We start from the raw sequence: 57,671 nt of genomic DNA, 5'->3' as shown, positions 1-57,671 counted from the left end.
GCCGTTGTCATTGGTGGAGGCCAGACCCTGGGGGCATTCCTTTGCCGTGGGCTTGCGACAGAAGGATACCGCGTCGCGGTGGTGGATATTCAAAGCGATAAAGCTGCCAACGTCGCGCAAGAAATTAACGCCGAGTTTGGCGAAGGTACCGCGTACGGTTTTGGCGCAGATGCCACCAGCGAACAGAGCGTGCTGGCTCTGTCGCGCGGAGTGGATGAAATATTCGGTCGTGTCGATCTGCTGGTTTACAGCGCGGGTATCGCTAAAGCCGCGTTTATCAGCGACTTTCAGCTTGGGGATTTCGACCGCTCGCTGCAGGTCAATCTGGTCGGCTACTTCCTCTGTGCTCGTGAATTTTCACGCCTGATGATCCGCGATGGCGTGCAGGGACGCATTATCCAGATCAACTCAAAATCAGGGAAAGTGGGCAGCAAACACAATTCAGGCTACAGCGCGGCAAAATTTGGCGGCGTGGGCTTAACCCAGTCGCTGGCGCTGGATCTGGCGGAGTATGGGATCACCGTACATTCGCTGATGCTCGGCAACCTGCTGAAATCACCAATGTTTCAGTCGTTATTACCGCAATATGCGACCAAGCTGGGCCTTAAGCCAGATGAGGTGGAGCAGTACTACATTGATAAGGTTCCGCTTAAACGCGGCTGCGATTATCAGGACGTACTGAACATGCTGCTGTTTTACGCCAGTCCAAAAGCCTCTTACTGCACCGGACAGTCCATCAACGTGACCGGCGGTCAGGTGATGTTTTAATGTTGAATTGCCGGATGGCGGCTGCGCTTATCCGGCAAAATCAAAGGAGTACATAATGGTTTCCGCACTGATTACCGTCGCCGCTATCGCCTGGTGCCTGCAACTGGCGCTTGGTGGCTGGCAAATATCCCGCTTTAACCGGGCGTTTGATCAACTCTGCCAGCAAGGTCGGGTTGGTGTTGGTCGCTCCGGTGGGCGTTTTAAACCGCGCGTGGTGGTAGCCATTGCGCTGGATGAGCAGCAACGGGTGACCGACACGTTATTTATGAAAGGTCTTACGGTATTCGCCCGACCAGGCAAAATTGCCACGATAATGGGCAAACATCTTGATGATTTACAGCCTGATGTGATCTTTCCCCATGATCCGTTATCACAGAATGCACTATCATTGGCGCTTAAACTGAAACATGGGTAATTTCGTTGTGAATGCTAATAGCTTGCGAAATTATCATTTTGCAACTTATTAAGTCAGGGTAATCACGCCTATGAAACCTCGTCAGCGTCAGGCTGCCATACTGGAGCATCTGCAAAAGCAGGGCAAATGCTCGGTTGAAGAACTGGCCCACTACTTTGACACGACCGGCACGACCATTCGCAAAGACCTGGTCATTCTGGAAAATGCCGGAACCGTCATTCGTACCTATGGCGGTGTGGTATTAAATAAAGACGAATCCGACCCGCCAATCGATCACAAAACGCTAATCAATACGCATAAAAAAGAGCAGATTGCCGAAGCCGCCGTCCGTTTTATACACGATGGCGACTCTATTATTCTGGATGCGGGTAGCACCGTACTGCAGATGGTGCCGATGCTCACGCGCTTTAGCAACATCACCGTCATGACCAACAGTCTGCACATTGTTAACGCCCTTTCGGAGCTGGACAACGAGCAAACTATCCTGATGCCCGGCGGGACCTTTCGCAAAAAATCTGCGTCATTTCACGGTCAGCTGGCAGAAAACGCCTTTGAGCAGTTCAGCTTTGATAAACTCTTCATGGGCACCGACGGCATTGACCTCAATGCCGGCGTGACCACCTTTAATGAGGTGTTTAGCGTCAGTAAAGCGATGTGCAATGCCGCTCGCGAAGTGATTCTGATGGCTGACTCGTCAAAATTTGGGCGCAAAAGCCCTAATGTTGTATGCAGTCTGGAAAGCGTCGACAAGCTGATTACCGATGCGGGCATCGACCCTGCGTTTCGTCAGGCGCTGGAAGCAAAAGGGATTGAAGTGATCATAACCGGAGAAACCAATGAGTGATGCACTACTGAACGCGGGCCGTCAGACGTTAATGCTGGAACTACAGGAAGCCAGCCGACTGCCAGAACGCCTGGGCGATGATTTTGTCCGCGCCGCTAATACGATTATCCACTGTGAAGGCAAAGTCATTGTCTCCGGTATTGGTAAATCAGGTCATATTGGCAAAAAAATTGCGGCGACCCTCGCCAGTACCGGCACGCCCGCCTTTTTTGTGCATCCGGCGGAAGCGCTGCACGGCGACTTAGGGATGATCGAAAGCCGTGATGTCATGCTGTTTATCTCCTACTCCGGCGGTGCGAAAGAGCTGGATCTCATCATCCCACGCCTGGAAGACAAATCCGTCGCACTGCTGGCAATGACCGGAAAACCGACCTCACCGTTGGGTCTGGCAGCCAAAGCCGTGCTGGATATTTCCGTTGAGCGCGAAGCCTGTCCGATGCGCCTGGCACCGACGTCCAGCACCGTAAATACGCTGATGATGGGTGACGCGCTGGCGATCGCTGTAATGCAGGCGCGCGGCTTTAACGAAGAAGATTTTGCCCGCTCACATCCGGCAGGTGCGCTGGGCGCTCGTCTGTTAAATAAAGTGCATCATCTGATGCGCCGTGACGATGCCATACCTCAGGTGAAGCTCACCACCAGCGTTATGGACGCGATGCTGGAACTCAGCCGCACGGGTCTTGGCCTGGTCGCGGTCTGCGACGACCAGTCACTGGTGAAAGGGGTCTTTACCGACGGTGACCTGCGCCGCTGGCTGGTTGGCGGCGGAGCGCTCACCACCCAGGTTAGCGAAGCTATGACTCAGAATGGCATTACGCTACAGGCGCAGAGCCGCGCGATTGACGCCAAAGAGATCCTGATGAAGCGTAAAATCACTGCCGCACCGGTGGTCGATGAAAACGGTAAACTCACCGGTGCTATCAACCTGCAGGATTTCTATCAGGCCGGTATTATCTAATCCTTCAGACCCAGACGTTTCGCCAGCCGGTGCAGGTTGGCGACGTCTGTTTCCAGCGCCCGCGCGCTTGCCGCCCAACTGTGATTATTTTGCGCCAGTGCCCGGCGGATCATCTCCCGCTGGAACGACTCTGTTGCTTCACGCAGATTGTGATGTTGTGGGATCTCCGCAACAACTTCCGCCACCTGCGGAGCCGGACCTTCATCCTGCAAGGCAAAATGCTGCGCCTCCAGCACCACTTCATCCCCTGCCCTGGTAGCCCTGGCCAGAACAACCGCCCGGTGAATGGCATGTTCCAGCTCGCGCACGTTTCCGGGCCAGCCGTAATTCAGCAGATGACTACGCGCTCCGGGGCTTAGCACCACGCGGGAAAGACCCAGCCGTAGTCGGCATTGCTCGCAAAAATAGCCGGCCAGCAGCACCACATCTTCGCCGCGCTCACGAAGAGGCGGTACAGAAAGGGGGAAAACGCTCAGACGGTGGAACAAATCCGCGCGGAAATTCCCGGCCAGCACCTCTTCGCGTAAATCACGGTTCGTCGCCGCCAGCACCCGCACATCCACGCGCAGGCTGCGATCGTCACCCACGCGCTGAATATCGCCGTACTGCAATACGCGCAGCAGCTTAGCCTGTAGCGCCAACGAGAGTTCGCCTATCTCGTCGAGAAACAGCGTCCCATTGTCGGCCATTTCAAACTTACCGCTACGATTGCTGATAGCCCCGGTAAATGCACCTTTTACGTGACCAAACAGCTCACTTTCGGCTACGGTTTCCGGCAACGCCGCGCAGTTCAGATACACCAGTGGATTCACCGCGCGCGGCGAACCTTCATGGATAGCTTTAGCCACCAGCTCCTTCCCGGTCCCTGTTTCGCCGCTAATCAGCACGTTGAGATCGGACCCCGCCACAATCTCAATTTCTTTTTTCAACTGCATCATATTGGGCGACAGGCCAATCATCTGGGTTTCCGTCACCTGCTCAAAGTTGGTTGACGAACCTGGCAGCATATTCTGGCTTTCCAGTTGTTCAATCAGCAGCGCATTGCTCAGCGCACCCGCCGCCAGCGCGGCAATCAGCCTAAGCTCCTCATCGCTGAAAACATCGAACTGATCGGGCTCCATGCCATCCAGGGTTAACGCACCAATCAAATTTTGACCGGCGAACAACGGCAGCCCAATACAGGCATGCACCTTCAGACTCTCCTGCCCCGGAATCAGACCATCATATGGGTCTGGCAAATCGCTGTCGGCAGGGAAACGAACCACGTCTCCGGCGCGGGCAATCGCCTCCAGACGCGGATGCCCTTCCAGAGTAAAGCGTCTGCCGAGAACATCCTGCGCCAGCCCATCGATCGCCAGCGGAATAAACTGTCGCGACTCATAGCGCAGCAGTGCCGACGCGTCGCACTCCAGCACCTGACGCAAAGTGGTTATCAGACGTTGAAAACGGTCCTGATGTCCAATACCGCTTTGTAATTCAATGGCGATGCCCGCCAGCACGTCTACGGAAAAGCTCATGACTACCTCATTGTCATTTTGACAATTCATATTGTCATATTGACAATAAAATGAATAGTCATTTTGACTACCACTTAATAAGCAGGAAACAATAAAACCATTAAAATCAAAAAGATAAAAAGTTGGCACGCAACCTGCAATAAGCAAAACATCTTTTTTAGAAAAACGCTGAATTAATTACTGAGGTTGCTATGTCTATTCTGGTTAAAAATAACATTCATTGGGTTGGCCAACGTGACTGGGAAGTTCGTGATTTCCACGGGACTGAATACAAAACGCTGCGCGGCAGCAGCTACAACAGCTATCTCATCCGTGAAGAAAAAAATGTCCTGATCGATACAGTAGACCACAAGTTTAGCCGTGAATTCGTGCAGAACCTGCGCAGTGAAATTGACCTCGCGGATATCGACTACATCATCATTAACCACGCGGAAGAAGACCATGCAGGGGCGCTGACTGAACTGATGTCCTGCATCCCGGACACGCCGATTTACTGCACAGCCAACGCCATTGACTCCATCAACGGGCATCACCATCACCCGGAGTGGAACTTTAACGTGGTGAAAACCGGTGATTCACTGGACATTGGTAACGGCAAACAGCTGATCTTCGTTGAAACGCCAATGCTGCACTGGCCTGACAGCATGATGACCTACATGACCGGCGACGCGGTGCTGTTCAGTAACGACGCCTTCGGTCAGCACTACTGCGACGAACGTCTGTTTAACGACGAAGTTGACCAGACCGAACTGTTCGAACAGTGCCAGCGTTACTACGCCAACATTCTGACGCCGTTCAGCCGTCTGGTTACACCGAAAATTACTGAGATCCTCGGCTTCAACCTGCCTGTCGATATGATTGCTACTTCCCATGGCGTGGTATGGCGCGACAACCCGACGCAAATCGTGGAAATGTACCTGAAATGGGCGGCGGATTATCAGGAAGACCGCATCACCATTTTCTACGACACCATGTCCAACAACACCCGCATGATGGCGGACGCCATAGCCCAGGGCATCAACGAAGTTGACCCGAACGTGGCGGTGAAAATCTTTAACGTCGCCCGTAGCGATAAGAACGAAGTTCTGACTAACGTCTTCCGCTCTAAAGGCGTGCTGGTCGGTACTTCGACGATGAACAACGTAATGATGCCAAAAATCGCCGGTTTGGTGGAAGAGATGACCGGCCTGCGTTTTCGTAACAAACGCGCCAGCGCCTTTGGCTCACACGGCTGGAGCGGCGGCGCAGTAGACCGTTTGTCTACGCGTTTGCAGGATGCTGGTTTCGAAATGTCGCTGAGCCTGAAGGCGAAATGGCGTCCGGACCTGGATGCGCTGGAACTATGCCGCCAGCACGGCCGTGAAATCGCGCGTCAGTGGGCGCTTGCTCCACTGCCGGAAACAACCGTGAAACCCGCATCCAAAGAAGAAGAATGCGCTTGCGCCGCTGCGGCTGCCGCCGATCTTGGCCCTAGCATGCAGTGCAGCGTGTGCCAGTGGATTTACGACCCGGCAAAAGGTGAACCGCTGCAGGATGTCGCGCCGGGAACACCGTGGAGCGACGTGCCGGATAACTTCCTGTGCCCGGAATGTTCATTAGGTAAAGACGTCTTCGACGTCCTGGCAACGGAGGCAAAATGAGCCGCGGAATTGTCATTATTGGTTCGGGCTTCGCCGCCCGCCAGTTAGTCAAAAATATCCGTAAGCAGGATGCAAATGTCCCGCTGACCCTGATTGCTGCGGACAGCATGGATGAGTACAACAAGCCCGACCTCAGCCATGTTATCAGTCAGTCACAGCGTGCAGACGACCTCACCCGCCAGTCGGCGGGGGAGTTTGCCGAACAGTTTAATTTGCGCCTGTTCCCGCACACCTGGGTAACCGACATCGATGCTGATGCCCACGTAGTGAAAAGCCAGGATCAGCAGTGGCAGTACGACAAACTGGTGCTGGCGACGGGCGCTTCAGCCTTTGTACCGCCGGTTACCGGACGTGAGTTAATGCTCACGTTGAACAGCCAACAAGAGTATCGCGCTTGTGAAACGCAGCTGCGTGACGCCCAGCGGGTACTGATAGTCGGCGGCGGCTTGATTGGCAGTGAACTGGCGATGGATTTTTGTCGTGCCGGTAAAGCGGTAACGCTTATCGACAACGCCGCCAGCATTCTGGCTTCGCTGATGCCGCCGGAAGTCAGCAGTCGCTTACAGCATCGTCTGACCGATATGGGCGTACACCTGCTGCTGAAATCACAGCTTCAGGGGCTGGAGAAAACGGCGTCAGGTATTCGTGCCACGCTCGATCGTAGCCGCAGCGTAGAAGTCGATGCGGTGATCGCCGCCACCGGCTTACGCCCGGAGACCGCACTGGCGCGTCGTGCCGGATTGAACATCAATCGTGGCGTCTGCGTCGATAGCTACCTGCAAACCAGCCACCCGGACATTTATGCTCTCGGCGACTGTGCGGAGATTAACGGTCAGGTGCTCCCGTTCCTGCAGCCGATTCAGCTGAGCGCCATGTATCTGGCGAAAAACCTGCTCGGCGGCAATGCGCCATTGAAACTGCCAGCCATGCTGGTAAAAGTCAAAACGCCAGAACTGCCTCTGCATTTGGCCGGGGAAACCCAGCGCCGCGATCTGAACTGGCACATCGCCGCCGAAGCGCAGGGAATGGTTGCCAGAGGGATGAACGACGAAGGCCAGCTGTGTGCGTTTGTCGTCAGTGAAGACCGCATGAAAGAGGCCTTTGCGCTGCTGAAAACGTTGCCTGTGTAAGTCTGGGATACCGGATGGCGCCGCTTCGCGTCTTATCCGGCCTACGACTTTGCCCGGCAATGCTGCTACTGATTTATTAACCTCACGCACATGGATGTGCGTTGCCACTTGTCGGTATGCCCCGACATGTTTTTCTTGCCCCGCCAGTCCCGGGGCTTTTTTTTATTTTTGCGCCAACGCTCGCGCCGCGGCAATCACGCCCTGCCCCAATGACAACCCGCCGTCGCCCGCCGGTAAACGCTGCGGGAACAGTAAGGTAAAATCACGCAGATAAAACGCCAGACGGGCCGACAATAAGCGGTTATGCATCACGCCACCGCTAAATACTAACGTCTTAATCCCGCGCGCTTCGGCCTGCATTCGCATCAGAGTGGCAAACCCACGCGCCAGCGCGTCGTGAAACGCCCACGCCCTTTCTGCTGGTTTGGCCTGCCAGTTCAGCCATTGCTGCCAAAAAACCGCTAAGTCCAGCTGATTGTCATCAAGCGGCACCGTGACTGGGTGATCAACGCCATCACATTGCGATGCCATCGCCTCAAGCGCACAGGCCGCTTCACCTTCATAACTCAATGATTCCGGTGCACATTGCAACGCGGCGGCAACGGCATCAAACAGTCGTCCGCACGATGACGCCAGCGGAGCGTTAATTCCCCGTTCAATAGCGCGCGCCAGCACGTTCCAGTTTTGATGTTGCAGCACCGATGTTTCCGGATAACGCTGCCAGTCAGGAACAAAACGCAGGCACTGCGCGAGCAGATTACGCCACGGCTGTTTTGCCGCCAGATCGCCGCCCGCCAGCGCTACCGCCGGTAAGCCGCCAAGGTGTTCGCATTCACGATAGTTAACTCGCAAACACTCCCCACCCCACAGCGCGCCGTTTTCCCCCATACCGATACCGTCTAGCGTCAGAGCAATCACATCACCGCCATTGAGCGGCCATCTGTGTTCCGCAAGACACGCAGCGGCATGCGCATGGTGATGTAGCACCGTTTCAGTTGGCAGCTCCATTTCACTGGCCCACTGGCTGGAAACATAGCCAGGGTGTGCATCATGCACGATACGCTGCGGCGTAAAGTCATAAATGTTCTGGATCAGGCGTAGCGCATCACGCCACTGTTGCTGAATGCCGTCATCGCTAAGATCGCCCAAATGCTGGCTGATAACCGCCTGCTCGCCGCGCACCAGACAGAAAGTATTTTTCAGATCCGCCCCTAAGCACAGCATCGGCGGCACGTCGAGAAATCCTGGTGGTAGTGCGACCGCATCCGGCACATAACCCCGGGAACGACGCAGCATTTCCCCACTGTCACGCACCACGGAGTCATCCATCCGCTGCACAATTTCGCGATTATGCAGCAGGAAACCGTCGGCAATGTCGTGTAAATCTTCCAGCGCCTGGGCGTTGGTAATGGCCGGAGGCCTGCCGCTGAGGTTGCCAGAAGTCATCACCAGCGGACAATTCATCTCTTGTAAGAGCAAATGCTGTAACGGATTCGCTGGCAGCATGACGCCAACCTCCGTTAACCCCGGCGCAATGCCCTCGCTCAATGCAGCGACATAGCGTTTCTGCACCAGCACGATCGGCGCAGCAGGGGTAGTCAGCAAACGACGAGCGGGTTCAGACAATCCTTCATCAGAGGGCAGCATCACTGCCAGAGGTTTCGCCGGACGGTGTTTGCGCAGCCTGAGTAGCGCTACGGCGTTATCATTTCGCGCATCGCACACCAGATGAAACCCACCAATGCCTTTAACCGCCACAATACCGCCTGCTTTCAGCCGCGTTACCGCCGCCTGCAGCGCCTCTTCTTTCTCCGCTCGCTCACCTGCACAGAACCACTCCAGATGAGGGCCGCATGCCGGACAAGCCACTGGCTGGGCGTGGAAGCGACGGTCGTACGGATCGCGATACTCTTTGTCACATTGCGCGCAGAGTGGGAATGACGCCATTACGGTAAACGGACGATCGTAGGGCATCGCGCGGATAATCGTAAAACGCGGACCACAGTGGGTGCAGTTGATAAAGGGGTAGCGGTAACGACGTTCGCCGGGGGTGTTCATTTCTACAAGGCATTCGGGACAGGTCGCGGCGTCCGGAACGATTTGCGTATTCATCGTACCGCCAGCACTTTGACGAATCGAGAAATCGGCAGGCTGCTGCGTCCAGGCGAATGGTTCACTCTCAACGCTGTCAATGCGCGCCAGCGGTGGGCAGTGTTGATGCAACTGCGCAATAAACACCGCCGGATCTTCCTGTAAGCGCACAACCACACCGTCACCGTCGTTACACACATCGCCATGCAGTTGTAAGCGCTGCGCCAGTTGCCAGACGTAGGGGCGAAATCCGACGCCCTGTACTTTGCCGCGAATACGCAGCTGTACGCCGGAGTGGTTGTTTATTGTCATTAAGTCGTTCCCGCAGTCATCTATCCCGGTTTGCCTGATGGCGCTACGCTTATCAGGCCTACGTGGATGCGAACAGTAGGCCGGATAAGGCAAAGCCGCCATCCGGCATAAGTACTACCGTATTTTACGCGGATTTTCAGATATCAGAACAGCAAAGATGCGGTGGAATCCAGCGCGGCGCGACGACGTTTTTCCGCGCTCAGTTGCTCAAGCTTATTGCGATCCACATATATCAGTGCGTGAGTCGGGCACACTTCCATACAGGCAGGACCAGTCTCACGATGGTGGCACAGGTCGCACTTATTGGCTTCAGCTTTTTCTGCACGGACGTTCAGACCTGCGCCGCTGTTACGCACGACCGGACGCACGACCACTTCCATTGCGCCGTAAGGACAAGCCACAACGCAGGTTTTACAGCCAATGCAGCGTTCCTGCATTACGTGGACAAAACCTTTATCACGGCTGATCGCACCGTTCGGACAGACGTTAGCGCACGGCGCGTCTTCGCACTGGCGGCACAGCGTCGCCGTGGAGACATTAACGCCTTTGATGACGTGAATGCGGGGTAAAAAGGTTTCAGGGGTCAGCGATGCGCAGTCCTGGTTATCCTGATGGGATACCACGCAGGCCACTTCACAGGTACGGCAACCAATGCATTTATTGGCGTCTGCAATGATGAAACGGTTCATCAATTTCTCCAGCAATGACAGAATATCTGCCGAAGCATACACAAATCGTGCCAGAATTTAATTTGCTGTTTTTAAAGGAGTTTTATTCTGAAGAACGCAAGAAGAGCGTGTCATCGTCACTAGTGACGATGACAAATGACAGCTGTCAGCGCGAAACGGGCGGCGCAACTGAGTCGCGCGCAATGAGTTCACCGGTGAAGGTCTTTGACGGCGTAAACGCCCCGTCACCTAACATAAAGATCAGGCGCCCAATCGTTTCCTGAATCATTTCTGTTACCGGAATTTTAACGCTGGAAAGCGCCGGAATAGTGTATGGCGCGAGGGCGATATCATCAAAGCCAATCACCGACACCTGTGCGGGAACGCTCACACCATGCTCGTGTAACTGCTTCATAGCGCCGATCGCCATATCGTCATTGCTGGCCACCAATGCGGTAAAATTGACCTTGCGCGAAAGCAAAGTATCCACACCCGCTGCGCCGCAGGCTGGCGTCCATTTCCCTTTAACAATCAGATCATTATTTAGCGCGATCCCATGATGTGCCAGCGCGTCTTTATAGCCTGAAAGTCGCTCCACGCCGGTTGGCGAATCCATCGAGCCGGTAATAAAACCAATCTCTTTATGCCCGGTGGCAATGAGCTGAGTAACGGCGTTAAAGCTGGTCTGCTTTTGATCGCACCATACGCTGTGGCTACTGTTTTTCCGCAGGCGTCGATTAAGCACCATAATCGGCTGGCTGTGGGCATCGATGATGTCATCTATCTCATCCACGCTGAGAAAACGCGGATAAATCATAATCGCGTCACAGCGCAGGTCGAGCAGGTACTGGATCGCCTGGCGCTCTTCCTCAGCGCTATGCTTACCGTCAGCCAGTAACAGCTGGCGCCCTTTATCTTCCGCCATCCGCGCGGTATGAAACAGCAGTTCGCTGAAATAGACGCCGTGATAAAGGGTGTTTGTTACCACCAGACCCAGTGTCTGCGTGGTTTTCGCCGCGAGACTGCGCGCCAGCAAATTTGGGCGGTAACCACTCTCTTCAATGGCCTGAAACACGCGGTCTTTGGTTTCCTGGCTGACATAGCCGTTTCCGGAAAGCACCCGGGAAACCGTCGCTTTCGACACTCCGGCACGCTTCGCCACCTCCAGCATCGTGGTCATATTACTCATCCCTTTTATCTCGATGTGACGCAGTGTACTGCACCGTTTTGCCGCTGTCCTTGCTGCTAAATCGCAGACGCTGACATCTGGTGATCGGGGTCACAATTACAAAAACTGATCAAAATTAAATCTTGATCAGTTAATGCAATTTAAACATGATTTTGTGGAACCGGTTTCCTATCTGCGTTTCATCAACCCAGAAAAGCGACCCACGTAAACGGATAAAAAATAACGTACTCTACTGATAAAACAGGATTAAATCCGATGTCCAAGAATTATGCAGCGCTGGCGCGCTCCGTTGTGACGGCTCTGGGAGGCGTCGACAACATCACAGCAGTGACCCACTGTATGACCCGTTTGCGTTTCGTTATCAAAGATGACTCGCAGGTCGACAGCGCGACGCTGAAAACCCTCACTGGCGTGCTGGGCGTGGTGCGCAACGAGAACCAGTGTCAGGTGATTATCGGCAACACCGTTTCGCAGGCATATCGTGAAGTGGTCAGCCTGTTGCCTGCCAACATGCAGCCTGCTGAGCCGCAAATCAAACCCCGACTGACGCTGAAGCGAATTGGCGCGGGGATCCTTGATGCGCTGATCGGCACAATGTCGCCGTTGATCCCGGCGATAATCGGCGGATCAATGCTCAAGCTGCTGGCGATGGTTCTGGAAATGACCGGCGTGCTGGTGAAAGGATCGTCCACGCTCACCATTCTGACCGTCATTGGCGACGGTGCATTCTTCTTCCTGCCGCTGATGGTCGCCGCGTCGGCCGCTATCAAATTCAAAACCAACATGTCGCTGGCTATCGCCATCGCGGGCGTACTGGTGCATCCCAGCTTTATCGACCTGATGGCGAAGGCCGCGCAGGGTGAGCACGTTGAGTTTGCCCTGATCCCAGTGACGGCAGTGAAATACACCTACACGGTGATCCCGGCGCTGGTCATGACCTGGTGTTTGTCATACATCGAACGCTGGGTCGATCGTATAACTCCGGCGGTGACCAAAAACTTCCTCAAACCGATGCTGATCGTGCTGATCGCCGCCCCACTCGCCATCGTCATCATTGGCCCGATCGGTATCTGGATCGGTAGCGCGATTTCAGCGCTGGTTTATACCATCCACGGCTATCTCGGCTGGCTGTCAGTGGCCATTATGGGCGCGCTGTGGCCGCTGCTGGTAATGACCGGTATGCACCGTGTCTTTACGCCAACCATTATTCAGACCATTGCCGAAACCGGAAAAGAAGGCATGGTAATGCCATCGGAAATTGGCGCCAACTTGTCGTTAGGTGGTTCATCGCTGGCAGTGGCATGGAAAACCAAAAACCCGGAGCTGCGCCAGACTGCATTAGCAGCTGCCGCCTCAGCCATCATGGCGGGCATTTCCGAACCCGCGCTATATGGCGTGGCAATCCGCTTGAAACGTCCGCTGATTGCGAGCCTTATCAGCGGTTTTATCTGCGGTGCTGTTGCTGGAATGGCCGGGCTTGCAAGCCACTCCATGGCGGCTCCAGGTCTGTTCACCAGCGTCCAGTTTTTCGATCCGGCCAATCCGATGACCATCGTTTGGGTATTTGGCGTGATGGCACTGGCGGTAGTGCTTTCTTTTGTACTAACGCTGATTCTCGGCTTTGAAGATATTCCTGTCGAAGATGCAGCCGCGCAGGCCAGAAAAAACCAGGCCGCACAACCGGGCAATATCAATGGAGCCAGCATTTGACTGGTATGAACTGAGGTTAATTATGTCTGTTTTTCCGCAAGGATTTTTATGGGGCGGCGCACTGGCCGCCAACCAGTCTGAAGGGGCATACCGGGAAGGCGGCAAAGGGCTGACTACCGTCGATATGATCCCCCACGGCACACACCGCATGCCCGTCAAACTGGGTCAGGAAAAGCGTTTTACGCTGCGGGATGACGAATTTTATCCCAGCCATCAGGCGATCGACTTTTATCATCGCTATAAAGAAGATATCGCGCTGATGGCGGAAATGGGGTTTACGGTTTTTCGTACTTCCATTGCCTGGAGCCGCCTCTACCCTAACGGCGACGAGCTGACGCCGAATGAAGACGGAATCGCGTTTTATCGGGCCGTGTTTGCCGAGTGTAAAAAATACGGTATTGAGCCATTAGTCACGCTGTGTCACTTCGATGTGCCTATGCATCTGGTCACCGAGTACGGCTCCTGGCGTAACCGCAAAATGGTGGAGTTCTTTACCCGCTACGCCCGTACCTGCTTCGAGGCCTTTGACGGTCTGGTGAAGTACTGGCTGACGTTCAACGAAATCAACATTATGCTGCACAGCCCCTTTTCAGGCGCCGGGCTGGTATTTGAAGAAGGTGAAAATCAGGATCAGGTGAAATATCAGTCCGCTCACCACGAACTGATAGCCAGCGCCCTGGCGACTAAAATAGCCCATGAAATTAATCCGCAAAACCAGGTCGGTTGTATGCTGGCTGGCGGTAATTTTTATCCTTACTCGTGTAAGCCGGAAGATGTGTGGACCGCACTGGAAAAAGACCGTGAAAACCTGTTCTTTATTGATGTGCAGGCGCGCGGGGCCTACCCGGCTTACTCTGCCCGCGTGTTTCGCGAAAAAGGCGTGGTAATCAAAAAAGCCCTGGAAGATGACGACATCCTGAAAAACACCGTCGATTTCGTCTCGTTTAGCTATTACGCATCGCGTTGCGCCTCCGCTGAAATGAACACGGGCAATACCAGCGCCGCCAACGTGGTGAAGTCGCTGCGTAATCCGTATATTGCCGCCAGCGAATGGGGTTGGGGCATCGATCCGCTCGGCCTGCGCATCACCATGAATATGATGTATGACCGCTATCAGAAGCCGCTGTTTCTGGTGGAAAACGGGCTGGGAGCGAAAGATGAAATTGATGCTAACGGTGAGATCAATGACGACTATCGCATCAGCTATTTACGCGAACATATTCGCGCCATGGCAGACGCGATTGAAGATGGCGTGCCGCTGATGGGTTACACCACCTGGGGCTGTATCGATCTGGTTTCTGCCTCAACCGGTGAGATGAGCAAACGCTACGGTTTTGTGTACGTGGACCGCGATGACGCGGGCAACGGCACGCTGGCGCGCACCCGTAAGAAATCATTCTGGTGGTACAAAAAAGTCATCGCCAGTAACGGTGCCGATCTGGCATGACGGATCTGCCGGAGGGGGTTACAGCCTTCCGGCAGAAGTACATATTTTCATTTCATTTATTACATTCCAGATTTGGAATCGTCCTTCCAGTTTCAGGTTTGCCCTCCCCCTTTTTTACTGGCATTTTATTCAGTAGTTTTTAATCCTGGCCGTTCACCACAAGGAAGCGTGCATGTTTGATAAAAAGGGCAAAACAGCAGTGGCAATCACCAAACCGGTACGTCGCCTGAAAGTCAGCTATGTCAGAAAACGCCATGAAGATCCAAAAACGGGTTACACGCGACGAATCAGTCGTCACGCCTCACTCACGCTGAACGGCGACTGGCTGGAACAAGCGGGATTCCCTACCGGGACGGCAGTGAATGTATCAGTGATGCAGGGGAAATTAATTATTGAGCAGGCAATTGAATGACGAGGATACACTGGGAAAACAGGCCGGATGTCGTTCACATCCGGCACTGATACGGTTTACTCTTCTGGTGCTTCCAGCTCGGAGAATCCACCGTGTCCTTCCCAACCGGCTAATCGCTGATAGACGGTATCAACCGCATCTTTGATCGGCTGTGTCATCGGGTAGTAAAAACCGACGATGTCCGGTTGAATGCCGAGGAAAATTACCTCACCAACATCGTCTTTCAGCTGATCTACCAGATAGTTCAGCGGCATGTTGTGGGTGGTCATCATGAACATTTCGGCAATATCATCCGGGTCGATAATGCGGATTTCACCAGGGTTTAACCCCATGTCGGTGGCATCCACAATCAACAGACGCTGCGGGCGCAATTCACGGATCGCGACAATATCGTTCTCCGGCGCGCTACCGCCGTCGATGACAACCCAGTTGCCTTGAGGATTTGCAGCACACATTTCCGCCAGCAGCGGGCCCGCGCCGTCATCGCCCATCATGCTGTTACCCACACATAATAAAACGTCAGTCACGGTGTCTCCTCACCATCAGATAGATGGCGCTTTCCTGGTGTATGTCGTGCAGCATGCTAAGCATCAGCTTGCTCCACTCCTGCTGCTGCGGGGTCTGCACGGCACGCGCATCATCGAACGCGCGCGCCAGCATTTGTACATGGTTGAAATCGATAACGATCTCGCCGTATTTCGGCACGCCTTCCATTTTCCGGCGGGCTTCGCTTCCCTCAGCAAGGGTAGCAATCCATGCCAGATATTCGTCCCATGGACAAGTTAACGCCGCTTCCAGGCAATCGATGATCCCAAGGTGGTGACCAATCGCCAGGCTGTAATAGACAACCTGCTGCGCCTCAGCGGGCGTCGCATCGTTCTCATCAATAAACTTACGGCTCAGTTGACTGAACACCACCGTTTCACTCATCGGATACGCGCCTCTTCGACAACATGATTAAGATGCGTGACGATCTCGGTCAGACGCGGATCATTTTCCGCTTCCAACCAGCGCGCCACTTGATGCTCGCCCTGCCCTAACTGCGTCATATAGTCATCAGCAATCTGGCGACCATAGCGGTATCCCGCCAGACGGCGAGCCTCGCGATCCACCTTCACGCGCAGCGGCTGAACCATATCCGGATGCAGAATTTCAGCGGGCTGTTCGTCCAGTTCACCCGGCGCACGCGCGTGAATTTTTTGCTCCAGCAGACCCAACGCCATGGCAAAACCGTACAGCGTTGCCGCAGGCGTCGGCGGACAACCTGGAATATACACGTCCACCGGTACGATTTTGTCCGTGCCGCCCCATACGCAGTATAAATCGTGGAAGATACCGCCGCTGTTCCCACAAGCACCGTAAGAGATACAAATTTTCGGATCTGGCGCAGACTGCCAGGCACGCAGCGCCGGAGAGCGCATGGCACGGGTTACCGCGCCGGTAAACAGCAGAATATCCGCATGGCGCGGTGACGGGACGACTTTGATGCCAAAACGTTCGGCATCAAACAGCGGAGAAAGCGTAGCAAAGATTTCGATTTCGCAACCGTTGCAGCCGCCGCAGTCCACGCGGTAAACATACGCTGAACGCTTGATGCTTTTCAGCAGCGATGCTTTCATGCTGGCAATGGATTCATCCACCGTCATCGGTACCGGAATACCGTTGGCGTCACGTGGGCCTAATAAATTGCTCATCAGCTGGCCTCTTTCATATGGCGAGTCAGTTCAATACGGTCAGACGGCACCAGGCATTTCTGGCGCTTACAGTCCGGGCAGGTCTCAAAGCTTTCACGGTGGTTTTCCGCGCGGGTATCACCGTTGTGCTTAAGCAGCGCAATGGCGTAATCAATCTCTTTTTGCACCGCAAACGGACGGTTACATACGCGGCAATTACACAGCGCAAAACGAGACTGCTGCAGGAAATCATCTTTCTTCCACACCGCCAGCTCATACTCCTGCGACAGCTTGATCGCCGCCGTCGGGCAAACTTCTTCGCAGCGGGCGCAGAAGATGCAGCGACCGAGGTTGAACTGCCACGCCAGCTCATTGGTAACCAGATCGGTTTCTACCGTCAGAGCGTTCGACGGGCACGCGTTCACACAGGCCGCACAGCCGATGCACTGCTGCGGATTATGTTCCGGTTTGCCACGGAAGTTTTTATCGACCGCAATCGGCTCGAGCGGATACGACGACGTCGGTGCCCCGGTTTTGATGACTTTTTTGATAAAGGTAAACATGGCGATTCCTTATTTCAGCGGCGAGTTTTTACGCTCGATGCTGTAGCGCTCAAGTTCTTTGTACGGCACGACTTTGCTCTTCTTCTTACGCACATCGACCACAGTCATACGGTCAGTACAGGAGTAGCAAGGATCGAGGCTACCGATAATCAGCGGGGCATCGGAAACGGTATTGCCACGCAGCATGTAGCGCAGCGTCGGCCAGTTGGCGTAAGTCGCCGCACGGCAGCGCCAGCGATACAGTTTTTGGTTGTCGCCGGTCATGCTCCAGTGGATGTCATCTCCACGCGGCGCTTCAGCAAAGCCCAGTGCGAAACGGTGAGGAATATAGGTAAAGCCTTCCACCGCCAGCGGTCCGCCCGGCAGGTTGTCCAGACCAAAGTCGATCATGTTCAGTGCGGTATAGACTTCATTGATACGGACTTTCAGGCGAGAAATAACGTCGCAGCCCTGCTCGCTGTGAACTTCCATCGGCAGCAGGCCATAGCCTACAAACGGGTGATCGGCGCGGGTGTCACGCGCGTGACCGCTGGCGCGAACCATCGGACCGACGTTACTAAAGTCGCGAGCGATTTCTGGATCCAAACGACCAATACCCACGGTACGCTGTTCCATGTTCGGCGTACTGAGCAGCATATCGACCAGTTCCTGCACCTCACGACGCATCTGCTGCGCCAGTTGACGGGTCTGGATCATATCGTCTTTCAGCAGGTCACGACGGATACCGCCGATCAGGTTCATACCGTAAGTTTTACGCGCCCCGGTGAGGATCTCCGCCATCTTCATCGACGTTTCACGCACGCGGAAGAACTGCATAAAGCCGGAGTCAAAACCGGTGAAGTGACAGGCCAGGCCGAGGTTCAGCAGATGCGAGTGCAGACGCTCCACTTCCAGCAGAATGGCGCGGATCATCTGCGCGCGTTCCGGCACCACGATACCCATCGCATTCTCTACGGAGGTGGTATAGGCGGTGCTGTGGGCAAAACCGCAGATGCCGCACACGCGGTCCGACAGGAACGTCACTTCGTTGTAACCCATACGGGTTTCCGCCAGTTTCTCCATGCCGCGGTGGACATAGAACAGACGATAGTCGGCGTCGATGATGTTCTCGCCGTCAACAAACAGACGGAAGTGACCGGGTTCATCGGAGGTCACGTGCAGCGGGCCAATCGGCACCACGTTATTTTTCTTGTCACCCAGTTCGTTGATGAACTCGTAGGTTTCAGCATCGGTAGTCGGCGCCGGACGCTGACGATAATCCATGCTGTCTTTACGCAGCGGATACAGCTCGTCCGGCCAATCATCCGGCAGCACCAGACGACGTTCATCCGGCAAACCGACCGGGATCAAACCGTACATGTCGCGCACTTCACGCTCGCCCCAGACGGCAGCCGGAACGCGTGGCGTCACGGACGGGAACTCCAGTTTATTGGCATCGACTTCAACGCGGACGGTGATCCAGCACTTGGTGCCCTGCTCCATCGACATCACGTAATAAACGGCGTAATGGCCGCACAGCTGACGTTCGTCGTTACCAAACAGCACGGACAACCAGCCACCCTGTTTGTAGTACAGGAACTCCACCACTTCCGGCAGGTAGTTCACCTTGACGGTGATCGTCAGCTGATCTTTGGTCTGCCAGGCTTCATCCAGCACCACGCCCGGAAAGGCCTGGTGCAGCGCAGCGAGATATTGTTGACCTAATTTTTCTTCAGACATGCTCAAACTCTCTTAAATCACGCCACCAGCAAGGAGACGAACGCTAAAAACGCAAACCCAAAACCGGCCCAGGTCACGCGTGAAGTGGCGCAAAAACGCAGACGCGCCATGCTGTTTTCGAACAGGGCGATGACCAGCACGCCGAGGACCAGCTTGACGACGGCAATCACCAGCGCCAGCAGCAGTCCACCGGCGGTGAAGGTTTCCATCTGTCCCCACGGCAGGAACACGCCAACGAACATTTGCAGAACGACCAGCTGTTTGAGGCTAATGCCCCACTTCAGCACGGCAAAACCGCTGCCGCTGTATTCAGTCAATGGACCTTCCTGCAGCTCCTGCTCTGCTTCCGCCAGATCGAACGGCAGTTTGCCCATTTCGATAAAGGTGGCGAAAGCACAGGCGCACAGTGCCAGAATCAGCGGGATGCTGCGCGCAGCAGGCCAGTGGTAAATGGTATCGGCGATATTGCTGATATGGGTTGAACCCGCAACCTGTGCCGCTACCCACAGCCCCAGCAGCAGGATAGGTTCAACCAGCACACCGAGCATCGCTTCACGGCTGGCGCCAATGGCGGTAAACGGGCTACCGGTATCCAGTCCCGCGATAGAGAAGAAGAAACGGGCGATGGCGAACAGGTAAATTAAGGTGATCAGATCGCCAAGTTGTGGCAGCGGCGAGCCAACGGTCACTACCGGCAACGCAGTGGCGATAGTCAGCATCACGCCCACCATCACAAACGGCGTCAGGCGGAAAACCCAGCTGGAATCCGCAGGCGCAATGCTCTGACGGCCCAGCAGTTTGATAATGTCGCGGTATTCCTGCAAAACGCCCGGACCGCGGCGATTGTGCAAACGCGCACGCGCCACGCGGGTAACACCGGACAGCAGCGGCGCAACGGCAAACAGCACCAGCGCCTGAATTAACGGATATAAAACACTCATTCTCAGGCTCCTCGAGAAACCACAATCACCACCAGCACCGCCAGCTCAATCAGCGCCAGGCGACGGAACAGCACCGGTGCAGCCGCATTCTGCCAGCCCGGAACCAGTGATACCGGGTTCAGCCATTTACGCAGTTTGAGTACCGGGGCAAAGGCTTCTTTCACCGGCATGGCAAAACCGTGCGCGGTAATAACCATTGACTGCTCGTGATCGTAGCCACACACCCATGCCGCACCGCGTGAACGCGACGGCAGACGGTTGCCTTTGAAAATGGCCATGATGATGAACGGCAGCAGCGGACACGCGATCAGCAGCAGCGTGATCATTGGCTGAGAAACGGTGGTGTTCGCGGTTTCCAACGGCAGCGGAACGGCGGAGGAGATCATCGGCAGCAGCCACGGCGCAGCAACGCCGCCAATCACGCAGCAGATAGCCAGCGCGACGACGCTCACTCCCATCAGGATTGGCGCGCAGCAGGCATTTTCAGCTTCCTTCGTGCGCGGTGCGCCAAGGAACGTAACGCCATAGACTTTCGCCATACACATCACCGCCAGCGCGCCGGTAATTGCCAGCCCTACCGCCAGCAACGGCCCTAACAGGCTACCGACAAACGCGCCGCTGTTGCCAAGCTTAAAGAAGGATTGGTAGATAACCCACTCACCGGCAAAACCGTTCAGCGGCGGCAGTGCGGCCATCGCCATCAGACCAACCAGCATCGCCAGCGAGATAACCGGCATACGTTTACCGATACCGCCCAGTTTTTCGATATCACGATGACCGGTACGGAACCAGATGCTGCCTGCACCCAGGAACAGAACGCTTTTGAACAGGCTGTGGTTTACCAGGTGGTACAGACCGCCGGTCAAACCCAGCGCGATCAGCGCCGGTTGATTCAGGGAAATTCCGGTCACGCCAGCGCCCAGGCCCAGCAGAATAATGCCGATGTTTTCCAGCGTGTGGTACGCCAGCAGACGCTGGATGTTGTGCTCCATCAGCGCATACAGACCGCCAACAAACGCGGTGATCATGCCCAGCACCAGCAGCGTAATCCCCCACCACAGCGGCGCGTTACCGCCCAGCAGCGACAGGGAGAGAATACCCAGCAGACCAACCTTCATGACGACGGTAGAGAACAGCGCCGCAGCCGGTGCGCTGGCATTGGCGTGTGCCTGTGGCACCCAACCGTGCAGTGGAATAATCCCGGCCAGCAGGCCAAAACCTGCCACGCCCAGCAGCCAGATGTCAGACCCGAGCGGCAGCTCCTGGGTGCGCAGGTCTAGCAGACGCAGCTCCAGAGTGCCGTAACGTTGCCACACCAGGTAGCAGGCGACCGCCAGCAGCAGCGTACCAATACGCCCCAGCGCAAACCACAGTTTGCCTTCTTTACTGCATCCGGTAAGGAACACGGCACACAGCGCCATGATTTCCGCCATCACCACCAGCGTACCAAGGTTGCTGGCAACCACCGCACATACCGCCGCGGCCATCAGCAGATTCACCAGCAGGCCGTTAGCTTTCACCTGCGGATGACGATGCCAGTCAATGTTGTACAGGCTGACAAACAGGCCGCACAGGCCCAGTGTAATCAGCCAGATAGCATTCAGCGGAGTAATTTGCAGACTGTGACCAATAAACGGCATCACGCCGCTCACTGCCAGCGCATTAGTCAGAACGGTAAAACCCGCGGCTGCCGTACACAGGCTGCCGACTGCACCGCCAACCCCAGCAATCCAGCCGCTCAGCGATTTATGAAATGAAAACAGAAATGCCAGAACCGCCGCAGCCGTAAACCAGGCCACGCCGCTGTTAATCAGTGAAATTGCGCTCATTTTGCATCCCCACTCTGAGCCTGCTGAAACAAGGTGAGATCGCCGAAATCGGTATTGAAAGTCAGCTCACGCTTACGTTTGCTGGCGCGGGCGATATCCATGTTGCTCACCAGATGCAGGGCTTTGGTCGGACACATGCGCACGCAGGCAGGACCTTGCTCGTCAAAACTACACAGATCGCATTTCACCGCGATGGCACGAACGCCAGGAACCCAGTCCAACAGCGAACTCACGCGAGCAGGCGCTGGCGGAGCCGGAGGCGCTTTTGGCGTATTGGCGTTTGCCGGAATGTGTAGCGGACGGCTACCGGAAAACTCTATCGCGCCAAACGGACAAGCGATCCCGCACATTTTGCAGCTTACGCACAGGCTTTCGTTCAGCTGTACGGCGCCATCAACGCGGTTAATGGCATTAACCGGACACACGGTGGCGCAAGGCGCATCTTCACACTGGTGGCAAAGCTGCGGCGCGGATTCTTTTTCATTTAACATCACTTTCAGGCGCGGCATTGACTGCAGGCCATGCTGGCGATGTGTCTCTGAGCAGGCGGCTTCACAGGTGTGGCAGCCAATACAAAGAGTGGAGTCAGCAATTACAAAACGATTCACCAGGCATTCCTCAGGTGATAGTCATTTTTGACGAAAACATGTCTACCAAATGTCATTTCGACATTTTTCGACATGCCCATTCCCTAAAACGTCGTGACGCAGTATGTAGACCGCACCATGACAAAGTGGGCAGCACCCGAGGCTTAAGCCGGGCTATGTCCCTCAACCAGCTGGCTTAAATTCACCGGCATATTGTTCTCAACCGCGGTGTACAGGCTGTCGTAGACGGTGGCGATTTTTTCGAGATAGTGCTCCAGCACCTGCTCGCGATCGCGGTTGCTAATACGCTCATCGACCTTACCGTCGATAGTCAATTCTGCCTGTGCAATCAGCTGCTTATCATCACCGTCTTTCGTTTCGACGTAGTATTCGATGGTATGGCTGTTAAAGCCGTCCGCCAGCGTGACGTAGATAGTGAAGTGTTCAAAAAGGACGAAGCAGAGATCCTTGTCCGGTGCGCAGCTCATCGCATGATGCAAACGCGCTTTTGACAGGGTGATCCCCTGAACCAGCGAGTTGCAGTAAATACGCCACTGGTCCTGTAGGCGACGATGCCGTTCAGCGATGTAATCGGCTTTTTCGCTTATTTCCCAAATAGTCATGTCAGGTTACCCGTTTAGCAGAGATGAACAGCCTTAAGCACATTTCATGCCAAAATTAAATCACTTAATTTTCATATAGATAAAAAATCAAAGGCGGGTGACGACATGTCATTTCGTCATCGTCGTCATTGTCACGAATGAAAAAAATCAACCTGGCATGCTTATTGCTTTTATTACGGCAACTTCACAGGAGGCGGTATGCACGAAATAACCCTCTGCCAACGGGCACTGGAATTGATTGAACAACAGGCCACGCAACACGGTGCTAAGCGAGTAACTGGGGTCTGGCTCAAAATTGGCGCATTTTCTTGCGTAGAAACCAGCGCTCTCTCCTTTTGTTTTGATCTGGTATGCCGCGGGACCCTTGCAGAAGGTTGTAAACTCCACCTCGAAGAACAAGAAGCCGAATGTTGGTGCGAATCTTGTCAGCAATACGTCACGTTACTGACGCAACGCGTGCGCCGATGTCCGCAATGCAACAGCGATATGCTGAGAATTGTGGCCGATGACGGCTTACAGATTCGACGTATTGAAATAGATGAAACTCCAGCGCCGGATGGCGACGCTTAAGCGTCTTATCCAGCCTACAGAAACAGCTCGTTTGTAGGCCGGATAAGGCAACGTAGCCATCCGGCAACAGATGTATCGCAAGTAAAAAGATCAGGAGTGAGCGATGTGTACGACATGTGGTTGCGCTGAAGGCAACCTATATATAGAGGGTGATGAGCATAATCCCCACTCGGCGTTTCGCAGCGCGCCATTTGCCCCGGCGGCTCGTCCGGCGCTGAATATTACCGGTGTGAAGACCTCAAATTTCACACCGAGCCAGACCGAAGAAGGCGATTTGCACTACGGTCACGGTGAGGCCGGAACCCACGCACCAGGTATGAGCCAACGCCGTATGCTGGAAGTGGAAATTGACGTACTGGACAAAAACAACCGCCTCGCCGAGCGCAACCGTGCCCGCTTTGCGGCCCGTCAGCATCTGGTGCTGAACCTTGTTTCAAGCCCGGGCTCTGGTAAAACTACCCTGCTGACCGAAACGCTGATGAAGCTGAAAGATAGCGTGCCGTGCGCCGTTATTGAAGGTGACCAGCAAACGGTGAACGATGCCGCCCGTATTCGCGCCACAGGCACACCCGCCATTCAGGTCAACACCGGTAAAGGTTGCCACCTCGACGCACAAATGATTGCTGACGCCGCGCCGCGTTTGCCGCTTGACGATAACGGTATTCTGTTCATTGAAAACGTCGGCAACCTGGTCTGCCCGGCCAGCTTCGACCTCGGCGAGCGCCATAAAGTGGCCGTGCTTTCAGTAACCGAAGGTGAAGACAAACCGCTGAAATACCCGCATATGTTTGCCGCCGCATCGCTGATGCTGCTCAACAAAGTGGATCTACTGCCGTACCTCAATTTTGACGTTGAAAAATGCATTGCCAGCGCCCGGGAAGTGAACCCGGGGATTGAGATTATCCTAATTTCCGCCACCAGTGGTGAAGGGATGGATCAATGGCTCTCCTGGCTGGAGACGCAGCGATGTGCATAGGTGTTCCGGGTCAAATCCGCACCATTGATGGCAACCAGGCCAAAGTCGACGTTTGCGGTATTCAGCGCGACGTCGACCTGACGCTGGTCGGTAGCTGTGATGAACATGGCCAACCGCGCCTCGGCCAGTGGGTACTGGTCCACGTCGGTTTTGCCATGAGCATCATTAATGAAGCTGAAGCGCGCGATACGCTCGACGCGCTGCAAAACATGTTTGACGTTGAGCCGGATGTCGGCGCGTTGCTGTACGGCGAGGAAAAATAAATGCGTTTTGTTGACGAATACCGCGCACCAGAACAGGTGATGCAGTTGATAGAGCACCTGTGTGAACGTGCCGCCCACCTCTCCTACACGGCTGAACGCCCGCTGCGGATCATGGAAGTTTGTGGTGGTCATACCCACGCTATCTTCAAATTCGGGCTCGACCAGTTGTTACCGGAAAACGTGGAGTTTATTCATGGTCCGGGTTGCCCGGTTTGCGTTCTGCCGATGGGCAGAATCGACAGCTGTGTAGAAATTGCCAGCCATCCAGAAGTAATTTTCTGCACCTTTGGCGACGCTATGCGCGTCCCGGGTAAGCAAGGCTCACTACTACAGGCCAAGGCGCGTGGTGCGGATATCCGCATCGTCTACTCACCGATGGATGCACTGAAGCTGGCGCAGGAAAACCCAACGCGTAAAGTGGTGTTCTTTGGCCTGGGTTTTGAAACCACAATGCCAACGACTGCTATCACCCTGCAACAGGCAAAGCAGCGTGACGTGCAGAACTTTTACTTTTTCTGCCAGCACATCACGCTTATCCCTACGCTGCGCAGCCTGCTGGAACAGCCGGACAACGGTATCGACGCCTTTTTAGCGCCGGGCCACGTCAGCATGGTGATTGGCACCGACGCCTACAACTTCATTGCTTCAGATTTCCATCGCCCGCTGGTGGTCGCCGGTTTCGAACCGCTTGATCTCCTGCAAGGCGTAGGGATGTTAATTGAGCAGAAAATTGCAGCCCAAAGCCAGGTAGAAAACCAGTACCGCCGCGTGGTACCGGATGCCGGTAACGCGTTAGCGCAGCAGGCCATTGCCGAGGTGTTCTGCGTCAATGGTGACAGCGAATGGCGCGGTCTGGGCGTTATCGAATCCTCTGGCGTTCACCTGACGCCGGACTATCATCGCTTTGATGCCGAAGCACATTTCCAGCCAGCGCCGCAGCAGGTATATGACGATCCGCGCGCGCGTTGTGGGGAAGTGCTGACGGGCAGATGTAAACCACATCAGTGCCCGTTATTTGGCAAAACGTGTAACCCGGAGACCGCGTTTGGCGCCCTGATGGTCTCCTCAGAAGGCGCATGTGCCGCCTGGTATCAGTATCGTCAGCAGGAGTGTGAAGCATGAGCAGCGTACAACTCGCCCACGGTAGCGGCGGTCAGGCTATGCAGCAGTTGATCAACAGTCTGTTTATGGAGGCTTTCGCGAATCCGTGGCTGGCGGAACAAGAAGATCAAGCGCGTCTGGAACTGGCACAACTGGTGGCAGAAGGCGACCGTCTGGCGTTTTCAACTGACAGCTACGTTATCGATCCGTTGTTCTTCCCCGGCGGCAATATCGGCAAGCTGGCCATCTGTGGTACGGCTAACGATGTCGCGGTCAGCGGAGCTATTCCACGCTACCTCTCCTGCGGTTTTATCCTCGAAGAGGGTCTGCCGATGGAGACACTGAAAACCGTTGTTAACAGCATGGCAGCAACCGCGCGCGAAGCAGGCATCGCCATCGTGACTGGCGATACCAAAGTCGTGCAGCGTGGTGCAGCAGACAAACTGTTCATTAACACTGCCGGAATGGGGGCAATTCCCGCCAACATTCACTGGGGTGCACAGACTCTCGGCGTGGGTGATGTGCTGCTGGTCAGTGGTTCGCTTGGCGATCACGGCGCAACCATCCTTAACCTACGCGAGCAATTGGGTCTGGATGGCGAACTGGTCAGCGACTGCGCGGTGTTAACACCTCTTATCCAGACGCTGCGTGATATTCCTGGTGTGAAGGCGCTGCGTGACGCCACCCGTGGCGGCGTGAATGCGGTGACGCATGAGTTTGCCGCATCATGTGGATTTGGTATTGAGCTGTCTGAAGCGGCCCTGCCCGTGAAGCCTGCGGTGCGTGGCGTTTGCGAGCTGCTGGGTCTGGATGCGCTCAACTTTGCCAACGAAGGCAAACTGGTGATTGCCGTTGAGCGTCAGGCCGCTGAAACCGTACTTGCCGCGCTGCGCGCGCATCCGTTAGGGTGCGATGCTGCAATGATTGGTGAAGTGGTCGAACGCAAAGGTGTTCGTCTTGCCGGACTCTACGGCGTGAAACGAACCCTCGATTTACCACACGCCGAACCATTACCTCGTATATGCTAGCAGCCGGTTGGCAGCATGCTGTAGGCCGGATAAGACGCATTTGCGTCACTATCCGGCATTAACGCTGCATAACGCCTGATGGCGCTTTGCTTATCAGGCCTACGGATTGCGTGACCAGCGAGTTTGCGGTCAGCCATCCGGCAATAATTTACGACTTATACCTATAATTCATTTACCGTTTTCGCACCGTTCTGCGGTGCTTTCCCTGGAAAAGCAATATGTCGTATACACCGATGAGTGACCTCGGACAGCAAGGCCTGTTCGATATTACTCGTACATTATTACAGCAGCCCGATCTCCCGTCTCTTAGCGAGGCGCTTTCGCAGCTGGTCAAGCGTTCAGCGCTGGCCGACTGCGCGGCTATTGTCTTATGGCAGGCACAAACGCAACGTGCGCGTTATTTTGCAACGCGTGAAAATGGTAGACCCATCGATTATGAAGACGAAACGGTGCTGGCACATGGTCCGGTACGCCGCATTTTGTCTCGCCCTGATGCGTTGCACTGCAACTATCATGAGTTTACGGAAACATGGCCACAATTGGCTTCAGGTGGACTGTATTCTGAATTTGGCCACTACTGCCTGCTGCCACTGGCGGCAGATGGGCGCATCTTTGGCGGTTGCGAATTCATCCGTAACGAAGACCGTCCGTGGAGTGAAAAAGAATATAACCGTCTACAGACCTTCACTCAGATAGTCGGCGTCGTTGCTGAACAAATTCAAAGCAGAGTCAGCAACAACGTCGATTACGATCTGCTGTGTCGTGAGCGTGACAACTTTCGCATCCTGGTCGCCATCACCAATGCCGTGCTCTCCCGACTGGATATTGATGAGCTGGTCAGCGAAGTCGCCAAAGAGATCCACCACTACTTCGACATCGATGCCATCAGCATCGTGTTACGCAGCGATCGCAAAAATAAACTCAGTATCTATTCCACTCACTATCTGGATGAACATCATCCGGCACACGAACAGAGTGAAGTGGACGAAGCGGGAACGCTCTCTGAACGGGTCTTCAAAAGCAAAGAGATGCTGCTGATCAACCTGAGCGAACGTGACATCCTTGCCCCTTACGAACGGATGCTGTTCGAAACCTGGGGCAACCAGCTACAAACCCTGTGTCTGCTACCAATACTATGCTCGGCGTACTCAAGCTGGCACAGTGCGAAGAGAAAGTTTTCACTACCGCCAACCTCAAGCTATTGCGCCAGATTGCCGAGCGTGTGGCAATTGCCGTGGATAACGCGCTAGCCTACCAGGAAATTCACCGCCTGAAGGAACGTCTGGTCGATGAAAACCTGGCGTTGACTGAACAACTCAACAACGTAGAGAGTGAGTTCGGCGAAATCATTGGTCGCAGCGAAGCTATGTACAGCGTACTCAAGCAGGTCGAAATGGTGGCGCAAAGCGACAGCACCGTCTTGATTCTGGGTGAGACCGGAACGGGTAAAGAGCTGATCGCACGAGCCATTCACAACCTGAGCGGACGTAACGCCCGCCGGATGGTGAAGATGAACTGCGCGGCAATGCCTGCCGGATTACTGGAAAGCGATCTGTTTGGTCATGAGCGTGGCGCGTTTACCGGTGCCAGCACGCAGCGGATTGGTCGTTTCGAGCTGGCAGATAAAAGTTCGCTGTTCCTCGATGAAGTTGGCGATATGCCGCTGGAGCTTCAGCCTAAGCTACTGCGGGTTCTGCAAGAGCAGGAATTTGAACGTCTGGGCAGTAATAAGCTGATCCAGACCGATGTCCGTTTGATCGCCGCCACCAACCGCGATCTGAAGAAGATGGTTGCCGATCGCGAATTTCGTAACGATCTGTATTACCGACTGAACGTCTTCCCGATCCATCTGCCGCCGCTGCGTGAGCGCCCGGAAGATATTCCGCTGCTGGTAAAAGCCTTCACCTTTAAAATTGCTCGTCGGATGGGACGCAATATCGACAGTATTCCCGCCGAGGCTCTGCGCACGCTGAGCTGTATGGAATGGCCGGGTAACGTGCGTGAGCTGGAAAACGTGGTAGAACGTGCGGTTCTGCTTACCCGGGGCAACGTGCTGCAACTATCCCTTCCGGATATTGCCCCTTTGACGCCGTCTACGCCTCCGGTGGCAACCGAAGTCGCGCAGGACGGTGAAGATGAATACCAGTTGATTATGCGCGTACTGAAAGAAACCAACGGGGTGGTTGCCGGTCCCAAAGGCGCGGCACAAAGGCTGGGGCTGAAACGTACAACGTTACTCTCACGCATGAAGAGATTAGGCATTGATAAGGATGCACTGGTTTAACTGATTGCCCGATAGCGCTACGCTTATCGGGCCTACATGACGGAGGCGTTTACCTCGTAGGCCGGATAAGGCATCGCCGCCATCCGGCATAGAATTACTTCTTCCGCTGGTACTTCTCCGGTAACTCCGGCACTGGACGTTTGTCATCAATCAGGTGACGTACGGTCAGAATCGGGTGACGCCAGAGCATTCTCGGTCCAGCCCAACGCATAATTTGCTTCATCTCTTCGCGTTTAGCAGGTTGATAACAGTGCACAGGACACTGTTTACAGGCCGGTTTTTCCTCACCAAATACGCACTTGTCGAGGCGTTTTTGCGCATAGGCAAATAACGCATCGTAATGCCCCGGCTCGTCTGAAGCCTGCGGACACTGGCTCTCGTAGAGCGAAATCATTCTCTGGATCGTCATTTTTTCACGTGCAATGCGTTTGCCGGCCATGATGCCTCCACAATTAAGTTGCATAAATAATACACCTTAGCTAAGCACAGAACTATTACCTGAAGGTGATACATCCTTAGCAACCTACGCAAATAAGAATTATTTTCATTTGTTTATGCCATGTGCTATATAACATAGCAAAGGCTATATTCGATGATAAATTAACCACCTTGTTGCGAGGGATACTATGCCGCATCTGCCCCATCTGAAGTCATTTCTCCTTGCCAGCGTGTTAACAGCGCTGACGCTGTCACCCGCCTGGGCGAAAGAAAAATTCAAAGTGGTAACCACCTTTACGGTGATTGCCGATATGGCAAGCAATGTAGCAGGTGACGCGGCGGACGTTAGTTCTATCACCAAACCGGGGGCTGAAATTCACGAATATCAACCAACTCCAGGCGATATCAAACGGGCGCAAGGCGCACAGCTTATTCTCTCCAACGGTCTAAACCTCGAACTATGGTTTGCCCGCTTCTACCAAAATTTGTCCGGCGTACCTGAAGTGATGGTCTCAAACGGCGTGCAGCCAATGGGCATCAGCGAAGGGCCGTACAACGGTAAACCAAACCCGCATGCCTGGATGTCAGCGGAGAACGCGCTGATCTACGTGGATAACATTCGTGATGCGCTGATCAAATACGATCCGGACAATGCCGCAACCTACCAGAATAATGCGCAGAATTATAAAGCGAAAATCCAGCAGACTCTGGCGCCACTGCATACAGAACTGGCAAAGCTCCCTGCTGATAAACGCTGGCTGGTCACCAGCGAAGGCGCATTCTCTTATTTAGCTCGTGATAACAATCTCAAGGAGCTGTATCTGTGGCCGATCAATGCCGATCAGCAGGGTACGCCCAAGCAGGTACGCAAGGTTATCGATGCCATCAGAGAGCATCATATCCCAACGGTATTTAGCGAAAGCACCGTGTCCGACAAACCAGCGCGTCAGGTTGCCCGTGAGTCTGGCGCGCATTACGGCGGCGTGCTGTATGTCGATTCGCTCAGCACTGCCGATGGTCCGGTACCGACCTATCTGGATTTACTGCGCGTCACCACGCAAACCATTGTTAACGGCATCAACAAGGGTCTGGAGAGCCAACCATGAGTCACTCTGCGATTACCGTAAATCAGGTTACGGTGACGTATCGCAACGGTCATACCGCATTGCGGGACGCCACTTTTCAGGTTCCGGGCGGCTCAATTGCCGCTCTGGTCGGCGTAAACGGTTCGGGAAAATCAACGCTTTTTAAAGCGCTGATGGGTTTTGTCCGCCTGGCGCAGGGGGAAATCTCAATTCTGCAACAGCCGGTAAATAAGGCGCTCAAACAGAATCTGATCGCCTATGTCCCCCAGTCAGAAGAGGTGGACTGGTCGTTTCCGGTACTGGTGGAAGATGTGGTGATGATGGGACGCTTTGGCCATATGGGCTGGCTGCGTCGACCAAAACAAATTGACCACGCCTGCGTAGATGCGGCGCTGGCGCGGGTTGATATGCTGGATTATCGCCATCGTCAAATAGGTGAACTGTCCGGTGGGCAGAAAAAGCGTGTTTTTCTGGCAAGAGCCATCGCGCAGGACGGGCAGGTTATTTTACTGGATGAACCCTTCACAGGCGTGGATGTAAAAACCGAGGCCCGGATCATCGACCTGCTGCATGAACTGCGTGATGAGGGTCGAACCATGCTGGTCTCTACCCATAATTTGGGATCCGTCACCGAGTTTTGTGATTACACGGTGATGATTAAGGGCACGGTGCTGGCAAGTGGACCCACCGAAACCACCTTTACCCCCGAGAATCTCGAACTGGCATTCAGCGGCGTACTGCGTCACGTTGCGCTGAGCGGCGGTGAACAGCACGTAATTACCGATGATGAACGCCCGTTTATTTCGCGACGCACGGCAAACGAGGGGGAATAACCATGAACTGGCTAACGGAGCCGTTTGGCTACCAGTACATGCTCAACGCCATGTGGGTCTCGGCGATGGTCGGTGGCCTGTGTGCGTTTCTCTCCTGCTATCTGATGCTCAAAGGCTGGTCGCTGATTGGCGATGCGCTGTCGCACTCTATCGTGCCGGGCGTGGCAGGCGCTTATATGTTAGGGCTTCCCTTCGCGCTTGGCGCATTCCTTTCCGGCGGACTGGCGGCGGGCAGTATGCTGTTTCTTAATCAACGTTCGCGCCTGAAGGAAGATGCGATTATCGGACTGATTTTTTCGTCTTTTTTCGGTATCGGGCTGTTTATGGTGTCGCTCAATCCGATGTCGGTGAACATTCAGACCATCATTCTCGGCAACGTGCTGGCGATTGCGCCAGAAGATATTCTGCAACTGGCCATCATCGGCGTTATCTCGCTGACTATCCTGTTTTTGAAGTGGAAAGATCTGATGGTGGTCTTTTTTGATGAAAACCACGCGCGGTCTATCGGTCTGAACCCGGGCCGGTTGAAGCTGTTATTTTTTACGCTGCTCTCCGTTTCCACGGTCGCCGCGCTGCAAACCGTCGGCGCATTTCTGGTGATTTGCCTGGTGGTTACGCCCGGTGCAACGGCCTGGCTGCTGACCGATCGTTTTCCACGCCTGCTCACTATCGCCGTAGCTATTGGCAGCCTGACCAGCTTTTTCGGCGCCTGGCTGAGCTACTGGCTGGACGGTGCAACCGGCGGAATTATTGTCGTTCTGCAAACGCTGCTGTTCCTGCTGGCATTTGTCTTCGCGCCAAAACACGGTCTGCTGGCTAATCGCCGCCGCGCCCGTCTGGTGAACAAGGAGTCAGTATGATCTTAGCAACGCTGTTGGAACCCTTTCAGTTTGGTTTTATGGTCAATGCGCTGGTCATCTCCACCATTGTCGCCGTGCCCTGCGCGCTGCTGTCTGTATTTTTAGTACTCAAAGGCTGGGCGCTGATGGGCGATGCAATGAGCCACGCGGTTTTCCCGGGAATTGTACTGGCGTGGATTGCGGGCATCCCACTGGCAATTGGCGCATTTATCGCCGGGCTGTTCTGTGCGGTGGCGACGGGTTATCTCGACGATAACAGCCGCATCAAACGCGATACCCTGATGGGAATCGTCTTTTCCGGCATGTTTGGTGCAGGACTGGTGCTGTACGTCTCTATCCAGTCAGAAGTCCATCTCGATCATATTCTGTTCGGCGACATGCTGGGCGTATCGTTCAGCGACATCATACAAACCGCGGTTATTACGCTTGGGATAGCGCTTATTATTGGGCTTAAGTGGAAAGATCTGCTGCTGCATGCGTTCGACCCGCATCAGGCAAAGGCCAGTGGGCTTAACACTGCACTGCTACATTACGGCCTACTGTGCATGATCGCCCTGACGATTGTCGCCACGCTAAAATCAGTAGGGATTATTTTGTCGATCTCCTTACTGATTGCGCCTGGCGCCATTGCGATTTTAATGACGCGGAAATTTTCCCACGCCTTGTGGCTGGCGGTGATTATTTCGGTCGTTACCTCGTTTATGGGCGTGTACCTGTCTTTTTTCATCGACAGTGCACCGGCCCCCACCATCGTCGTACTATTTTCACTACTGTTTGTGATGACCTTTATTTATTCCACCCTGCGCGATCGTCGTTTAGAACGGCGACGCCAGCAATACGACCTCTGACGGAGTGGGCAGTGATATGCCCGCTATCGTTATTAGAATACGTAATGACAATATTCCCAGCGTCCTGAACAAATGCCCCGTTCTGAAACCATGCCATATTTACCAGCGCTATTTAATAATCAGATAGTCACTATCACATTAGATAAAAATACAGGTAAATTTTATGAGCAAGATGAGCATGTCTGAAATCTATTCTGAACCAGAGGCCTATGGCTTACCACGCAAAGGTATAACACTTAATAATAAGGAAGCTGCGTTGGTGGTAGTCGATCCACAGATCGATTTTTTAAGTCCTCAGGGTATTGGCTGGGAGGTTTTTAAAGACAGCATTATTGAAAATAATACTGTAGAAAACCTCGAGACGTTGTTCAAAATGGCAAAAGAAGCACAACTGCCTGTTTTTATTTCTCCACATTATTACTTTCCGCACGACCATAAATGGCAATCTACCGCACCGGGAGAAACATTTATGCACGGCACTGGAATGTTCAATCGTAAAGGTCCACTGACGATGGAGAATTTTGAAAATTCCGGCGCAGACTTTTTACCGCAGTTTAAGCCATATATTTATGATGGCGAAACGGTCATTGCCTCACCGCATAAGATTTTCGGACCAGAAACCAACGACCTGGTACTGCAATTAAGAAAACGCGGTGTCTCACAGGTCATTCTCGCCGGTATGGCTGCCAATCTGTGTATTGAATCCCATATGCGTGAATTGATTGAGCAAGGTTTTGAAGTTGTCGTCGTTAAAGATGCGACAGCGGGTCCGCGCATTCCGGAAGGTGACGGTTATCTCGCCGCTCTAACCAACTACCGCATCATTGCCAATGATTTATGGGACACCGACACCACGGTTGAAAAGGTAAAGGCAGCAGCTAAGTAATAGCTATGAGTACGGTTACCGAGGGTAATTGTATGTACAACATCGCTCATCCATTAGCCATCAAAATAAATTTCATTAAGCGCGGAGCTTTTCCATGAATCTTAAGTTAAAGGTTATTTCGGCATGTATTTTACTTTCCATGTCAGTTTCAGCTACTCAGGTGTTGGCCGCTGCCAATACAAATGAGACTACTTACTTAGTTAACCGTGGTGATCCACAATTAAAGGTCAACGGCAAATATATCGATCAGATCATTGCCGAGGTAATGGCGAAAAATAATCTGCCGGGTTTATCCATGGCGATTGTTCAGGCGCCTTATATTCCGCGCTCAGCGGGATACGGTCTGGCAACGGCAGCCAATGATGAGCTTGCTTCCACCAAAACCATGTGGGGAATTGGCCCTATCACGCAGGCTTTTACTGCAGTCGCAGTAATGCAACTGGTAGAGCAAGGCAAATTGGATCTTAATACTCCTGTGAGTGTTTATTTGCCTGGCCTGCCGGAAAGCTGGCATAACATTACGATTCTGGAATTAATGCAGCACTCATCCGGGATCCCTGATTTCAGATCTTTCGGCTATAAACAAGAGCAAAAATATACACCTGCGCAGCTGGTGGATCTTGTTAAAGATAAACCGCTCGAATTTAAAAACGGCACGGATATCAACTCCAGCGCAACCGACTTTATCCTGTTAGGTATGGCTGTCGAGAAAGTCAGCGGAATGAGTTACGTAGACTTCGTCAACAAATACCAAATTGCGCCGTTAGGTCTGCAAAGCACCATGTTCGCAAAAGACATGCCAACGAAAGCATTCCTTGATCGCCCGACGCCTGACAAGCAACACAATCAGCATTCGAAATTTAAGTCAGAAATTGACTGGATCAACCCTGTTGAGCCTGCAACAGGTTACGTCGCAGCGGGTGACAAACTGGCGCCTGTCAGCGCGATCGCCACTGATAATCTGTACGCCTATGGTGGTCTGTGGTCGTCAGCGGAAGACATCAGTAAGTGGGATATCGGTCTTGCCGGCAGCACGCTGGTTAAAGACAAAAAGCTGCGCGACATTATCTATAGCCCGGCAAAACTGAAAAACGGCAAAGTCGTGCCTGCCATGGCCGGCTGGGAATTTACCCGCCATCCTGGTTTTCTGGAAATCAAAGGAACCACAGGTGGCTTTAGCGCCTATCTGAGCCGCTTTACCGCCGGTGATGAACTGGTTTGCGTGACAATGCTGACCAATAAAGAAGGCGTAGACATGACTCAGGTGGCTCGTGATATCGCTGAAGCCTATAAAACCGGGCTGGGTTCTGGGTTAAATTCAGAGAAGATCAAAAATCAGGAAAGTAAATTCTCTGTCGATGAAACGGTCTCCCGACTGAAAGCCATTCTGAAAAGCGAAGGCGTTCCGGTATTCACCGAAATTGATCACGAGAAAAATGCCGAGGGCGCGGGAATGAACCTGAGGCCAACGAAAGTCCTGGTATTTGGTAACCCTAAAGTCGGCACAAAACTGATGCAGGATAAACAGGGGGTCGCGCTGGATCTGCCGTTACGCGTCTCCGTATGGCAGGATAAGAACGGGCGAGTTTGGGTCGGTTATGAAAACCTGGATGACGTAGCAAAAACCTATGATCTTCAGGACAAGCAGACCATTGATAAGATTGACAACTTTATGACTAAGCTGGTCAGTCGGGCTGTTGATGCTTATATCCAGTAACGGGATATAGCACTCCCAGTCTTCTCATGCTGCGGGACCGTTAAAGCTCCCGCAGCGTGTCAGCGCCAGCTTAATAGCGGGCTAAACGCCTCGCGGCCCACCAGGGCACGAAGCGCAGGCAGATGACAGTTACGCGCCAGAAGCGGAGGTACGGCAAAAATAATGTCGCCGGACAGCATCACATTCTCAAGTTGTCCCCACAGGTACCAGCCAGTTTCAACGCCACTGTCCGGGACGCGTAAATGCAAATGCCATCCCTCCTGCGGCTCATCAGCAATCCCCAGCCATTGGCTAAATCGGGGGATTTCAGGCACAACCTGAGTCACTAACGAACACACACCAACCTGGTTTGCCGGTATATACAACGTTAGCGCTCCCAAAGTAATACGTACCGCCGCCAGATTAGTGGGAGCCGTCATAACCGCTGGTCTCCTGATAACGCTCAAAGACCAGATTCAGATCGAGCAGCGTGTACCAGGTTTCCATCACGTTAACCACCCCCACAGCGATGCTTTGTAACGCCGGGGGCAACGAATCTCCTGGCAAATGAATCTGGCTTTCGGCGACTTCCAACACATCAATCAGTTTATCTATCAGGATCCCACTTTGCATTTTCTCGGCGCATCCAATCAAAATAGTGCGCTTACCTGCCGAATTGACGGTAGGTTTATCGATCAGGCTGTCCAGTCTCATTACCGATTCCACCCGTCCACGATAGTTGATGACCCCTTCAAGCATTGGCGCGCAACAGGGAACCCAGGAGATCGGGCGCTCAGCAAGGATCTCTTTAATTTGCGCCCCATAGAAGGCAAAATTTTTACCCGCCAGTTGAAATAACACCAGCGTACGCTGGGGTTCATCAACGTTTTCACACTCCGGTTTTTCACCATGGTTCAGCGCAAGAATCTGCTCCAGCTGTTGGCTCATATTGACTCCTTTTACTCGGCAATGCAGAAAGTATTACGGCCATTTTGTTTCGCGGCATACAGCGCCTGATCGGCGCGTTCGCGTAGCGTTTCAATCCGATCGCCAAACTGCCACTGGGCAATACCCGCGCTGAAGGTACTGTGAAAACTGGCGTCGTTAACGGAAAATGTGACCTGCTCGTAATCCCTGCGCAATCGTTCGACCACGCGTGCGGCCTTGTCACTGCTGGTGTTGGGCATAATGATGACAAACTCTTCACCACCGTAACGGCCAACGATATCGGTGCTGCGTAATCGATGAGAGAACAACTGCGAAATACCGACAATTACCTGGTCACCGACCGCATGACCGTAGGTATCGTTAACGCTTTTGAAGCGATCCAGGTCCACCATTACCATACAAAATGGGTTGCCGCTGTAGTTCGACTCGGCAATCGCGCTTTTGAGAAAATGGGTGGTCGTTGAGTGGTTATATAACCCGCTCAGACTGTCCTGCGACATGCGGGCACGCAGGACGCGCATTCTTTCCGCGCGGATCGATACGGCGCGGATCAGCTCCTCAGGGTCGCTCTGTTTGAGGATAAAATCCTCCGCGCCAATGCTCATTGCCCCCAACTGCGCATGCTTGTTGGTCTCGCTGGAGAGATAGGCGATAGGCAGGCCAATATGCTGCGGTATTTGGCGAATCAGTTTTGTCAGTTCCTCACCGCTGAATTCCGGCATGTGGTAATCCATCAACACCAAATCGATCGGCTGTGCATTCAGTACATGCAGTAGATAGTGAGGTTTTTCCAGCACATGCACTTCCATGCCCGCCATGCGCAGCATCTCCGCGTTGTATTCCGCCACCGCGGGTTCGTCATCAATCAACAATACCTGGTAAGGCTTTTTCAGCGACGGTTGAGTCAGGCGATGAAGTTCCTGGACTAAATCGGTGATAGACGCAGGTTTTACGTAGTAGCCATCGCAGCCAGATTTGATGGCGTTGACGCGGGCATTGAAATCGCTATGACACGAGAGGAACAGCACAGGGAAAGGTTTGCCCACTTTTTGTTTCAAATCCGACATTGCCAGCGGTCCACCGTAGGCGTTGTCCGGAAAGCTAACATCCATAATCACCACGGCGGGCGGTTGCGACAATACGGCCTGAGTGAAATCCTGCGTGTTCGCGAACACATGGCAGGTAAAACCAAAACAGCGCAGTTGGGTCGCGAGCAGCTCGACCTGGTCAATATCATCATCACACAGGTAGATAGGCTTACTGGCCCGCCGAACATATCCCTCTTCCGGGCGCTGCGCGGTGATCGGTAATGTGAACTCCGTATCGCTGATACGATGTTCAAGATTGAGCTGCTCCTGGGTCAGGGTGTACAACCACCTGATGATTCGTCGCAGCTCATCGTAATGCAATGTGCTTTGCTCTATTTCCGGCTCTGTTAGTAAACGCTCACCTTCTGCTGAGGCATTCGCCAGCGGGCTAAAGCCAAAGGACCCTGCCGAACCGTGAATACTGTGCAGCAGGATATGTAGCTGTTTGCGACAGGCTTCGCTAGGCTCTGCGACCAGTTGAACGAGTAATCTTTCCGCTTGTGCCAGCATGTCGGGAATTCGGCGTAGAAACCCCTGCCGCAAACGCGCTATTTTTTCCTGCGCTACCGCCATCGCTATATGCTTATTTTCTTCTTTCATCAAACACGTAGGCTTATTCAGTTAATCGCAGATGGTTGCAGTAGCGCATTGACAGCAGCCCCCAGATTTTCCGCGAGGTTTTCATCTTTTTTCACCCAACGGTCGTACAGAGCGTCGCTGCCCGTTACTTCATTGGCACTTAGTAAAATAAAAGGCTTAGCCCAATCCTGAGCGCGTAACAGCGCCAGTAAATCCAAACCACTGATCTCTGGCATATGCAGATCGCTAATCACCAGGTCGATGTTGTTATCCGAGTCCAGGCACGCCAGGGCGGAAATCGCGCTTTCCACAATCACCACATCGTAGCCGTCCATTTGCAAAAATATGGATGCCAGTTCAGCCGCAAAAAGATCATCATCAACTAATAAAATTCGCATTTTCTCTCTCGATTTTGCGCCATCAGCACAAAAGCATTTTTAATGTTTTTATCAAACTGTCCTGCTCGAAATCGCCCTTGGCGATGTAGGCATCCGCACCCACCTGAATCCCCCGTCGCCGGTCTTCTTCCTTCGCGCGGGACGTCACGATGATGATTGGCGTATGCTGGTAGTTTTTCTCCCCACGCAACGATTTGGTGAAGGTGAAACCATCCATAAACGGCATTTCGACATCCGTCAGTACGGCATCAAACTGGGTCAGCTTCGCTTTTTGCAGCCCCGACAGCCCGTCTTCTGCCAGAGTCACCTGATAGCCGTGCGCTTCCAGCACGTTCTTTTCTATCTCACGGGTATTCAGTGAGTCATCAACCACCAGCACATGCCAGGCATCCTGCGTTACGCTCGTGGCGGGCGCTGGTGTGCTGGTTTGCCGTGATTGTTGCGCCATCGCCATCAGCGCGGGAACGTGCAGGATGCTGACCAGTTGGTTATCCGGTGTTTGTACCATCCCGGAGACCAGCGACTGCTGTTGCATATGCTTCGGTAACGGTTTGATCATCATCTTGCGTTCATCGAGCAGCTTATCCACCTGCAGCGCCATTTTGCTGTACTGGTTCTGCACCACGATTAATCGCTGTCCAGGCGTTGAAAAGCTGCTCTGGCGTTCATGAATGCCCAGCAAGCTGCCTACGCAAACCACTGGGATAAACTCGTTATGTAAGATAATGGCAGGACGTCCGGCGATATCGCTGATCCCCTGTGGCGTGCATTCCACCACCTCAACCACATACTGCGCAGCCAGTCCAAACAGGTGCCCCTGCTCTTCAAATTGCAGAATCCGCATCATGGTTAACGAAACAGGCAACCGCAGGTTAAAGCTGGTTCCGACTCCCGGACGGCTATAAACCTGCAAATCGCCTTGCAGGTCGGTCACCACCGTTTTGCGCACCACATCAAGACCAACGCCGCGACCAGAAAGCTCGGAGACTATCTTGCTGGTCGAAAAGCCGGGATGAAAAATCAGCTCATTACATTCCTGCTCGGAGATCTGCCCGGCCATTGAAGCAGGAACCAGACCTTTACTGACCGCCTTCGCGCTGATGGCCTCATAGTTCAGACCACGGCCATCATCTTCGATACGCAGTAGTATCCCGCTGCCGTCCTGCTGGGTGGTTATGGTAATCGTGCCGCGAGTGGATTTACCGAGCGCCAGACGTTCGTCGATCTCACCAATCCCGTGATCGACGGCATTACGCAGTAGATGAGTCAGCGACTCCGAAAGCCGATCAATGAGCTGGCGGTCGATTTCCACTTCTCCGCCAACAAAGCGGCACACCACCTGCTTGTTCAGTGTGGAAGCCAGTTCGCTGACCTGCAGCGAAATGGGTTCAAACAACGTTGAAAGTGGCAGCATACGGATCCGCGCCGCCACATCGTATAGTTCAAACATCTGTAAATGCTGGAGCTGAACGCTTTCTTTTAGCTGGGCGCTAAAGTCATGGATCTGCTGGCGAAGCTGTTCAGCGCTTAATCCCGGTAACCGTGGTACCAGTTGACTCAGGTTTTGTATCTGCTGTTCCAGGCGATCATGTCCGGCGAGCACCTCCCCCAGAATGTCGATCAGGCCATCGAGCTTGTTCAGTTTTACCCGAACGAAATCAGCCTGCTTAATACCGGAATCTATACTGGCTGGCGTCGCGGGCGCAGGGACTACCGGTTTTTCTGTTGCCCCGGCAGTTTCGACAGCCAGCGTGATATCCTCTCCCCGACTGGCGCGGGCAAGGCGTTCGCATAGCCCGGCATCCGCCGGTGGCAATTGATTATCCCCTTCGCTGACAAAAAGCTGGGTAAGCTGACCAGAAAGGTACTCCACAGACTCATGGATCAGATTGCCCAGCGCCCTGTCCGGCGTCAGTTTGTTATCACGTAGTTCACTCAATACATCTTCAAGATGATGCGTGACATCGGCAATACTTTGCAGCTTCAGCATCCGCGCGCCCCCTTTCAGGGTATGCGCAGCGCGAAACATCTCACCTATCCAGGCGTCGGTATGTTCATCAGCGGAGAGGAGAAACGCCCCTTCGCTGATCGTCTGCAAATGACCTCTCCCTTCATCAATAAAGCGCAGAACGAATTTTTTCAGATCGATAGCCATAATCGCTCTTATTAGCCACTTTGATGGGCGAATTGCGCCAGTTGATGTTCACACAGGAAACGAAACGTATTGCCAGGAAATACCATTGGCAAACGCAGACGACAAACCGATGACGGATTGTTTATCTCGTCGTTCAGTAACTGCATCACCACACGATAAGTCCGTTGAGCAGGCTGGTATAACTCGCTTTGCCGGTACATTTCAGCCAGATAATAGTGCGCAGGCCAGTAGCCGGGTTCCTGATAAACCACCTGCTTGAACCAGGCGATGGCCTGCTGGGTCTGGTGTTGCCACATCATCGCCAGGCCGAGCAGCATTTTGGCCTCTGCCGACCACTCATCCTGTGCAAGGATTTGCTGCGCGTTTCCGGCTGTTTGAGAAAATTCACGCTGCTCGAGGGCAATAACCCCCTGGATCAGCAGCGCATCCTGATTACGGGGATCGTCACGTAACACACAGGCGATACACTTTTCGGCTTCAGAAAAACATTTTTCATCGAGGCTGGCGCGCGCTTTCTTCAGCCAGTCATTACTCTGCTGCGCCGCGGGAGCCAGAGGAACCTGTTCAACCACCGTTCTCGGCTGCGGAATGCGCACCGCAACTCTGGGTACAGGCGCAGCCTTTGGCGCTTCACGATGGTGGCAAAAATAGAAAATCCCCTCTTCCTGCTCCAGCTTCAGAATGTCGAAATTGTTAGCCAGCGTTTCCGCATTGCCAAAAAATAAGGCTCCCTGCGGTTGCAACATCTTCAGCAAATTACCGTGCAGCTCGCGACGCGTTGGCGTATCAAAATAGATGGACACATTGCGCAGCAAAATGATGTCCACTTCCGGCAGTAACTGTTCTTTTATAATGTTGGTGCGATGGAAGGTGACCTTCTCACGGATCTCATCATGCAGCCGGTAGAGGTTTCCCGAGCGGGTGAAGTAGCGTTGCTGAATACTCGGGTCGACGCCACGAAACGAGTAGCTTGAATAGCAGGCGTTGCGGGCTTTTGCCAGGATTGCCGGGTCAATATCACAGCCGTAAATTTCGATGCGCTGGGCCATCCCGCCGAGGTATTTCTCATGCAGCTTGATCGCCAACGAGTAGGCTTCCTCTCCGGAAGAACATCCGGCGCTCAGAATACGCACCGGGCCGCTGCGCTGTTGCAACAGACGCGGGATCCATTTATCGCAGATTAAATCCAGCGTATCGCTTTCACGGAAAAAATAGGTTTCGTTAATCGTAATCAGCGTGATGAAACTATCAAACTCATTCTGCGAGCTACGCAGTTGTTCATAGTATTCATAGTAATCATTGATTTTTCGCTCGGCCATTCGCCGACCCAGCGCCGTTTTCAGCAATGCTTCCATGGCGTTATCGAAGTGCAAACCGACCCGTTCTTTGATCAGGCGAGCATAGTCAGGAAGATTAGGGATCATGGCAATTTACTCTCAACATGCCCGTGGCAAGCCATCGAAAGCAGTACTGCAGCAAGACCATCCAGGGGGATCGTGCGGTGTATCAGTTGCTTGTCGATCGCGTTCTTATTCATACCGAATACCACCGAACTTTCTTCGTCCTGCGCCAGCGTTGTTCCGCCACGGCGGACAATAAGCTCAATGCCGCGGCAGCCATCGCTGCCCATGCCGGTCATAATCAGTCCGACGGCTTTTTCGCGAAACACCTCAGCCACTGACTCCAGCAACAGGTTGCAACTGGGATGATAAACGTCGCTTTCCTGTCTTGGGATCGCCGCTAAACGCTGGTTGCTTTTGACGATCAGGTGCTGCTCCGGCGGCAATATATACACATACCCCGCTTCCACCCGATCGTCCTCCTGCGCCAGTCGCACCTTCAGATCGGTCACGCTATCCAGCCAATGCACCATATTTTTCGCGAAGCCATCGGCAATATGTTGGGCAATAAGTACCGGGCACGGGAACGTACCGGGCAGCTTCTGTAACAGTTTACTGAGCGCCTGCGGCCCGCCCGTCGAGCAGGCAATCGCCAGCACAAAAGGCCAGTCCTGTGGCGTTTTTACAACGTCTATCATCGGTCTTGCAGTGGGGATTACCGGTTCGCCTGGATAGCGTAATCCCTTGATATGTCGAATGACTTTCACACCGACCAATAATTCTACTTTACGATGCAAAGCATCCGTTGAGAGTGGTGAATCACTGCTATGGTGCAACACCGCCAACGCACCACGGGAAATGTAGTCATCATCCCATTGATTCTCTGGACAAAATCTCATGACAAGGATCGGGATCGCGCTGGTTGCCATGATCGTTTCCACGATTTCGACGTTATCGGCGCCCGAAATATCCAGCGTCAGAATCAGCAGGTCAGGCATCAGCTGTTGCAACAGTCGGATCGCCTGCCTGCGATGGGCTGCTTGCCCTACCACCTTAATGTGCGGGTGATCCTCCAGTTGCCTGACCAGCTCATTACGCGATGCGCTGCCCAGGTCGAGGATCAGCACCCGAATGTTGCTGCTATTCATGCATCTGTTTCCGTCAGTGTGAATGAGGACGAAGCCTCTTTCAGCGCTTTCGACAGTTGTGTCATATCCTGACTGACAACCAGAATGTCTTTGATAGATTGCGAGGTATAGTTACTGGCAACAACTATCTCACGCAGCGCCATGACCACCTGATTACTCGCCGTTTTCTGTTGCTGTGTTGAAAGCGATATTTGCAGCGCAGCCGTCGAGGTTTGCTCGGCCGTAACAACGATATCGTTCAGATGCTCGGCGCTGACTTTACAGGCTATTGCGCCCGCTTTAATGCTCTCGCCGCCTTTTTCCGCGTTCAGCACCAGACGATTAATCGCGTTTTGGATCTCGCTGATCTTATTTTCAATTTCAACCGTCGATTCCGTCACCGAATCCGCCAGACGGCGGATTTCAGCCGCCACAACCGAGAAACGCTTACCGGCTTCCCCGGCGCTGGCAGCTTCGAGCGCTGCGTTAAAGGCAATAAGTTTCGTCTGATCCGCGACGCTGTTAATGATCACCATCACGCGACTGATTTCCGTCGACTTACTACCGAGCATCATGATTTCACGCATGTTTTGCTGATTGTCGGTATCAATATCCGTCATACGCATCAGCAATTGCGACATCGACTCGGAGCCTTTATTGCAATCCTCGAGCGTCTGGTTGGCAATATCCACAACCGCCCGTGAGTGTTCGGCTATCTGTGTCGATGAGGCAGACAGCTCTTCCATGGTGGAGGTAATTTCAGCTACTGAAGATGAGGTTTCCACGCTGGTTGATGCCTGCCCATCGACCGCTTCGGTAATATGCAAAGATGCCTGATGTACCGAATTTGCATGAGAAACCATACCGCCTACCAACGAGTGCAGACGCTGACGCATCATCTCCACCGCACTCAGCAGTTCGCCGATCTCATCGTGGTGATCGACCTGAACATCCACCGTTAAGTCGCCTTCGGCAATGGTTTGTGCAATTCCCAGGACACGGTTTAAGCGCCGGGAAATCAGGAAACGGCTGGCCACAGCAATCAGCAGTAAAATGATGGGCAGCAACAGCGCGGTGAACAGCAGCAGACCGTTACGCACCAGATTGCTGCTCTTGGCGACATCATCAACATAGTTGGTGGTGGCGATTATCCAGTTAATCCCTTCAACGTATTCATAAACGGCAACTTTGGTCTTCGGCAATGCGCCATAACCGCTCACCCAGTTGTAGTAAGTGATGCCATTCTTGTGTTCGAGCATGTCGGCAAACAGCTTAAAACCATTAGCATCGGTAATATTAATTGCCTGCTGGTTGCTCAACGAGGGATGGACCAGCATACGACCTGGTTCAAATCCGGCATCCAGCACATAGGCGTAGCCATCTTTACCAATATGCACATTCAACAAACGCTGAATGATTGGTTGCAAACTCTGTTTGACGTCGAAACCCACCGCGACGGCCCCCACGACCTGACCATATTTGTCGGCAATCGGTTCGTAGTGACTAATAAACTGTTTACCGAACAGTGTGACCACACCGGAAAAGGGTTTATTTTTCAAAAGCAGCGGCAATGCCGGATTATCATGCCCTAAATAGCTGCGCCTAATACCGCTACACTTTTGCCTGACCATGTTTTCCTCCGGGGAATGGGCTGGCGGTTTCCATAAAATGGCGGACCTTTTTCAGTAACTGCCACATTGAGCGGCACTGATGATTACGGGTTATCGTGTCATGAAGTGCCTGCCATAGCCGTTCCACATGATTCACCCACGGCGAGTAAACCGGCTGGTAAATTACCCTGAACTTGGGATTTGCTTTCAACCAGCGCTGTGTTTCGCGGCTTTTATGGATAATGTAGTTATCAACGATCAGCGTGATTGTTTTCGCCCGCCGGTAAGTGGCTTTCAGGTGCTTCAGCAGAGCGATAAACAGCGCTGAACTTTTGCTGTTGCCGCCCACGTAGCTGACTTTACCCGTGCCACTGTGCAGTGCGCCGGCCAGATAGTATTTTTCGTTCTGCCCCGGCGTCACTACCCGTTTCTGCTGTCCGCGCAACTGCCAGTCCGCACCGATTTTAGGATTAAGGTGGATATCCACTTCATCTTCATAAAATACCGGATGCTCTGCGCTGCATTCATCCAGCGCTTTGTGGATTACCGCCATCTTTTCATCTTTATGTGGGTCACGGATACGCAGAGTTGGCGCGGCCCTGCGCCATACAAGCCCCGCAGATGGCAACCAGCGGCGAACGGTTCCTGCATGTAACTGGCAACCGGTTATCTCATTGATTTTTATTGCCAGTAATTCGGTGCTCCAGCGTGAACGTTGATAACCAAAATCGCCGGGAGAATGCTTTATCAGCTCACGTAACAGGGTGCAGATATGTTCAAAAGGCCAGCGTCGGGAGCGCCCTGCGGGTAAGGATTTCAGGCCTTCAATACCTGAGTGCGTAAACCAGTTAATCCAGCGACCAACGGATGAACGGGCACAACAGAGAGTTCTGGCAACATCGCTGACCCGTTCACCCCGATGAAGCATCAGCATGGCCGTGAGTCTGCGGGCATGATTTTTATCACGCGTTTTATGAATAGCTTTCTGCATCAGGCGTCGTTCGCCACGGGGTATTGGTACTATGATCGGCATCGCTCAGTCCGGTTGGTGATTTTGGTTGGTTTGGCGATTGATCAGATCGCACAATCCGGGCTGAGTTCCCTTTCAGTGATCTACTATTCCGCGCAGCTATTTAGCGCTGTTGCTGTTGCCGTATTGCCTGAACTCGCCAGTAACGTACTGCTGACACGCACAAATTGCTCGCCTTGCAGAATAAACGTACTGGCAAATACGCTGGTTAACTCGGTGAAATGTGAGTTAGTATTCGGGTTGCTCAGCACCGTTTTTAATTCAGTAGAGTCCATATAACGCAGCGGTTTATTGGCAACGTTTTGATAATTATTAATATAAACATTGCTGTAATGTTCCGCATCGCGAGTCACACGCTGAAACTCGTTAGAAATACTGTTGTGGAATATCCGCGTGTTGGTTTTAATCATCTCCAGCGCATTGACCTGCAATTCTCTGGAAAGATAAGACGATAATATAAAAGAGGCTCCAATCAGCAACGTTGCGATACAAACAACCAAAATCATACCGAGCTTCATCGCCACACCGGGATGGATGTTGTGCAGCCAGGACAATAGTCGAGCGCGCGGTCCCTCACTGGTGGTATTCGCCGTTCGATTTTTTACTTTAATAATGTCACTCATGATTTTTATTCTCTACCTGAGAAGAAATTACTCTTTTTTTGGTCATCAGGAGCTAGCGCCCTGTGATTCGAGCGTGAACAGCGGCGTAGGTTTGCCAATGTGATATCCCTGTAACCAGCCCACATTCATTTTTTCCAGACAGGCCTGAATAGTGGCATTCTCGACAAATTCAGCGACCACCTGCATTTTTTTCATTTCAGCAACGCGGCAGAATGACTCAACGATGTAGTAACTAATTTCACTTTCGGTGATCCGTCGAATAAAAGAGCCATCTATTTTCAGGATATCTGCTTCGATATTCATCAAGCGCGCATGACTCGCAAACCCGGTGCCAAAGTCATCAATTGCCACCCGACATCCCAGCTGACGTATTAAACGTAGCGTTTCCACGGTTTGTTCTTTGTCTGATAACGTATCTGCTTCCGTTATTTCAAAAATAATCCGCTGTGGCTCCACCGCGTAGTCGTGCAGGAGTTGGGTGATCTTCGTAACAATATTTGAACGACACACCGTTACTGGTGCCAGGTTAATAGAAAAACAACGCTGCGGGTGGCTACGCATAAATTTGAGGGTGTTTTCGATAACCCAGAGATCGATATCCGGTGCCAGCCCCGCATCATGAGCAACCGGCAGGAAACTGTTCGGTGGAATAAATTCTCCCCGTTCGTTAAGCATACGGATCAATATTTCATGATACGGCGCTTCACCGTGGGTACTGACTATTGGCTGTGCCATCAGGACAAACGCATTGTTATCCAGCGCATTTTGCAGCGCAGTGCGAATTTCCGTTTTATCAACAATGTGGTTGCCAAGGATCCGGCTATGCTGCGCCTCAAGGTTTTCCGGCCTGCCGTTGGTGAGAGATAAACCCGCCACCATGCCCAGTTTCCCCACCAGCTGATAAATATCATCACTCAGATCGTTAATCAGGCAATAGCCCAAACCACTGCGAAAACCCAACCGATGGTTGTTGTAAAAGAGACGAAAACTGTTGGCGGCCTGATACAGATCGCATAGCCGCTCCCAGGTGCCATTTTCCAGCCGGATGAGCAGATCATAACCCGCGTGGTAATAGACTTTCTCGCTTTTCACCAGATGTCTGCGCAAATGCTCAGCAAGGATCTTCTGGTAGCGGGCGCGGAAATGAAAACCATAGCGACGCGAAAAAAGCTCCAGCTCGGGGATCTGTATCAGACATACGGTCGCGCGTTCAGTGGTAAATAGCTCCGTCTTCAGCGCCCGTAAATTTGCCATGCCTGTCATCGGGTCAGTCAGCCCCAGCAGCAGCGCCTGGTTAAAACGCTGACGGGTAAATTTTGCCAGTACCCCCATGATCACAATGGTGAGTGAAAAGACAAAGATCAACGTCGAAACCAGCGCCTGATGCAGCATAAAGTTAACATTGCTGGCGATATAGCTGTCGTTATGTTTGCCTAAGATGATTAATACGATCGTCCACACCAGCATTGTGAACAAGTGGCCAATCTTGATTGCTCCCCACAGCATCAACGGAAATAACAGGATCAGGCTATAGATAGAGAAAAAAACATCCAAATTATCCGGTGATGTTAAGAAGAACATCAGAAAAAACAGCAAGATGCACCAGGATATAACGCCGTAGACGCCGACATTGCCTTTACACTGTTCGGCAATGGCCCGCATAAAGGTCAGCAGGAAAGACGGTCGACGAATGATGCGGTAAATCTTGTAAAATAAAGGGATCCCCGTCAGGCAACCGTTGATGATCCCCTGAATACGTACCAGCATGCCCAGACTCAACGCCGGAATGTTATCCACATCGGGGCGTTGTCCGTGGGCGACAAACATTGCAAAGAGTTTGCTGAACACCAGATACAGCAGGACGTTGTAGCCACAAAGCCAGAGCAGACGATTAAAGCTAATTTTGATGCGACCAAAGCTAACGCAGCTGCGTCTGCCGGTGAATTTGCGGTACGCGGCATAACTTAAGGTCGACGCGATGATCAGGCACAACGCATCTACCCGTTCATTTTGCGGACCGACCACAAACATGACCGTCAGGAACAGAAGAAATCCCGGCAACACCCGAAAACCGAACAAGACCAATGCGGCAGAAAATACGGCTAGCTTGAGATCGTAAACTGTTAAAATAGTATTATTGAGAATGCTATAACCGTTAAGATATTGTGCCAGCGGGTAAAAAAGGCCAGGTAAGACAAGTGGCAGGCACCATTCCCGAATGTTTTTTATCGTGTTTGAATTTATTATTGCGTCCAAATCAATTTATCCGCTATGCACTATACCAATAGGACTTTAATCCAGACTCGAATGTCACAAACAAATCCTTTTGGGTCAGCCGATGAACCATAGCAAAATTGTCAACATTGACCGCGCACTGAGAAAATAAAATAAGGTTCTATAATGAAGAGAGCATGTTATTCATATCAAATCAGGAAATAAATACCCATTTATAGACAAAAATGGACATCCTGTGGGGATGAAATCACTAAAATGCCTGTCCAAAAAACTGCTAATTCATTGATGTTTAGTAAAAAACAAAAAAGCCTTTGTCAGTTTCCCAACACCTCCAACCAGTACGTATAAAAAATCTTCTCAAGCACCATGAATGTCAACATTAATATCCTGAAAGGGGCATTCAGAAAATGTATTTTTATGTACACTTTTGCCTATTGACGAAAAGAGCAGCGTTATCTATATTCGCATACCGTTATTTTTGTCATTACTCACCATGGTTCAATGTTAGTTATTTGTTACGTCATTACGTTTCACATCTTTCATCTACTTATTTGCAACAATAATATTCCATCAAGTAATAACAGAAATTAATTTTAGCACCGAATAATATTTTCAGGAATTAACATAATCCGTGGCAAAGTCTCTGTTTTCCCTTAAAGCAATAAAAGGGTGGCAACATTCAATCACTGGCAAAATAACGCAATTCTTGCTGGCGGGTATCGTTATTGCGTTTAGTGCTGGCGCGTTTACCAATTGGAGCCTGATAGATAACTTTTCTTATCAGCAGTGGGTACAGCGGGCTGAAGCGAATGCACAGATTATGACCTACATCATCCGCAACGTGTATACCACCGTTTCGGTCGAAACCAGCGACGCAGGACAGATATCCCGCATTGTCTCCGACAGACAGATTGGTGACACCGACTCTATTATGCAAACCGGTTATAACCCGGTTGACGTTCTGGCACTGGCATCAGTACAGACCCATAGCCCTACATGGTTGTTTCTGTATACGCCGGAGAAAGGGTTTGTTGGCATCAACAACAAGTCAGAAGAGGGTGATGGGATCATCTCTTTCCCCGGTCGTCTGCCGCGCGATGTGCTGGGTAACTACTATGTTGGCTTCGCCCAGATTAATGGCGAAGAGTGCTTTATCAGCGCCGTCCCTATTCTGACGCCTTCAGGTGAGATCCTCGGTAGCCTGATAAGCAGCATCGGTAAAAAAAGCGATCTCTACGCCACCTACGATGCGATGCTGAAAAAAAGCAGTATCATTTTTGTCCTGATTTTGCTGGTAACGCTGGCACTGGTCACGATGTTTATGCGCCGTTTATTCCGTCCGGTTCCGCTGCTTATTAACTCCCTTACCCGCATCGCCCATGAAGAGACGGACTGTATAACGCCCTATCTCGATCAGGACGATGAGATTGGACATCTGGCCGGGGCGATTGAAAAATTGCGCGTCGCCATGAAAGAACGCGGCTATCTGCAACGTATGCATGAAATGTCGCAAAAGATGGAGCATATGGCCCATCATGATTCGCTGACCGGATTGCCCAACCGCGTATCGTTTGGCCTGGCTTTAGATAAGCGCGTCAGTGAACTTCATCAGGAGGACAGAGCGTTCAACCTGCTGTTGATTGACCTCGACAACTTCAAGCCGGTGAACGACACCTTTGGCCATAAAGCGGGCGATGAACTGTTAATCAGCGTTGCCCAGCGCCTGCAGCTCTTGCTGGGACCCAACGATATCGTGGCGCGTCTGGGCGGTGATGAATTCGCCATTTTGCAACATGTCGATGACAACGCCATCAAAGAAGCACATCGCCTGGCGAAGCGAATCATCCGCGCGCTGAGCACCCCATTTACCTGGAGCACGCATACTTTTTCCATCAGCTGCAGTATCGGTATTACCACCGCGCCCAGGCAGGGCAATAATAGCTCTACGCTCATGATTAATGCCGACCTTGCCATGTACGCGTCTAAACATCACGGCCGGGGTTGCTTCCATTTCTTCGAAGACGGCATGGTGATGATGCAAACTCACAGCCTGTTTATTAATCAGGAAATTATCGATGGTATTGATAACAAGGAGTTCGAACTTCATTACCAGCCAATCATCAATCTGGAAGATGAAAGCGTGTATGGCTACGAATCACTGATCCGCTGGAATCATCCAACTAAAGGACTGATTTACCCTGATTATTTTATCAACATTGCCGAGAACTCCGGTCTGATCGTGCGTTTGGGCGAATGGATTATTCGTCAGTCCTGTGAAGCCGCTGCCAAATGGCCGGAACGTATCAGGGTAGCCGTCAATATATCGGCCTACCAGCTGCACAGCCCAGGACTGGTTGACGTGATCAAAGATGCGTTACGCATCAGTCAACTTTCAGCCGAACGTCTTGAAATAGAAATTACCGAATCCGAAAAGCTGGATAAGTCGATTGCCTTACCCGTGCTGCAAGAGATCCGCTCTCTGGGCATTGAAATTGCGATGGATGATTTAGGCACCGGCTACGCGGCACTGGATTATCTGCTGATCTATCCTTTCACTCGCATCAAGATAGCGCGCACGCTGGTCGATAAACTGCAGCAGGATAATGCCAGTCAGTATTTGATTGTGATGCTGATTCAGTTTGCCCATAAGTACAATATGTCGGTCACCGCTGAAGGGGTAGAAACCGCGCAGCAACGCGACATTCTGCGCGACATTGAGTGCCAGAATGTTCAGGGCTATTTCTTTAGCTATCCGCTGCGCGAGCGTGAAGTGCTTTCCGCATTTGCCAAAGAGGCCATTGAAGAAGGACTGTGCAATGTCTGACTTCTTTCGCCCGGTAAAGCGCATGCTGACGATTTTTGCCCTGTTAATAGTTTCAGCAACGCCATGCTTAGCAGGCTCTGCCCTGCCGTTGCACACGCTGGAGCAGATCGCCAGCAAGAAAAGCATTACCCTTGGTTATCAGGATGATGCGTTTCCTTTCTCCTGGCAGAATGGCAACGTACCAGCCGGCTATTCCATTGATATTTGCAACAGTATCGTCAGCGCACTCAAGACAAAACTTCAGCTTAAAAATCTGAAGGTCGAGTGGGTAAAAGCTAACTCGGCATCGCAATTTGTCCTGATTAAAAATCACATGGCAGACATAATGTGTATCCCGGCCTTTTATTCGAAAAGTCGCCACAGCATTAGCGAGTTCTCGCTGCCGTTTTATTTTTCAAGCACCCGCTTCGTCATGCGTAAAAATAAAAACAACGACAATCTGACAGAACTTTCCGGACATAGCGTACTGGTAAAAAGCGGCACGATTTACGTTGAACAGTTGCAAAAAGTGAATGCTGCCAATGACCTGGATATTAATATTCAACTCGATACCAACAATATTACCGCATTCAATGAACTGAAGAGTGGTGAGTATTCTGCACTGATCTCCAGTACGGTTCTACTCAAAGGGATGATCGCGCAAACGCCAAATCCTGAAGACTATAAACTTTCCGACATTGCGCTCAGCGCCCCGCTACCGGCTGGCTTGTTACTGCCGTTACACGATAAAGAATTTAAAGAATTTGTTGATGGCACGCTCTCTTCCCTGATGACCAGCAACGAATTTACTGCGCTGTACAATAAATGGTTTCAGTCACCGATTCCGCCGAAAGCCATTAATTTAAACATTCCCATGTCAGATAACCTGAAAGCATTAACGTCTGCTAAAAAGAAGATCAGTTTTGATTATGAAAAATATAATTAATCGTGAGATGACAAGGGTAAAGCGTACGGCGCAATGGCTGTTTTTACTGGCAGGCCTCGTCATCTCCCCCGCACTGATGGCGCAACAGAACGCTGCGACGCTCGATCATATTCAGAACAGCAGCGTGCTCAACGTGGGTTACCGCCAGCTGCCGCCATTTTCTTTTACTGACCGCAATGGCAAAGTCACGGGTTATACCATTGCGGTTTGCAACATGATTGCCGATAAATTGCGCCAGAATCTGAAGCTCAATAATTTAACCATTCATTACATTCCCGTGAATTTTGCCGAACGTTTCTCCGCATTAAACTCGCGTAAAATAGATATGGACTGTGGCGTAAATACCAATGCGCCGGAGCGGACCTCCAGCGTGTCGTTTTCTGAAAACTATTACACCGCAAAGATGCGCATCATCTCTTTACGTAAGAATAATATACAGTCAATCGCCGATCTTAAAGGTCGCACGGTGAGTCTGACCGGAAGCTCAAAAGATTTGCTGGAATTTAATAAAGCCAACAGAGAGCAACACCTTAATATTTCAACGATTACCAGCACCACCATCAAGGGCGCATTTGAGAAGATGGCGCATAATGAATCCGCTGCTTTCTTTATTGATGATATTCTGGCCTGGCCGCTGATTAATCATAGCGAGCAACCTGAACTGTTCAGCGTCTCTTCTGAGAGCATCGGCAATGATATGCACTATGCCATTATGATGAGGAAAAACGATCAGCAGTTTGTGACGTTTGTTGACAGTACGCTGAAAGATTTTTTTGCCTCGCCGGCCAACGTGCAATTACGTAAAAAGTGGTTGTCTCCCTGGTCCTGCGAAAAGCTGAAAAACCCGTCACCGGGCAGTTGTCAGCATAGCCATTGAACATTATCCGCCGCTGCTTACGCCACCGCCTGCTGCGCCTGTGGAAAATCCCCGGGGCGCTGCTGCTATTGCTGTCAGTCCATTCGCTGCGCGCGGCCTGGGATTTTGCCAATATTCAACAAAAATCCGATGCGCTTTATGGCCCGGCAACGCCAGAAGCGCAGCAACGGATCCACGCCTGGCAACAGCTTCTGCTCCAGTTGCGTAATGCTGACGAGCAAACGCAATTACGCGCTGTAAATCAATTCTTTAACGATAAGATCCGCTATACCGAAGACATTGATGTCTGGCATAACGTCGATTACTGGGCAACCCCTATCGAGTCGCTGCGCAAGGGTGAGGCAGATTGTGAAGACTACGCGATCGCCAAATATTTCACCCTCCGCCAGTTGGGAGTATCAGAAGACAAACTTCGCATCACCTATGTTAAAGCCCTGCGTTTAAACCGCGCACACATGGTGCTGACCTGGTACGCCACCCCTGAGGCGATTCCTCTGGTACTCGACAGTCTGACCAGCACTATTTCTCCTGCGACGCAGCGCATGGATCTATTACCCGTCTACTCCTTTAACAACACCGGCCTTTGGCTTCCCGGCAATCAAAACAATAAACGCGTTGGGGACAGCAAGAGGCTTTCTCGCTGGCAGCAAGTTTTCACCAAAATGCGGGAAGAAGGCTTCCCGATGGATAAATAGGAATCGCCCGTGTCTCTTTTTAAACAGTTACTTCTGGCAATCTCTCTCTTTATGATGGTTGTGTTCAGCGGCAATTTTATTGTGACGCTGGAGAGTTCTCGCAATCAGTCCAATAACCAACTCCTTTCACATGCCCAGGATGCCGCAACGGCGCTAGGCGTTTCGCTAACGCCCAACGTCAACGACCCGGCAATGATCGAGCTGATGGTCAGTTCCATTTTCGATAGTGGTTACTACAAAAAAATCCGCATTGTCGATCTGGCGAACGGCAAAATAATGCTTGAGCGCAGTGCGGCAGCGTCAATTCCCAACGTCCCGGCCTGGTTCGTCGATCTGGTGGATGTTACCCCGCAAACCGGTGAAGCAACGATTATGCGCGGCTGGCAGCAGGCAGCTCGCGTGGAAGTGACCAGCGATCCTATCTTTGCCGTGCAGCGTCTGTGGGACAATACCTTAGGCAACCTGCTGTGGATGCTGTCCTGTAGCCTCGCCAGCTTAATCGCCGGTATTCTGCTGCTGCGCAAACTGCTGCGCCCACTCAATTACATGGCAAAACAATCCGAAGCTATTACTCGTCGCGAGTTTCTGACGCTCCACGAGTTACCCAAAACGCCGGAATTACGCCGCGTTGTAGGCGCCATGAATTTAATGGCCGCGAAGCTTAAATCGTTATTTGAAGAACAAGCTATCTATAGCGAGCGCCTGCATAATGAAGCTTATCTCGACAGCCAAACCGGAATTGCCAATCGCCGGGCTTTCGATATGCAGCTTGAGGCGCGGCTAAGCGATGCCGATACCGCACCGGGATATCTGATGCTGGTCCGCGTTCAGGATTTAGGCGGTCTGAATCAGCGCTTTGGCGGACCGCATACTGATAAGCTGTTGCTCAACATCGCCAACCTGCTGAACGCGCACAGAGAAAAGTATGCCCCTCTCGACAGCACGCTTGCCCGCATTCGCGGCGGTGAGTTCGCCCTACTCTGCCCTGGCGTCACACATGGTGAGATGTTGGATTTGTGCAATTCGCTGTGCCAAAAACTGACAGCCTTTTACGCCACCGGAATGTCAGACCAACAGCCGGTGGCCTATACCAGCATGGTGCCGTTTAGCGCCGGAGATAATGCTCAATCATTGCTGATCCAGGCCGATCGCCTGCTGGTTGAAGCGGAAACACACACCGACCATCAGGTGGTTCCCACCACTGAAGTTCCTGCGAGTACAGAAGATCAGCATTTGTGGTTTGTGCGTCTGGAGCATGCACTGGAAAATCAGCAGTTCCAGCTGGTTTATCAGCCGGTAGTCGATTGCCGCCAGCCGGACAAAATCCTGCATTACAAGGTGCTGTCGCGCATTATTGATGAGCAGGGTAACGCCATTACCGCGGGACGGTTCCTGCCCTGGATCCACCGCTTTGGCTGGAGCCATCGCCTCGATAAAGCCATGTTGAAACTGACATTGAACCAGTTGAAAACCGCGCCCGGAAAATTGGCGTTGAGTATCTCCGGCAGTTCTGTCGCCAGTGCGGCCGCCACTGCTGAGCTACTCACCCCGCTGCGCTATTCACCGAAATTAGCCAGTCAGTTGATTCTGGAACTGGATGAAAATCAGTTACCCGGTCCCCATCAGATGGCGGCATTTGTTAAAACCGTTGGTCAGCATCGCTGCTCGCTGGGTCTGCAACACTTCGGTAGCCGTTTCGATATGATTGGTCATCTGTCGCAGTGGGGACTGGCTTATCTGAAAATCGACAGCAGCTATATCCGCAATATTAATGAAGAAAACGATAAACGGTTATTTATTGAAGTATTGTGCAGTGCCACGCGCAGTATTGATTTGCCGCTCATTGCTGAACGTGTTGAAACGAAAGGTGAGCTTATGGTGCTGCAAGAATTAGGGATTGATGGTGCAATGGGGCAATTATTAGGTGAGCCCGCGCCATTGTGATAAAACTGGCGTCTTGATACGCCTTTGTATAGCCGGATGGCGCTGCGCTTATCCGGCCTACAAACTGCCTGCATCAGCTAAAATATACGTTCATCGTTACCAAGCAGCTGTTCTAACCCACCAAGTTCCTGGCGCGCGTTTGCGCGATTCATTAATTTAACCTGCGCCATCGGCGGAAGATCGGTAATGGCAATCACGCCTTTACGAATCAACAGGTTAATCAGGTCGTCGAGCACGCGAACCATCTCCAGGTCGCTTTTTTGCAGCATCGCTAAAGCCTGCTGATTGTCATTTTCAGGACTTTTTGCCACGCCTTCTGCCTGCACGTTTGCAGCAGATGAATCAGAATTCATATCAGTGCCTTTTCATTTTGCACGATGCTGCTGCCCTGTTTACACAGGGCAGCAGGCAATCGTTAGTGAGTGTGGTTTTGATCGGGTTTAGCAATCAGGTGATCCAACGAGTAGGTCGGAGAATGCAGATCGCCGCTTGCATGAGTAGACAGCGCAGTATCAATGCCATGCGCCACTTTCGCCGGACTGGCGATCAGGTGATGATCGCCGCCGCTTTGAATGTACTTCGCAATATCCACGCCTTCATGCAGTTCACGGGCCAGATCGCTGAGATCGACTTTTTCAAGCACCCCCTTCGCCTTATCGTCAGCGCTGAGTACCGCTGTCGTCTGGCCGTGTCCGGTCGCAGCTGGTGCGTAAGACAGAGATAATGCGTTGTCATCGAACAGGTTGTGCAGCGCATGTTGCATCGCAGCATGATTTCCTTTATCCACCGTATGCCCTTTCACTGGCGCGGGATCGTCCATCGTCACGTTCAGCGTTTGGGTATAAGGCGTAATATTGCCGTGGTTATCATTCGCCTCAATCAATACGTTCACCCGGTTATGACCTGCCCGGAATGCGGAAGTCTCAACCTCAATATCATAGGTCAACCCATTATTGCCCTGATGAAGAATGGCATCGTACTGATGACCATTTACCAGTGCTTTAATATGCTCACCATCATGCACATCACCGCTCACGCTGCCGGTAATATGCGTGACGGCGTCCTGTGATTCCGCACGTGAAATATGGTTATCCCCGGTAACCTTATCGACGATAAGCGTGGCGTCTGCCTGCTGATCAACCGAATAGCTGTGGGAAGTTGTCTGTGAATATGGGTTGCCCGGCGTATCATGACCTTTAACCTCAACCGAAAATGTGGTGTTCACTTCCATGATATGACTGTCCACATCTACGTGATAAACCCGATCGCCATTGCTCAACGTGTCTACCGAACCGCTAAATTCCTGACCGCCAATTTTTAATTTGATCGAATCCCACACATCCACATCACCGCCAAGAGGCCCGGTTAC

Annotated in this window: 52 protein-coding genes and 1 pseudogene (2 of these 53 only partly in view); 26 read left to right on the top strand and 27 right to left on the bottom strand. The window is 52.5% G+C overall.

Annotated elements, in window-relative coordinates; genetic code table 11:
* The 4 genes from srlD to gutQ all read left to right on the top strand — a co-directional run.
* Window positions 1-768, top strand: the 3' portion of a protein-coding gene (gene srlD / locus LY264_RS05175) for a sorbitol-6-phosphate dehydrogenase (RefSeq protein ID WP_003037345.1). 12 nt of this gene lie to the left of the window's left edge; 768 of the gene's 780 nt are visible here — the last part of the coding sequence; its start codon lies beyond the left edge, outside the window; the stop codon is at window positions 766-768.
* A gap of 55 nt (window positions 769-823) precedes the next feature.
* Window positions 824-1,183, top strand: a complete 360-nt coding sequence (gene gutM, locus LY264_RS05170; RefSeq protein ID WP_008785622.1) for a transcriptional regulator GutM — start codon at window positions 824-826, stop codon at window positions 1,181-1,183.
* 70 nt (window positions 1,184-1,253) lie between these two features.
* Window positions 1,254-2,027, top strand: coding sequence for a glucitol operon DNA-binding transcriptional repressor SrlR (srlR, locus tag LY264_RS05165; RefSeq protein ID WP_003037350.1), 774 nt, complete (start codon window positions 1,254-1,256; stop codon window positions 2,025-2,027).
* Entirely contained in the window at window positions 2,020-2,985 is a 966-nt protein-coding gene (gutQ, locus tag LY264_RS05160; protein ID WP_003825938.1) for an arabinose-5-phosphate isomerase GutQ, read from the top strand. The genes srlR and gutQ overlap by 8 nt, the downstream gene beginning before the upstream one ends.
* Here the strand turns inward: gutQ and norR are convergent.
* Window positions 2,982-4,502, bottom strand: a complete 1,521-nt coding sequence (gene norR / locus LY264_RS05155; RefSeq protein ID WP_048215691.1) for a nitric oxide reductase transcriptional regulator NorR — start codon at window positions 4,500-4,502, stop codon at window positions 2,982-2,984. The genes gutQ and norR overlap by 4 nt on opposite strands.
* 191 nt (window positions 4,503-4,693) lie before the next feature.
* Between norR and norV the strand changes: the two genes are divergently transcribed.
* Entirely contained in the window at window positions 4,694-6,142 is a 1,449-nt protein-coding gene (gene norV, locus LY264_RS05150; RefSeq protein WP_048225258.1) for an anaerobic nitric oxide reductase flavorubredoxin, read from the top strand.
* Window positions 6,139-7,272, top strand: a complete 1,134-nt coding sequence (norW, locus tag LY264_RS05145) for an NADH:flavorubredoxin reductase NorW (RefSeq protein ID WP_048215690.1) — start codon at window positions 6,139-6,141, stop codon at window positions 7,270-7,272. The genes norV and norW overlap by 4 nt, the downstream gene beginning before the upstream one ends.
* 162 nt (window positions 7,273-7,434) lie before the next feature.
* On the opposite strand, the gene hypF is transcribed toward norW, so the two are convergent.
* From hypF to LY264_RS05130, 3 genes are all read right to left on the bottom strand, one after another.
* A complete protein-coding gene (gene hypF / locus LY264_RS05140) occupies window positions 7,435-9,675 on the bottom strand; it encodes a carbamoyltransferase HypF (RefSeq protein ID WP_048225260.1) in 2,241 nt (746 codons plus the stop codon).
* A gap of 143 nt (window positions 9,676-9,818) precedes the next feature.
* The gene (gene hydN, locus LY264_RS05135; protein ID WP_048225262.1) at window positions 9,819-10,364 is read right to left on the bottom strand and encodes an electron transport protein HydN; all 546 of its coding nucleotides are present in this window, start codon (window positions 10,362-10,364) and stop codon (window positions 9,819-9,821) included.
* A 145-nt stretch (window positions 10,365-10,509) separates the two neighbouring features.
* On the bottom strand, window positions 10,510-11,523 hold the full coding sequence (locus tag LY264_RS05130; RefSeq protein ID WP_048215688.1) for a LacI family DNA-binding transcriptional regulator: 1,014 nt from the start codon (window positions 11,521-11,523) through the stop codon (window positions 10,510-10,512).
* Window positions 11,524-11,787: 264 nt separating this feature from the next.
* Here LY264_RS05130 and ascF point away from each other — a divergent pair, with 264 nt between their 5' ends.
* From ascF to LY264_RS05115, 3 genes are all read left to right on the top strand, one after another.
* Window positions 11,788-13,242 carry a PTS cellobiose/arbutin/salicin transporter subunit IIBC gene (gene ascF, locus LY264_RS05125; protein WP_032944740.1) on the top strand — a complete coding sequence of 485 codons (1,455 nt, stop codon included), beginning with the start codon at window positions 11,788-11,790 and terminating at the stop codon, window positions 13,240-13,242.
* A 22-nt stretch (window positions 13,243-13,264) separates the two neighbouring features.
* Entirely contained in the window at window positions 13,265-14,689 is a 1,425-nt protein-coding gene (locus LY264_RS05120; RefSeq protein WP_048225857.1) for a 6-phospho-beta-glucosidase, read from the top strand.
* Between the two features lie 172 nt (window positions 14,690-14,861).
* Window positions 14,862-15,101 carry a SymE family type I addiction module toxin gene (locus LY264_RS05115; protein WP_008785630.1) on the top strand — a complete coding sequence of 80 codons (240 nt, stop codon included), beginning with the start codon at window positions 14,862-14,864 and terminating at the stop codon, window positions 15,099-15,101.
* A 56-nt stretch (window positions 15,102-15,157) separates the two neighbouring features.
* On the opposite strand, the gene hycI is transcribed toward LY264_RS05115, so the two are convergent.
* The 9 genes from hycI to hycA form a co-directional block, all read right to left on the bottom strand.
* The gene (gene hycI, locus LY264_RS05110) at window positions 15,158-15,628 is read right to left on the bottom strand and encodes a hydrogenase maturation peptidase HycI (RefSeq protein WP_003037382.1); all 471 of its coding nucleotides are present in this window, start codon (window positions 15,626-15,628) and stop codon (window positions 15,158-15,160) included.
* Window positions 15,621-16,031 carry a formate hydrogenlyase maturation HycH family protein gene (locus tag LY264_RS05105; protein WP_003037385.1) on the bottom strand — a complete coding sequence of 137 codons (411 nt, stop codon included), beginning with the start codon at window positions 16,029-16,031 and terminating at the stop codon, window positions 15,621-15,623. Before LY264_RS05105 ends, hycI begins: the two co-directional genes overlap by 8 nt.
* Window positions 16,028-16,795: a formate hydrogenlyase subunit HycG gene (gene hycG, locus LY264_RS05100; protein WP_003037388.1), complete on the bottom strand. Its 768-nt coding sequence runs from the start codon at window positions 16,793-16,795 to the stop codon at window positions 16,028-16,030. Before hycG ends, LY264_RS05105 begins: the two co-directional genes overlap by 4 nt.
* Window positions 16,795-17,337 carry a formate hydrogenlyase complex iron-sulfur subunit gene (locus LY264_RS05095; RefSeq protein WP_032944742.1) on the bottom strand — a complete coding sequence of 181 codons (543 nt, stop codon included), beginning with the start codon at window positions 17,335-17,337 and terminating at the stop codon, window positions 16,795-16,797. The genes hycG and LY264_RS05095 overlap by 1 nt, the downstream gene beginning before the upstream one ends.
* Window positions 17,338-17,346: 9 nt before the next feature.
* Window positions 17,347-19,056 carry a formate hydrogenlyase subunit HycE gene (gene hycE / locus LY264_RS05090; RefSeq protein WP_048215684.1) on the bottom strand — a complete coding sequence of 570 codons (1,710 nt, stop codon included), beginning with the start codon at window positions 19,054-19,056 and terminating at the stop codon, window positions 17,347-17,349.
* A 17-nt stretch (window positions 19,057-19,073) separates the two neighbouring features.
* On the bottom strand, window positions 19,074-19,997 hold the full coding sequence (locus tag LY264_RS05085) for a respiratory chain complex I subunit 1 family protein (RefSeq protein ID WP_003825914.1): 924 nt from the start codon (window positions 19,995-19,997) through the stop codon (window positions 19,074-19,076).
* Window positions 19,998-19,999: 2 nt separating this feature from the next.
* Entirely contained in the window at window positions 20,000-21,826 is a 1,827-nt protein-coding gene (gene hycC, locus LY264_RS05080; protein ID WP_003825912.1) for a formate hydrogenlyase subunit 3, read from the bottom strand.
* Complete coding sequence (gene hycB / locus LY264_RS05075; RefSeq protein ID WP_071692226.1) at window positions 21,823-22,434, bottom strand: formate hydrogenlyase subunit HycB; 612 nt, start codon at window positions 22,432-22,434, stop codon at window positions 21,823-21,825. Before hycB ends, hycC begins: the two co-directional genes overlap by 4 nt.
* Before the next feature lie 143 nt (window positions 22,435-22,577).
* A complete protein-coding gene (hycA, locus tag LY264_RS05070) occupies window positions 22,578-23,036 on the bottom strand; it encodes a formate hydrogenlyase regulator HycA (protein ID WP_008785633.1) in 459 nt (152 codons plus the stop codon).
* 198 nt (window positions 23,037-23,234) lie between these two features.
* On the opposite strand from hycA, the gene hypA reads away from it, so the two are divergent.
* From hypA to flhA, 6 genes and pseudogenes are all read left to right on the top strand, one after another.
* Window positions 23,235-23,606: a hydrogenase maturation nickel metallochaperone HypA gene (gene hypA / locus LY264_RS05065; protein WP_008785634.1), complete on the top strand. Its 372-nt coding sequence runs from the start codon at window positions 23,235-23,237 to the stop codon at window positions 23,604-23,606.
* A gap of 103 nt (window positions 23,607-23,709) precedes the next feature.
* Window positions 23,710-24,582, top strand: coding sequence for a hydrogenase nickel incorporation protein HypB (hypB, locus tag LY264_RS05060; RefSeq protein WP_003037409.1), 873 nt, complete (start codon window positions 23,710-23,712; stop codon window positions 24,580-24,582).
* Window positions 24,573-24,845, top strand: coding sequence for a hydrogenase 3 maturation protein HypC (hypC, locus tag LY264_RS05055; protein WP_003037411.1), 273 nt, complete (start codon window positions 24,573-24,575; stop codon window positions 24,843-24,845). The genes hypB and hypC overlap by 10 nt, the downstream gene beginning before the upstream one ends.
* Window positions 24,846-25,967 carry a hydrogenase formation protein HypD gene (gene hypD / locus LY264_RS05050; protein ID WP_048225268.1) on the top strand — a complete coding sequence of 374 codons (1,122 nt, stop codon included), beginning with the start codon at window positions 24,846-24,848 and terminating at the stop codon, window positions 25,965-25,967.
* Window positions 25,964-26,974 (top strand): hydrogenase expression/formation protein HypE, encoded by a 1,011-nt coding sequence (gene hypE, locus LY264_RS05045; protein WP_048225272.1) that lies wholly within the window; start codon window positions 25,964-25,966, stop codon window positions 26,972-26,974. Before hypD ends, hypE begins: the two co-directional genes overlap by 4 nt.
* 218 nt (window positions 26,975-27,192) lie before the next feature.
* Window positions 27,193-29,258 (top strand): annotated as a pseudogene (gene flhA, locus LY264_RS05040) (formate hydrogenlyase transcriptional activator FlhA).
* A 94-nt stretch (window positions 29,259-29,352) separates the two neighbouring features.
* Here flhA and LY264_RS05035 read toward each other — a convergent pair.
* Window positions 29,353-29,697, bottom strand: a complete 345-nt coding sequence (locus LY264_RS05035; protein WP_048225278.1) for a nitrous oxide-stimulated promoter family protein — start codon at window positions 29,695-29,697, stop codon at window positions 29,353-29,355.
* A gap of 187 nt (window positions 29,698-29,884) precedes the next feature.
* Between LY264_RS05035 and LY264_RS05030 the strand changes: the two genes are divergently transcribed.
* The 6 genes from LY264_RS05030 (at window position 29,885) to LY264_RS05005 (ending at window position 35,925) form a co-directional block, all read left to right on the top strand.
* Window positions 29,885-30,802, top strand: a complete 918-nt coding sequence (locus tag LY264_RS05030) for a metal ABC transporter substrate-binding protein (RefSeq protein WP_048225280.1) — start codon at window positions 29,885-29,887, stop codon at window positions 30,800-30,802.
* On the top strand, window positions 30,799-31,614 hold the full coding sequence (gene sitB, locus LY264_RS05025) for an iron/manganese ABC transporter ATP-binding protein SitB (protein WP_048225283.1): 816 nt from the start codon (window positions 30,799-30,801) through the stop codon (window positions 31,612-31,614). Before LY264_RS05030 ends, sitB begins: the two co-directional genes overlap by 4 nt.
* Window positions 31,615-31,616: 2 nt before the next feature.
* On the top strand, window positions 31,617-32,474 hold the full coding sequence (sitC, locus tag LY264_RS05020) for an iron/manganese ABC transporter permease subunit SitC (protein WP_008785642.1): 858 nt from the start codon (window positions 31,617-31,619) through the stop codon (window positions 32,472-32,474).
* Window positions 32,471-33,322: an iron/manganese ABC transporter permease subunit SitD gene (sitD, locus tag LY264_RS05015; protein ID WP_048225286.1), complete on the top strand. Its 852-nt coding sequence runs from the start codon at window positions 32,471-32,473 to the stop codon at window positions 33,320-33,322. The genes sitC and sitD overlap by 4 nt, the downstream gene beginning before the upstream one ends.
* Before the next feature lie 163 nt (window positions 33,323-33,485).
* Complete coding sequence (locus LY264_RS05010; RefSeq protein WP_081365275.1) at window positions 33,486-34,208, top strand: cysteine hydrolase family protein; 723 nt, start codon at window positions 33,486-33,488, stop codon at window positions 34,206-34,208.
* Window positions 34,209-34,302: 94 nt separating this feature from the next.
* Window positions 34,303-35,925 carry a serine hydrolase gene (locus LY264_RS05005; protein ID WP_048225289.1) on the top strand — a complete coding sequence of 541 codons (1,623 nt, stop codon included), beginning with the start codon at window positions 34,303-34,305 and terminating at the stop codon, window positions 35,923-35,925.
* 59 nt (window positions 35,926-35,984) lie between these two features.
* Here the strand turns inward: LY264_RS05005 and LY264_RS05000 are convergent, their stop codons facing one another.
* The 11 genes from LY264_RS05000 to LY264_RS04950 all read right to left on the bottom strand — a co-directional run bounded on the left by LY264_RS05000 (window position 35,985) and on the right by LY264_RS04950 (window position 48,881).
* A complete protein-coding gene (locus LY264_RS05000; protein WP_003825861.1) occupies window positions 35,985-36,344 on the bottom strand; it encodes a hypothetical protein in 360 nt (119 codons plus the stop codon).
* Complete coding sequence (locus LY264_RS04995) at window positions 36,328-36,852, bottom strand: chemotaxis protein CheW (RefSeq protein WP_032944769.1); 525 nt, start codon at window positions 36,850-36,852, stop codon at window positions 36,328-36,330. Before LY264_RS04995 ends, LY264_RS05000 begins: the two co-directional genes overlap by 17 nt.
* 11 nt (window positions 36,853-36,863) lie before the next feature.
* Entirely contained in the window at window positions 36,864-38,540 is a 1,677-nt protein-coding gene (locus LY264_RS04990) for a diguanylate cyclase (protein ID WP_048225292.1), read from the bottom strand.
* A 17-nt stretch (window positions 38,541-38,557) separates the two neighbouring features.
* Window positions 38,558-38,917 carry a response regulator gene (locus LY264_RS04985; RefSeq protein WP_008785648.1) on the bottom strand — a complete coding sequence of 120 codons (360 nt, stop codon included), beginning with the start codon at window positions 38,915-38,917 and terminating at the stop codon, window positions 38,558-38,560.
* 22 nt (window positions 38,918-38,939) lie between these two features.
* On the bottom strand, window positions 38,940-41,072 hold the full coding sequence (locus LY264_RS04980) for a hybrid sensor histidine kinase/response regulator (RefSeq protein ID WP_048225293.1): 2,133 nt from the start codon (window positions 41,070-41,072) through the stop codon (window positions 38,940-38,942).
* Window positions 41,073-41,083: 11 nt separating this feature from the next.
* Entirely contained in the window at window positions 41,084-42,496 is a 1,413-nt protein-coding gene (locus tag LY264_RS04975; protein WP_048225294.1) for a CheR family methyltransferase, read from the bottom strand.
* Window positions 42,493-43,560, bottom strand: coding sequence for a chemotaxis protein CheB (locus LY264_RS04970; protein WP_048215672.1), 1,068 nt, complete (start codon window positions 43,558-43,560; stop codon window positions 42,493-42,495). The genes LY264_RS04975 and LY264_RS04970 overlap by 4 nt, the downstream gene beginning before the upstream one ends.
* On the bottom strand, window positions 43,557-45,170 hold the full coding sequence (locus tag LY264_RS04965; protein WP_249457496.1) for a methyl-accepting chemotaxis protein: 1,614 nt from the start codon (window positions 45,168-45,170) through the stop codon (window positions 43,557-43,559). The genes LY264_RS04970 and LY264_RS04965 overlap by 4 nt, the downstream gene beginning before the upstream one ends.
* Window positions 45,151-46,182: an IS630-like element ISEc33 family transposase gene (locus LY264_RS04960; protein WP_001395480.1), complete on the bottom strand. Its 1,032-nt coding sequence runs from the start codon at window positions 46,180-46,182 to the stop codon at window positions 45,151-45,153. The genes LY264_RS04965 and LY264_RS04960 overlap by 20 nt, the downstream gene beginning before the upstream one ends.
* Window positions 46,183-46,265: 83 nt before the next feature.
* The gene (locus tag LY264_RS04955) at window positions 46,266-46,802 is read right to left on the bottom strand and encodes a hypothetical protein (RefSeq protein ID WP_249457493.1); all 537 of its coding nucleotides are present in this window, start codon (window positions 46,800-46,802) and stop codon (window positions 46,266-46,268) included.
* A 45-nt stretch (window positions 46,803-46,847) separates the two neighbouring features.
* A complete protein-coding gene (locus LY264_RS04950) occupies window positions 46,848-48,881 on the bottom strand; it encodes an EAL domain-containing protein (RefSeq protein ID WP_240498915.1) in 2,034 nt (677 codons plus the stop codon).
* Between the two features lie 787 nt (window positions 48,882-49,668).
* On the opposite strand from LY264_RS04950, the gene LY264_RS04945 reads away from it, so the two are divergent.
* The 5 genes from LY264_RS04945 to LY264_RS04925 are packed head-to-tail and all read left to right on the top strand — an operon-like array spanning window position 49,669 to window position 56,302.
* Window positions 49,669-51,861, top strand: coding sequence for a putative bifunctional diguanylate cyclase/phosphodiesterase (locus tag LY264_RS04945; protein ID WP_071692227.1), 2,193 nt, complete (start codon window positions 49,669-49,671; stop codon window positions 51,859-51,861).
* Entirely contained in the window at window positions 51,854-52,786 is a 933-nt protein-coding gene (locus tag LY264_RS04940; protein ID WP_048225301.1) for an amino acid ABC transporter substrate-binding protein, read from the top strand. The genes LY264_RS04945 and LY264_RS04940 overlap by 8 nt, the downstream gene beginning before the upstream one ends.
* Complete coding sequence (locus tag LY264_RS04935) at window positions 52,770-53,663, top strand: transporter substrate-binding domain-containing protein (protein ID WP_071692228.1); 894 nt, start codon at window positions 52,770-52,772, stop codon at window positions 53,661-53,663. The genes LY264_RS04940 and LY264_RS04935 overlap by 17 nt, the downstream gene beginning before the upstream one ends.
* A gap of 2 nt (window positions 53,664-53,665) precedes the next feature.
* Entirely contained in the window at window positions 53,666-54,358 is a 693-nt protein-coding gene (gene lapG / locus LY264_RS04930; protein ID WP_071446384.1) for a cysteine protease LapG, read from the top strand.
* 9 nt (window positions 54,359-54,367) lie between these two features.
* Window positions 54,368-56,302, top strand: a complete 1,935-nt coding sequence (locus tag LY264_RS04925) for a bifunctional diguanylate cyclase/phosphodiesterase (protein WP_048225307.1) — start codon at window positions 54,368-54,370, stop codon at window positions 56,300-56,302.
* A 77-nt stretch (window positions 56,303-56,379) separates the two neighbouring features.
* Here LY264_RS04925 and LY264_RS04920 read toward each other — a convergent pair whose 3' ends face one another.
* Together LY264_RS04920 and LY264_RS04915 are read right to left on the bottom strand one after the other, a co-directional pair.
* A complete protein-coding gene (locus LY264_RS04920) occupies window positions 56,380-56,655 on the bottom strand; it encodes a hypothetical protein (RefSeq protein WP_048215665.1) in 276 nt (91 codons plus the stop codon).
* A gap of 62 nt (window positions 56,656-56,717) precedes the next feature.
* Window positions 56,718-57,671 carry the 3' portion of a retention module-containing protein gene (locus LY264_RS04915; protein WP_048225309.1) on the bottom strand. 9,501 nt of this gene lie beyond the right edge of the window, so 954 of the gene's 10,455 nt are visible here — the last part of the coding sequence; its start codon lies off the right edge, out of view; its stop codon occupies window positions 56,718-56,720.

This window comes from Citrobacter portucalensis (assembly GCF_023374935.1).
GTDB classification, from domain to species: Bacteria; Pseudomonadota; Gammaproteobacteria; order Enterobacterales; family Enterobacteriaceae; genus Citrobacter; species Citrobacter portucalensis.
Note: the sequence above shows the minus strand (reverse complement) of the source record. Positions and strands in the feature narration are given on the sequence as shown.

What these genes read in the sequence shown, in the direction of transcription:
- sitB (WP_048225283.1), top strand. Translation starts at nt 30,799, where the DNA reads ATGAGTCACTCTGCGATTACCGTAAATCAGGTTACGGTGACGTATCGC.
- hypB (WP_003037409.1), top strand. Translation starts at nt 23,710, where the DNA reads ATGTGTACGACATGTGGTTGCGCTGAAGGCAACCTATATATAGAGGGT.
- hypC (WP_003037411.1), top strand. Translation starts at nt 24,573, where the DNA reads ATGTGCATAGGTGTTCCGGGTCAAATCCGCACCATTGATGGCAACCAG.
- hycE (WP_048215684.1), bottom strand. Translation starts at nt 19,056, where the DNA reads ATGTCTGAAGAAAAATTAGGTCAACAATATCTCGCTGCGCTGCACCAG.
- LY264_RS05130 (WP_048215688.1), bottom strand. Translation starts at nt 11,523, where the DNA reads ATGACCACGATGCTGGAGGTGGCGAAGCGTGCCGGAGTGTCGAAAGCG.
- LY264_RS05010 (WP_081365275.1), top strand. Translation starts at nt 33,486, where the DNA reads ATGAGCAAGATGAGCATGTCTGAAATCTATTCTGAACCAGAGGCCTAT.
- hypD (WP_048225268.1), top strand. Translation starts at nt 24,846, where the DNA reads ATGCGTTTTGTTGACGAATACCGCGCACCAGAACAGGTGATGCAGTTG.
- norR (WP_048215691.1), bottom strand. Translation starts at nt 4,502, where the DNA reads ATGAGCTTTTCCGTAGACGTGCTGGCGGGCATCGCCATTGAATTACAA.
- LY264_RS04920 (WP_048215665.1), bottom strand. Translation starts at nt 56,655, where the DNA reads ATGAATTCTGATTCATCTGCTGCAAACGTGCAGGCAGAAGGCGTGGCA.
- LY264_RS04955 (WP_249457493.1), bottom strand. Translation starts at nt 46,802, where the DNA reads ATGAGTGACATTATTAAAGTAAAAAATCGAACGGCGAATACCACCAGT.
- hypA (WP_008785634.1), top strand. Translation starts at nt 23,235, where the DNA reads ATGCACGAAATAACCCTCTGCCAACGGGCACTGGAATTGATTGAACAA.
- hydN (WP_048225262.1), bottom strand. Translation starts at nt 10,364, where the DNA reads ATGAACCGTTTCATCATTGCAGACGCCAATAAATGCATTGGTTGCCGT.
- LY264_RS04970 (WP_048215672.1), bottom strand. Translation starts at nt 43,560, where the DNA reads ATGAATAGCAGCAACATTCGGGTGCTGATCCTCGACCTGGGCAGCGCA.
- LY264_RS04965 (WP_249457496.1), bottom strand. Translation starts at nt 45,170, where the DNA reads ATGGTCAGGCAAAAGTGTAGCGGTATTAGGCGCAGCTATTTAGGGCAT.
- LY264_RS05085 (WP_003825914.1), bottom strand. Translation starts at nt 19,997, where the DNA reads ATGAGTGTTTTATATCCGTTAATTCAGGCGCTGGTGCTGTTTGCCGTT.
- LY264_RS05120 (WP_048225857.1), top strand. Translation starts at nt 13,265, where the DNA reads ATGTCTGTTTTTCCGCAAGGATTTTTATGGGGCGGCGCACTGGCCGCC.
- LY264_RS05105 (WP_003037385.1), bottom strand. Translation starts at nt 16,031, where the DNA reads ATGAGTGAAACGGTGGTGTTCAGTCAACTGAGCCGTAAGTTTATTGAT.
- hycG (WP_003037388.1), bottom strand. Translation starts at nt 16,795, where the DNA reads ATGAGCAATTTATTAGGCCCACGTGACGCCAACGGTATTCCGGTACCG.
- LY264_RS04985 (WP_008785648.1), bottom strand. Translation starts at nt 38,917, where the DNA reads ATGCGAATTTTATTAGTTGATGATGATCTTTTTGCGGCTGAACTGGCA.
- LY264_RS04980 (WP_048225293.1), bottom strand. Translation starts at nt 41,072, where the DNA reads ATGGCTATCGATCTGAAAAAATTCGTTCTGCGCTTTATTGATGAAGGG.
- hycA (WP_008785633.1), bottom strand. Translation starts at nt 23,036, where the DNA reads ATGACTATTTGGGAAATAAGCGAAAAAGCCGATTACATCGCTGAACGG.
- LY264_RS05030 (WP_048225280.1), top strand. Translation starts at nt 29,885, where the DNA reads ATGCCGCATCTGCCCCATCTGAAGTCATTTCTCCTTGCCAGCGTGTTA.
- sitC (WP_008785642.1), top strand. Translation starts at nt 31,617, where the DNA reads ATGAACTGGCTAACGGAGCCGTTTGGCTACCAGTACATGCTCAACGCC.
- gutQ (WP_003825938.1), top strand. Translation starts at nt 2,020, where the DNA reads ATGAGTGATGCACTACTGAACGCGGGCCGTCAGACGTTAATGCTGGAA.
- LY264_RS04935 (WP_071692228.1), top strand. Translation starts at nt 52,770, where the DNA reads ATGAAAAATATAATTAATCGTGAGATGACAAGGGTAAAGCGTACGGCG.
- gutM (WP_008785622.1), top strand. Translation starts at nt 824, where the DNA reads ATGGTTTCCGCACTGATTACCGTCGCCGCTATCGCCTGGTGCCTGCAA.
- LY264_RS04975 (WP_048225294.1), bottom strand. Translation starts at nt 42,496, where the DNA reads ATGATCCCTAATCTTCCTGACTATGCTCGCCTGATCAAAGAACGGGTC.
- LY264_RS05005 (WP_048225289.1), top strand. Translation starts at nt 34,303, where the DNA reads ATGAATCTTAAGTTAAAGGTTATTTCGGCATGTATTTTACTTTCCATG.
- LY264_RS04940 (WP_048225301.1), top strand. Translation starts at nt 51,854, where the DNA reads ATGTCTGACTTCTTTCGCCCGGTAAAGCGCATGCTGACGATTTTTGCC.
- LY264_RS04960 (WP_001395480.1), bottom strand. Translation starts at nt 46,182, where the DNA reads ATGCCGATCATAGTACCAATACCCCGTGGCGAACGACGCCTGATGCAG.
- LY264_RS04995 (WP_032944769.1), bottom strand. Translation starts at nt 36,852, where the DNA reads ATGAGCCAACAGCTGGAGCAGATTCTTGCGCTGAACCATGGTGAAAAA.
- LY264_RS05095 (WP_032944742.1), bottom strand. Translation starts at nt 17,337, where the DNA reads ATGTTTACCTTTATCAAAAAAGTCATCAAAACCGGGGCACCGACGTCG.
- LY264_RS05035 (WP_048225278.1), bottom strand. Translation starts at nt 29,697, where the DNA reads ATGGCCGGCAAACGCATTGCACGTGAAAAAATGACGATCCAGAGAATG.
- LY264_RS05115 (WP_008785630.1), top strand. Translation starts at nt 14,862, where the DNA reads ATGTTTGATAAAAAGGGCAAAACAGCAGTGGCAATCACCAAACCGGTA.
- sitD (WP_048225286.1), top strand. Translation starts at nt 32,471, where the DNA reads ATGATCTTAGCAACGCTGTTGGAACCCTTTCAGTTTGGTTTTATGGTC.
- LY264_RS05000 (WP_003825861.1), bottom strand. Translation starts at nt 36,344, where the DNA reads ATGACGGCTCCCACTAATCTGGCGGCGGTACGTATTACTTTGGGAGCG.
- srlR (WP_003037350.1), top strand. Translation starts at nt 1,254, where the DNA reads ATGAAACCTCGTCAGCGTCAGGCTGCCATACTGGAGCATCTGCAAAAG.
- ascF (WP_032944740.1), top strand. Translation starts at nt 11,788, where the DNA reads ATGTCCAAGAATTATGCAGCGCTGGCGCGCTCCGTTGTGACGGCTCTG.
- hypE (WP_048225272.1), top strand. Translation starts at nt 25,964, where the DNA reads ATGAGCAGCGTACAACTCGCCCACGGTAGCGGCGGTCAGGCTATGCAG.
- hycC (WP_003825912.1), bottom strand. Translation starts at nt 21,826, where the DNA reads ATGAGCGCAATTTCACTGATTAACAGCGGCGTGGCCTGGTTTACGGCT.
- norV (WP_048225258.1), top strand. Translation starts at nt 4,694, where the DNA reads ATGTCTATTCTGGTTAAAAATAACATTCATTGGGTTGGCCAACGTGAC.
- LY264_RS04990 (WP_048225292.1), bottom strand. Translation starts at nt 38,540, where the DNA reads ATGAAAGAAGAAAATAAGCATATAGCGATGGCGGTAGCGCAGGAAAAA.
- norW (WP_048215690.1), top strand. Translation starts at nt 6,139, where the DNA reads ATGAGCCGCGGAATTGTCATTATTGGTTCGGGCTTCGCCGCCCGCCAG.
- hypF (WP_048225260.1), bottom strand. Translation starts at nt 9,675, where the DNA reads ATGACAATAAACAACCACTCCGGCGTACAGCTGCGTATTCGCGGCAAA.